61 protein-coding genes (2 of these 61 cut by a window edge) are annotated in these 57,671 nt (G+C 59.9%); 30 read left to right on the forward strand and 31 right to left on the reverse strand.

Annotated features, from left to right (window positions below; translation table 11 throughout):
- The 5 genes from VGB22_01935 to VGB22_01955 all read left to right on the forward strand — a co-directional run.
- Positions 1–286, forward strand: the 3' portion of a protein-coding gene (locus VGB22_01935; protein ID HEX9750039.1) for an SRPBCC family protein. 281 nt of this gene lie to the left of the window's left edge; the window shows 286 of its 567 coding nt (coding positions 282–567); its start codon lies off the left edge, out of view; it ends in the stop codon at positions 284–286.
- Positions 287–440: 154 nt separating this feature from the next.
- Positions 441–962, forward strand: a complete 522-nt coding sequence (locus VGB22_01940; GenBank protein ID HEX9750040.1) for an FKBP-type peptidyl-prolyl cis-trans isomerase — start codon at positions 441–443, stop codon at positions 960–962.
- Positions 963–982: 20 nt separating this feature from the next.
- Positions 983–1,219 carry a CDGSH iron-sulfur domain-containing protein gene (locus tag VGB22_01945; protein HEX9750041.1) on the forward strand — a complete coding sequence of 79 codons (237 nt, stop codon included), beginning with the start codon at positions 983–985 and terminating at the stop codon, positions 1,217–1,219.
- 104 nt (positions 1,220–1,323) lie between these two features.
- Positions 1,324–2,799: a hypothetical protein gene (locus VGB22_01950; protein HEX9750042.1), complete on the forward strand. Its 1,476-nt coding sequence runs from the start codon at positions 1,324–1,326 to the stop codon at positions 2,797–2,799.
- 49 nt (positions 2,800–2,848) lie between these two features.
- On the forward strand, positions 2,849–3,940 hold the full coding sequence (locus VGB22_01955) for an exo-alpha-sialidase (protein HEX9750043.1): 1,092 nt from the start codon (positions 2,849–2,851) through the stop codon (positions 3,938–3,940).
- 2 nt (positions 3,941–3,942) lie between these two features.
- On the opposite strand, the gene VGB22_01960 is transcribed toward VGB22_01955, so the two are convergent.
- Positions 3,943–4,215 (reverse strand): MoaD/ThiS family protein, encoded by a 273-nt coding sequence (locus VGB22_01960; protein ID HEX9750044.1) that lies wholly within the window; start codon positions 4,213–4,215, stop codon positions 3,943–3,945.
- 66 nt (positions 4,216–4,281) lie between these two features.
- A complete protein-coding gene (gene rpe / locus VGB22_01965; protein HEX9750045.1) occupies positions 4,282–4,926 on the reverse strand; it encodes a ribulose-phosphate 3-epimerase in 645 nt (214 codons plus the stop codon).
- Between the two features lie 369 nt (positions 4,927–5,295).
- Here rpe and VGB22_01970 point away from each other — a divergent pair, with 369 nt between their 5' ends.
- The gene (locus VGB22_01970) at positions 5,296–5,745 is read left to right on the forward strand and encodes an SWIB/MDM2 domain-containing protein (GenBank protein HEX9750046.1); all 450 of its coding nucleotides are present in this window, start codon (positions 5,296–5,298) and stop codon (positions 5,743–5,745) included.
- Positions 5,746–5,837: 92 nt separating this feature from the next.
- Here VGB22_01970 and VGB22_01975 read toward each other — a convergent pair whose 3' ends face one another.
- From VGB22_01975 to VGB22_02050, 16 genes are all read right to left on the reverse strand, one after another.
- A complete protein-coding gene (locus VGB22_01975) occupies positions 5,838–7,058 on the reverse strand; it encodes an NADH-quinone oxidoreductase subunit D (GenBank protein ID HEX9750047.1) in 1,221 nt (406 codons plus the stop codon).
- 15 nt (positions 7,059–7,073) lie between these two features.
- Positions 7,074–7,682, reverse strand: a complete 609-nt coding sequence (locus VGB22_01980; GenBank protein ID HEX9750048.1) for a hypothetical protein — start codon at positions 7,680–7,682, stop codon at positions 7,074–7,076.
- Between the two features lie 44 nt (positions 7,683–7,726).
- Positions 7,727–8,233: an NADH-quinone oxidoreductase subunit I gene (locus tag VGB22_01985; protein HEX9750049.1), complete on the reverse strand. Its 507-nt coding sequence runs from the start codon at positions 8,231–8,233 to the stop codon at positions 7,727–7,729.
- Positions 8,234–8,258: 25 nt separating this feature from the next.
- Positions 8,259–8,834, reverse strand: a complete 576-nt coding sequence (locus tag VGB22_01990; protein HEX9750050.1) for an NADH-quinone oxidoreductase subunit C — start codon at positions 8,832–8,834, stop codon at positions 8,259–8,261.
- Positions 8,835–8,847: 13 nt separating this feature from the next.
- Positions 8,848–9,405, reverse strand: coding sequence for an NADH-quinone oxidoreductase subunit B family protein (locus VGB22_01995; protein ID HEX9750051.1), 558 nt, complete (start codon positions 9,403–9,405; stop codon positions 8,848–8,850).
- 48 nt (positions 9,406–9,453) lie between these two features.
- Positions 9,454–10,122: an NADH-quinone oxidoreductase subunit I gene (locus tag VGB22_02000; protein ID HEX9750052.1), complete on the reverse strand. Its 669-nt coding sequence runs from the start codon at positions 10,120–10,122 to the stop codon at positions 9,454–9,456.
- The gene (locus tag VGB22_02005) at positions 10,119–11,207 is read right to left on the reverse strand and encodes a complex I subunit 1 family protein (GenBank protein HEX9750053.1); all 1,089 of its coding nucleotides are present in this window, start codon (positions 11,205–11,207) and stop codon (positions 10,119–10,121) included. The genes VGB22_02000 and VGB22_02005 overlap by 4 nt, the downstream gene beginning before the upstream one ends.
- A gap of 6 nt (positions 11,208–11,213) precedes the next feature.
- Complete coding sequence (locus VGB22_02010; GenBank protein ID HEX9750054.1) at positions 11,214–12,839, reverse strand: 2Fe-2S iron-sulfur cluster-binding protein; 1,626 nt, start codon at positions 12,837–12,839, stop codon at positions 11,214–11,216.
- A gap of 76 nt (positions 12,840–12,915) precedes the next feature.
- A complete protein-coding gene (locus tag VGB22_02015; GenBank protein ID HEX9750055.1) occupies positions 12,916–13,242 on the reverse strand; it encodes a 4Fe-4S dicluster domain-containing protein in 327 nt (108 codons plus the stop codon).
- Between the two features lie 24 nt (positions 13,243–13,266).
- Positions 13,267–15,222 (reverse strand): NADH-quinone oxidoreductase subunit NuoF, encoded by a 1,956-nt coding sequence (gene nuoF / locus VGB22_02020; GenBank protein ID HEX9750056.1) that lies wholly within the window; start codon positions 15,220–15,222, stop codon positions 13,267–13,269.
- Entirely contained in the window at positions 15,219–16,613 is a 1,395-nt protein-coding gene (locus VGB22_02025; GenBank protein HEX9750057.1) for an NADH-quinone oxidoreductase subunit D, read from the reverse strand. Before VGB22_02025 ends, nuoF begins: the two co-directional genes overlap by 4 nt.
- Positions 16,614–16,615: 2 nt before the next feature.
- Positions 16,616–17,155 (reverse strand): NADH-quinone oxidoreductase subunit C, encoded by a 540-nt coding sequence (locus tag VGB22_02030; protein ID HEX9750058.1) that lies wholly within the window; start codon positions 17,153–17,155, stop codon positions 16,616–16,618.
- Between the two features lie 16 nt (positions 17,156–17,171).
- Positions 17,172–17,666 (reverse strand): NADH-quinone oxidoreductase subunit B, encoded by a 495-nt coding sequence (locus VGB22_02035; protein HEX9750059.1) that lies wholly within the window; start codon positions 17,664–17,666, stop codon positions 17,172–17,174.
- Positions 17,657–18,013, reverse strand: coding sequence for an NADH-quinone oxidoreductase subunit A (gene ndhC / locus VGB22_02040; GenBank protein ID HEX9750060.1), 357 nt, complete (start codon positions 18,011–18,013; stop codon positions 17,657–17,659). Before ndhC ends, VGB22_02035 begins: the two co-directional genes overlap by 10 nt.
- Positions 18,014–18,115: 102 nt before the next feature.
- Positions 18,116–18,376, reverse strand: a complete 261-nt coding sequence (locus tag VGB22_02045; GenBank protein ID HEX9750061.1) for a ferredoxin family protein — start codon at positions 18,374–18,376, stop codon at positions 18,116–18,118.
- Between the two features lie 101 nt (positions 18,377–18,477).
- Complete coding sequence (locus VGB22_02050) at positions 18,478–18,912, reverse strand: Rrf2 family transcriptional regulator (protein ID HEX9750062.1); 435 nt, start codon at positions 18,910–18,912, stop codon at positions 18,478–18,480.
- Positions 18,913–19,336: 424 nt separating this feature from the next.
- Here VGB22_02050 and VGB22_02055 point away from each other — a divergent pair, with 424 nt between their 5' ends.
- A complete protein-coding gene (locus tag VGB22_02055) occupies positions 19,337–19,765 on the forward strand; it encodes an OsmC family protein (protein ID HEX9750063.1) in 429 nt (142 codons plus the stop codon).
- A gap of 57 nt (positions 19,766–19,822) precedes the next feature.
- Here VGB22_02055 and VGB22_02060 read toward each other — a convergent pair whose 3' ends face one another.
- Complete coding sequence (locus VGB22_02060) at positions 19,823–20,674, reverse strand: M23 family metallopeptidase (GenBank protein ID HEX9750064.1); 852 nt, start codon at positions 20,672–20,674, stop codon at positions 19,823–19,825.
- A 134-nt stretch (positions 20,675–20,808) separates the two neighbouring features.
- Between VGB22_02060 and glmM the strand changes: the two genes are divergently transcribed.
- Entirely contained in the window at positions 20,809–22,167 is a 1,359-nt protein-coding gene (gene glmM / locus VGB22_02065; GenBank protein HEX9750065.1) for a phosphoglucosamine mutase, read from the forward strand.
- 868 nt (positions 22,168–23,035) lie between these two features.
- Positions 23,036–24,862, forward strand: a complete 1,827-nt coding sequence (gene glmS / locus VGB22_02070; GenBank protein ID HEX9750066.1) for a glutamine--fructose-6-phosphate transaminase (isomerizing) — start codon at positions 23,036–23,038, stop codon at positions 24,860–24,862.
- A 116-nt stretch (positions 24,863–24,978) separates the two neighbouring features.
- Here the strand turns inward: glmS and VGB22_02075 are convergent, their stop codons facing one another.
- A complete protein-coding gene (locus VGB22_02075; GenBank protein HEX9750067.1) occupies positions 24,979–25,281 on the reverse strand; it encodes a hypothetical protein in 303 nt (100 codons plus the stop codon).
- Positions 25,282–25,455: 174 nt separating this feature from the next.
- Positions 25,456–26,454 carry a hypothetical protein gene (locus VGB22_02080; GenBank protein ID HEX9750068.1) on the reverse strand — a complete coding sequence of 333 codons (999 nt, stop codon included), beginning with the start codon at positions 26,452–26,454 and terminating at the stop codon, positions 25,456–25,458.
- Positions 26,455–26,884: 430 nt separating this feature from the next.
- Between VGB22_02080 and VGB22_02085 the strand changes: the two genes are divergently transcribed.
- The 14 genes from VGB22_02085 to VGB22_02150 all read left to right on the forward strand — a co-directional run bounded on the left by VGB22_02085 (position 26,885) and on the right by VGB22_02150 (position 39,382).
- Positions 26,885–27,037 carry a hypothetical protein gene (locus VGB22_02085; GenBank protein ID HEX9750069.1) on the forward strand — a complete coding sequence of 51 codons (153 nt, stop codon included), beginning with the start codon at positions 26,885–26,887 and terminating at the stop codon, positions 27,035–27,037.
- 210 nt (positions 27,038–27,247) lie between these two features.
- Complete coding sequence (locus tag VGB22_02090) at positions 27,248–27,427, forward strand: hypothetical protein (protein HEX9750070.1); 180 nt, start codon at positions 27,248–27,250, stop codon at positions 27,425–27,427.
- Between the two features lie 108 nt (positions 27,428–27,535).
- On the forward strand, positions 27,536–29,395 hold the full coding sequence (locus VGB22_02095) for a glutamate mutase L (GenBank protein HEX9750071.1): 1,860 nt from the start codon (positions 27,536–27,538) through the stop codon (positions 29,393–29,395).
- 80 nt (positions 29,396–29,475) lie between these two features.
- Positions 29,476–30,111, forward strand: coding sequence for a hypothetical protein (locus VGB22_02100; protein HEX9750072.1), 636 nt, complete (start codon positions 29,476–29,478; stop codon positions 30,109–30,111).
- Between the two features lie 99 nt (positions 30,112–30,210).
- On the forward strand, positions 30,211–31,332 hold the full coding sequence (locus VGB22_02105; protein ID HEX9750073.1) for a hypothetical protein: 1,122 nt from the start codon (positions 30,211–30,213) through the stop codon (positions 31,330–31,332).
- A gap of 345 nt (positions 31,333–31,677) precedes the next feature.
- Entirely contained in the window at positions 31,678–32,832 is a 1,155-nt protein-coding gene (locus VGB22_02110) for a fibronectin type III domain-containing protein (GenBank protein HEX9750074.1), read from the forward strand.
- Between the two features lie 21 nt (positions 32,833–32,853).
- Positions 32,854–33,657: a hypothetical protein gene (locus VGB22_02115; GenBank protein HEX9750075.1), complete on the forward strand. Its 804-nt coding sequence runs from the start codon at positions 32,854–32,856 to the stop codon at positions 33,655–33,657.
- A 17-nt stretch (positions 33,658–33,674) separates the two neighbouring features.
- Positions 33,675–34,565, forward strand: coding sequence for a hypothetical protein (locus VGB22_02120; GenBank protein HEX9750076.1), 891 nt, complete (start codon positions 33,675–33,677; stop codon positions 34,563–34,565).
- A 12-nt stretch (positions 34,566–34,577) separates the two neighbouring features.
- Complete coding sequence (locus VGB22_02125) at positions 34,578–35,294, forward strand: hypothetical protein (GenBank protein HEX9750077.1); 717 nt, start codon at positions 34,578–34,580, stop codon at positions 35,292–35,294.
- A gap of 211 nt (positions 35,295–35,505) precedes the next feature.
- Complete coding sequence (locus VGB22_02130) at positions 35,506–35,709, forward strand: cold shock domain-containing protein (GenBank protein HEX9750078.1); 204 nt, start codon at positions 35,506–35,508, stop codon at positions 35,707–35,709.
- A gap of 143 nt (positions 35,710–35,852) precedes the next feature.
- The gene (locus tag VGB22_02135) at positions 35,853–37,217 is read left to right on the forward strand and encodes a DUF6754 domain-containing protein (GenBank protein HEX9750079.1); all 1,365 of its coding nucleotides are present in this window, start codon (positions 35,853–35,855) and stop codon (positions 37,215–37,217) included.
- Positions 37,218–37,232: 15 nt separating this feature from the next.
- Positions 37,233–37,859, forward strand: coding sequence for a hypothetical protein (locus VGB22_02140; GenBank protein HEX9750080.1), 627 nt, complete (start codon positions 37,233–37,235; stop codon positions 37,857–37,859).
- Positions 37,860–37,873: 14 nt separating this feature from the next.
- Positions 37,874–38,725, forward strand: coding sequence for a hypothetical protein (locus VGB22_02145; protein HEX9750081.1), 852 nt, complete (start codon positions 37,874–37,876; stop codon positions 38,723–38,725).
- Between the two features lie 21 nt (positions 38,726–38,746).
- Positions 38,747–39,382 (forward strand): hypothetical protein, encoded by a 636-nt coding sequence (locus VGB22_02150; GenBank protein ID HEX9750082.1) that lies wholly within the window; start codon positions 38,747–38,749, stop codon positions 39,380–39,382.
- A gap of 58 nt (positions 39,383–39,440) precedes the next feature.
- Here VGB22_02150 and VGB22_02155 read toward each other — a convergent pair whose 3' ends face one another.
- The 3 genes from VGB22_02155 to VGB22_02165 all read right to left on the reverse strand — a co-directional run bounded on the left by VGB22_02155 (position 39,441) and on the right by VGB22_02165 (position 42,247).
- Complete coding sequence (locus VGB22_02155) at positions 39,441–40,115, reverse strand: ERCC4 domain-containing protein (GenBank protein HEX9750083.1); 675 nt, start codon at positions 40,113–40,115, stop codon at positions 39,441–39,443.
- Between the two features lie 313 nt (positions 40,116–40,428).
- The gene (locus tag VGB22_02160; protein ID HEX9750084.1) at positions 40,429–41,745 is read right to left on the reverse strand and encodes an asparagine synthetase B; all 1,317 of its coding nucleotides are present in this window, start codon (positions 41,743–41,745) and stop codon (positions 40,429–40,431) included.
- A 76-nt stretch (positions 41,746–41,821) separates the two neighbouring features.
- Complete coding sequence (locus tag VGB22_02165; GenBank protein ID HEX9750085.1) at positions 41,822–42,247, reverse strand: hypothetical protein; 426 nt, start codon at positions 42,245–42,247, stop codon at positions 41,822–41,824.
- 329 nt (positions 42,248–42,576) lie between these two features.
- Here VGB22_02165 and VGB22_02170 point away from each other — a divergent pair, with 329 nt between their 5' ends.
- The 6 genes from VGB22_02170 (at position 42,577) to VGB22_02195 (ending at position 50,275) form a co-directional block, all read left to right on the forward strand.
- On the forward strand, positions 42,577–43,410 hold the full coding sequence (locus VGB22_02170) for an NAD-dependent deacylase (GenBank protein ID HEX9750086.1): 834 nt from the start codon (positions 42,577–42,579) through the stop codon (positions 43,408–43,410).
- A 98-nt stretch (positions 43,411–43,508) separates the two neighbouring features.
- Positions 43,509–46,133, forward strand: coding sequence for a tetratricopeptide repeat protein (locus tag VGB22_02175; GenBank protein HEX9750087.1), 2,625 nt, complete (start codon positions 43,509–43,511; stop codon positions 46,131–46,133).
- Positions 46,130–46,939 carry a dihydroorotate dehydrogenase electron transfer subunit gene (locus VGB22_02180; GenBank protein HEX9750088.1) on the forward strand — a complete coding sequence of 270 codons (810 nt, stop codon included), beginning with the start codon at positions 46,130–46,132 and terminating at the stop codon, positions 46,937–46,939. The genes VGB22_02175 and VGB22_02180 overlap by 4 nt, the downstream gene beginning before the upstream one ends.
- 5 nt (positions 46,940–46,944) lie before the next feature.
- Entirely contained in the window at positions 46,945–47,901 is a 957-nt protein-coding gene (locus tag VGB22_02185; protein ID HEX9750089.1) for a dihydroorotate dehydrogenase, read from the forward strand.
- 2 nt (positions 47,902–47,903) lie between these two features.
- A complete protein-coding gene (gene pyrF, locus VGB22_02190; GenBank protein ID HEX9750090.1) occupies positions 47,904–48,710 on the forward strand; it encodes an orotidine-5'-phosphate decarboxylase in 807 nt (268 codons plus the stop codon).
- A complete protein-coding gene (locus tag VGB22_02195; protein ID HEX9750091.1) occupies positions 48,707–50,275 on the forward strand; it encodes an NAD(P)H-hydrate dehydratase in 1,569 nt (522 codons plus the stop codon). The genes pyrF and VGB22_02195 overlap by 4 nt, the downstream gene beginning before the upstream one ends.
- Before the next feature lie 104 nt (positions 50,276–50,379).
- Here the strand turns inward: VGB22_02195 and VGB22_02200 are convergent, their stop codons facing one another.
- From VGB22_02200 to VGB22_02230, 7 genes are all read right to left on the reverse strand, one after another.
- Positions 50,380–51,033, reverse strand: a complete 654-nt coding sequence (locus VGB22_02200; GenBank protein HEX9750092.1) for a hypothetical protein — start codon at positions 51,031–51,033, stop codon at positions 50,380–50,382.
- 98 nt (positions 51,034–51,131) lie between these two features.
- Complete coding sequence (locus tag VGB22_02205) at positions 51,132–52,085, reverse strand: hypothetical protein (protein ID HEX9750093.1); 954 nt, start codon at positions 52,083–52,085, stop codon at positions 51,132–51,134.
- Positions 52,075–52,743, reverse strand: a complete 669-nt coding sequence (locus VGB22_02210) for a hypothetical protein (protein HEX9750094.1) — start codon at positions 52,741–52,743, stop codon at positions 52,075–52,077. Before VGB22_02210 ends, VGB22_02205 begins: the two co-directional genes overlap by 11 nt.
- Positions 52,744–53,052: 309 nt before the next feature.
- Entirely contained in the window at positions 53,053–53,922 is an 870-nt protein-coding gene (locus VGB22_02215) for a hypothetical protein (protein HEX9750095.1), read from the reverse strand.
- A 182-nt stretch (positions 53,923–54,104) separates the two neighbouring features.
- The gene (locus VGB22_02220; protein ID HEX9750096.1) at positions 54,105–55,226 is read right to left on the reverse strand and encodes an ABC transporter permease; all 1,122 of its coding nucleotides are present in this window, start codon (positions 55,224–55,226) and stop codon (positions 54,105–54,107) included.
- Positions 55,223–56,194, reverse strand: coding sequence for an ABC transporter ATP-binding protein (locus VGB22_02225; GenBank protein ID HEX9750097.1), 972 nt, complete (start codon positions 56,192–56,194; stop codon positions 55,223–55,225). Before VGB22_02225 ends, VGB22_02220 begins: the two co-directional genes overlap by 4 nt.
- Positions 56,191–57,153, reverse strand: a complete 963-nt coding sequence (locus tag VGB22_02230; protein HEX9750098.1) for an efflux RND transporter periplasmic adaptor subunit — start codon at positions 57,151–57,153, stop codon at positions 56,191–56,193. Before VGB22_02230 ends, VGB22_02225 begins: the two co-directional genes overlap by 4 nt.
- 97 nt (positions 57,154–57,250) lie before the next feature.
- Between VGB22_02230 and moeB the strand changes: the two genes are divergently transcribed.
- Positions 57,251–57,671 carry the beginning of a molybdopterin-synthase adenylyltransferase MoeB gene (gene moeB, locus VGB22_02235; GenBank protein HEX9750099.1) on the forward strand. It continues 785 nt past the right edge of the window, so only the first 421 of its 1,206 coding nucleotides appear in the window; the start codon lies at positions 57,251–57,253; the stop codon falls past the right edge of the window.

The raw sequence follows: 57,671 nt of genomic DNA on the forward strand, positions 1-57,671 counted from the left end.
CGAGGGCTGGATCATCGACGTGCGCCCACCCACTCGTCTGGAGTTCACATTCGGGGACCGCATGGAAGTGACCGTCTCCATCCGCAAGCAGGGCAGTTACTCCGAAGTGGACTTGCGTCAGCACGGCATTCCGGTCAACGCTCGCGCGCGGCACGAGCTGCACATGGGATGCCGCCAGGCATGGACGTTTTTTCTCGCCAATCTCAAGTCGGTGGCTGAGGGTGGCCTGGATTTGCGCGAAACGGAACGCGGCAAGAGCAAACAACTGCATCTGGTCAACATCTGAGCGGCGGCATCGGGGCACCGGATCGCGATCGTGCCCGAAGTAGTGCTTGGGGCCCTAACATCACTGCCGTATCATGCGATCTCCGTGTCGCCGGCAACGATTGCAGACTGCGGACGAGGCGACCATCTAACTTCAAATCAGGAGGGGATTAAACGTGAAATCCCATCGTATGGTTTGGCTGGCGGGGGCAATGCTGATGCTCTGGGGGTGCGGCCAGAGCGAGACACCGCCGCCGCAGCAACAATCGCAACAGCCCGCACAGCAGCCGCCACAGGGCGAGGCACTGGCCGATTCGGCAGCGGACGGCATCCCGCAGTTGACGGGGGACACCGTCACCACACCATCGGGACTGAAGTACATCGAGATGACCGAGGGGACCGGTGGCATGCCGCAGGCCGGGCAAATGGTTGTCGTCCACTACACAGGGTGGCTGACCGATGGCACGATGTTCGATTCCTCCCGTAAGAAAGGACAGCCCTACTCCTTCCCACTCGGACAAGGCCGGGTGATCAAGGGCTGGGATGAGGGGATTGCTTTGATGAAGGTCGGGGAACGTCGCCTTCTGATCATTCCCTACGATCTGGCCTATGGCGAAGCTGGCCGTCTGCCGCGCATTCCCCAGCGGGCGACACTGGTCTTCGATGTCGAGTTGCTCGAAGTGAGGACATCCGGTTAGGCCCGTCTCGGGGTTTGTATATGAACGAACCGATCATCGCGCAGAAGCAGCCATATGTCCGCGACGAAACTGCACGGACCGTGAAGTGGTGTGCCTGCGGTCGTTCCGCCGACCAGCCGTACTGCGACGGATCGCACAAGGGGTCGGAGCATCGGCCCCTGGTGATCGAGTTGGCCGAGGGCAGGACAGTGTCGTGGTGCGGCTGCAAACACTCAGGAAACAAGCCGTTCTGCGACGGCACACACCGTTCGCTTTGAGCGTCGTGAAGGTTTGACGTTGGCCGCCCGACGCCCGTGCGTCGGGCGGTCTTTTGTGTTATCTTGGCGCCGCCCCATTCCACCCGGAATGGCAGACAAAAGCCATGGTCAGAGACAGACTCACGCTCCGGGCCGCGACGGGCTTTCTTTTCGCGACATTGTTGGCGGGTTACATGTCCTCGTGCGGTGGCGACGGCAATGGTCCCAGCGGTCAGGGTTCGGTCGAAGGCGTCGTATATCTCCCATTCGATCTGACCGCGGGGCTGCTTCCCGCCTCGTCGGCGACCGTCCGACTCAGCGGCGGCGACTATTCGATGCAGGTCGTGACCGGCGCCGATGGCGCGTTTGCATTCGCCGATGCGCCGGCGCGTGAACTGATGCTCACGGCCGACTTTGGATCGTGCGGCAGCGCCGCCTCGATGACCATCGAGATCGTTGCCGATGAGACCCTGTCGCAGGACATTGTCCTGTCACCGTCCGATCCCGGCAACTGCATCGATCTTCCATACGCCGGCGCGGCACGCATGGTAGTCGATGAGACCAACAACACCGGATTGCTGCTGTATGACACGCAGTTTCGCCCCAAGCCGTTGCTGGTGCGACTCGATCTGGCCAGTGGTGAGGCGAAAGTCGCGGAACTCTCGGATGTGACCAATGTGTTCGACATCGAGCTGGTCAGTTCCGACCTGGCTGTGGTGAATTGCCAGGTGGGAGTGACGTTCGGGCTGCGCTTCTTCGACGTTACGACCCTGCAGGCCGACGGAGCAGACATTCCGTATCACAACTCCCAGGGCGCGAGCATCATCCATCCGGGACGGATTGCGCTGGATGCGAGCCACTCGACCGTGTTTGCGACCCACGCCTACCGTCCCGGCGGGGCACTGGTCGGCGGGGTCTATGCCATATCGGTCGCCTCGCGATCGCTGATTGATGCCGATCTGATCTCCGGCGATGGGAAACCGGGTTTCGACAATGAGCTCGTCGCCGGTGCGATGGTGTGGCCCTACAACGTTGCGTTCGATCCCGACGCCGCACTGGCCGGGGAGATTCTGGTCGGCAACCGGCAGGGGACATTTGTCACGGCCATCGATTGGTCGCGCTGGGGGACATTCAACCGCGATGCCGGACTCTCGATCCCGACGACCGGTGTGCGACAGATCGAGATGGACCCGGACGTGACCGGGTTCGGAGTTGTTTTCTGGGATTTTGCCGGTGGCTTCGGTGTGGGAGCATCGGCCCCCACCCCGATCCTATCATACGAATCCGGCAGTTCAGGATCGGCGCTGACGTATACCGAATCGGGCCGCGATCTGCGGTCGGGAGATCACATTCTGACGATCATACCAGAGAGGCAAAGCTGGTTTACGATTGTCTACGATCCGTCCAGTCCCTTTCCTGATCGTCATCATGCGATCGAGCAGCGAAGTCTGACCACGCTGGGTCCGATCATGCGGTTCAACACCAGTCGTTCAACTGAACCGCCGCTGATTGCGCGGGCATTCGGCATCAACGCCACGACGGGACGCATCTACGTCGGCTATCAGGCCCTCGCGGTTCTCGAAGTGTTCAGTATACAGTAATGGGGTTTATGCCACAGGAATTCGGGGGGTGCTTCAGAACGGAGGAAGCATGACGGCGACCGGGAGTTCGCTGGCCGTACTGGTTGGAACGCGCAAGGGTGGATTCATCTTCCGCGGAGGCATTGATCGCAGAAGCTGGACAGCCGATGAGCCGTTTTCGAAGGGAAATCAAGTGCATCATGTTGCGGCCGACGATCGCAGCGGACGTTGGTTTGCCGCAGTGTCATCGGAGATCTGGGGGTCGGCGCTATGGATTTCCGACGATCGGGGACGCAATTGGAGCGAAATCAAAACGCCACCGCGGTTTGCCGACGGTGACGAACGTTCGCTGAAGAAGATTTGGAATATCAGACCGGGCCGCCCTGCCGAGAAAGACGTCATCTACGCCGGAGTCGAGCCGGCCGCGCTGTTCCGATCTGCCGACAACGGTGAGACGTGGACGGAAATGGAATCGCTTGGAAAGCACGAAACGCGGGATAAGTGGTTTCCCGGCGCCGGGGGCCTGATCGCGCACTCCATCGTTCTGCACCCTTCTATTCCGAACCGCATGTGGGTGGCAATTTCCGCCGCCGGGACATTTCGCACCGATGACGGCGGCAAATCGTGGGTGCCCAGGAACAAGGGTGTGCGCGCGGATTTTCTGCCCGATCCGTTCCCACCGGTGGGCCAGTGCGTGCACAAGCTGGTTGCCCACCCAAAACATCCTGATGTTCTGTTTCAACAGAATCACTGCGGCGTATATCGATCCGACAACGGTGGGGATGACTGGGTCGATCTGTGCGACAATCTCCCGGCCCGCTTCGGATTCCCGATGGCGGTCCATCCGCACAAGCCTCAGACCGTCTATGTCATCCCCGAAGAGTCCGACCAGGCCCGCGTCACCGTCGGCGGGCGCCTGGCAGTGTGGCGCTCCGATGATGGCGGTGCGGCCTGGCGCGAACTCAACAAAGGTCTCCCCTCCCGGGGGTCGTACCAGAATGTCCTGCGCGAAGCGATGGCGGTCGATCAACAGCCGACCGCGGGAATCTACTTCGGCACCGCCACGGGGCAGTTGTGCGGATCACTCGACGAAGGGGAAAGCTGGCAGGTGATCGCCGAATGGCTGCCGCCCATCTACTCGGTCGAAGTCGCCACGTATTAGCCCTATCCCCCGGAGATGGCGGGCATCACGGTGACGATGTCTCCATCAGTCAGCCGGACGTTGGCCACCTCCAACACGCGCACCAGCCGCTTGTTGACAAACACGTTGACATGGACCCGCAGTTCGCCGGGCTCCGTGAAGATGCGCTCGTACGCGCGCGGGTGGAGCGCCTTCAACGCGGCAAACGACTCACGCAGCGAACCCTCCTCGACGGTTATTTCCTGCGCACCGTCGGCGTATTCCCACAATTGCCGCGGCAGTCGGATGGTGATCATGGCTTCGTCACGAGCGTTTTCTACAGTTTACACCGGAGGCATGCGGTACCGCCATGCGAGAAATACTTAGGACTTCAGTTCCCGAATTGTCTCGCCGTAGTCCTCAGTCCCGAACAGCCCCGACCCGACGACGAGGACATCCGCGCCGGCCTCGATTACCCGCCGATACGTCTTCAGGTTGATCCCCCCGTCGACCTCCAGCAGGCAATCGGCACCCGATTGGTCGATGGCCCGGCGGGCGGCGGCGATTTTCTCGGTGACCGATTCAATATAAGTCTGCCCGGCAAATCCTGGGAATACCGACATCACCAGGAGCAGGTCGAGTGCGCTGAGATAGGGCGTCACCCTCTCCAGAGGCGTGTCGGGATTGAGGGTCAGCCCGGCTTTTACTCCCAGGCCCCTCAGGCGCTTGATGAGTGCCCTCGGATCCGGGACTGCCTCGATATGAAAGGTGACGAAATCAGCACCCTGTTTGGCGAAGGCCTCTGCATACCGTCCTGGGTCGGTCAGCATCAGGTGAACATCGAGGAATGCGTCGGTGGCACGGTCGAACACCCCGGCGATATCCGGGCCGAAGGAGATATTCGGCACAAAGTGGCCATCCATGATGTCCAGGTGCAGCCAGTCGGCGCCGGCGACGATGGCCTTCTGCGCCTCCTCCGCAGCATAGGAGAAATCGCAGGCCAAAACCGATGCGGCGATTTTGATCATTCTGCCACTCCCATTCGCGTCGGGGTACCCCGGCCCCTCGCAGAACCCGTCGTATCGCCGCCTTGCCCTTCTAAAAAAATGCGTCTCCCATAGGGGGGAATGCGATTTTCTTCTTGCCAGCCATTGCAAAGGGGATGATGCTTCCCTCTCGGAGGAAGGCAATGGGCCGCCATGACGCGGCGAGGGGACGCTGCTGCCACAGGGGGTGTGCTCACTGGCGCAGCAAGGGGATGATCGAAACGCCATCGTCGAGACTCATTCGGACGTGTGTGTTCGCCTGCGAGTCGGCACGGACACGCTTTTCTCATAGGATCGTTCACGACATTAACCAGGGGCATTACCAACACTCAACGCTACCGGGAGGTCGTCATGCCGGCAAAGAAGAAGACGACGAGAAAGAAAGCAACAACGCGTCGTAAACCAGCGCGCAAGAAAACCACCAAGAAGCGCGCCGCCAAGAAGACCGCGAAGCGCAAACCGGCGCGGAAGAAAGCAGCCAAAAAGTCCGCGCGCAAGGCCAAGGGTCGCAAGAAAGCCGCCCCGAAGAAGGCCAAGTCGAAGCGCAAACCGAATGCTGCATTCATGAAACCGATGCAGCCGTCGGCAATGCTTTCGGCCGTCGTGGGCGCCAAGGCGATTCCGCGCACCGAGGTCACCAAAAAGCTGTGGGCCTACATCAAGAAAAACGGCCTGCAGGACAAGACCAAACGCACGATGATCAACGCCGATCCCGCTCTGAAGGCGGTCTTCGGCGGTCGTACGAAGGTCTCGATGTTTGAGATGACCAAGCTGGTCTCCAAGCATCTGAAGGCGGCGTAGAACGCGCTGCGGCACCAAGCACAACGCCCCGGTGGCAGAGCCATCGGGGCGTTTCTCATTTGCGTTCGATTCTCTATTGCGCGGAATGCCGGCTACCGGTCAACCTCTCCCAATACGATGTCGAGTGAGCCGACGGTCGCGACCGCATCGGCGATGAGTACCGGCCGCTCCGAGGACTGCACGATCGCATTCAGCGCCGAGATCGCGGTAAAGCACGGCGAGCGAACCTTAACGCGCTGCGGCACATCGCTGCCGTCGGAGATGATATAGTAGCCCAGCTCTCCGCGCGGCGATTCCGTGCGGACGTAAGCGTCACCCTTGGGCGGGCGCACCTTACGAGGGATGGCCTCGCGTACATCCCCTGGGGGCAACGCATCAAGCGCCTGATGGCAGATTCTGACCGATTCGGCCATTTCGCAGATGCGCACCATGTACCGGTCCCAGCACGATCCCAACGGTCCGAACTCGCTGGTCCCGGTGATGACGTTCCAGTCGAAACGATCATAGATCGAGTATGGATCATCGCGCCGCAGGTCCCAGTCCACACCGCAGGCACGCAGGTTGGGGCCGGTGACGCCGTAAGAGATTGCGACATCCCGGGGGAGGACGCCGACATCGGCCGTGCGCGCAATGAAAATGTGGTTATACGACAGCAGGTCGTTAAAATCCTTCAGTTTCGGCTCGAAATAGCGCAGAAACTGGCGGCACTTGTCGGTCCACCCCTCGGGAAAATCGCGCGCCACACCACCGACCCAGATGTAGTTGTACAGCATGCGCGCGCCGCTGAGCCACTCGAATAAATCGAGAATCTTCTCCCGATCGCGGAAGGCCCACAGAAACGGCGTGAACGCCCCCATGTCGAGCCCGTAGGTGCCCAGTGCGACCAAGTGGCTGGCGATCCGTTGCATTTCGCAACAGATGACACGGACGTACTCGACACGCTCGGGGACTTTCAGGTCCATCAGGCGTTCGACCGCCACCGCAAACCCCATGTCCTGCGACATCGACGCCAGATAATCCATGCGGTCGGCGAACGGGAAGATCTCCGGATAGGGCAGGTTTTCGGCGTGCTTTTCAAAGCAGCGGTGCAGGTAGCCGATGTGCGGGCGGACGTCCAATACCGCCTCGCCGTCCATCGTCAGTTCCAGACGCAGCACACCGTGTGTGGACGGGTGCTGCGGCCCCATGTTGACCTTGTAGGTGTCGGTGATATATGCGCCGGAAAACTTCGGCGGGGCGCCGACGTTGATCAGCAGATCATCATCGTCGATCTCATAGCGCGGCGGCGCCTGCGGTGCAAAGACATCATCCATCGAAAGAGTGCGACCCTATGGGTTCTGCGTTGAGCCCAGCTCCGATTCGGGCATGTGAGTGAAATGCTGCTTCGGATCCAACAGAAACTGGTATCGTGAACGGAAACGCCGGTCGCCCACAAAGTAGACATACACCCAACGGTGGTCCCGGGTGATGGTCTGTTGCGGCAGCGGCCATCCCTTATCTCCGAGGGTGTACTCGCCCTCGGGGAGATTCGCCCACTCGTAAGTGATCAGACCGTTGCCGGTCGAATCGGCGACGATAAACCGAAACGCCATCGCGCGATTGACGCGCACATGGAACGACTCGGCAAAGTCCTGATCGGGCTGAGCCATCCCTCCGTGTTCCGATGCCGTCTGGATGACCAATGCGGTGTCGCGTTCGAACGGACGCAGTGTCGAGTAGTTGGGCGCCAGCCGCACGAACTCGGGATCCTCCTTGATCAAATACCCGTAGGAGCGTTCGAATAATTCCGATGACATGTTGTTGGCCGCAATCGACGGTGCGCCCGAGCCCGACGACCCATCGTTCCCCCCCGAACAACCCCAGCCGACAAGGGTCGCTGTGAGGGTGATGCCTGTCAGAATGCGCACCGTTGCGCCGTCGATTCTGTGTCTGATCATTTCCGCGATCTCCCGAATTAGACTTGCATCCCCACGGGACTGCCCTATGGATAAATGCCGATTGTCAGCGTCTTGCCGTCGACCGACGCCCGCAGCTTCTCGACCTCTTCCGGCGCGTAGGTTGCGTAGTGATGGATCAGGTTGCCGCGATTGTAGACGGAGTTCTCATACTCCTTGGTCATGTACAAACATTCGGTTGGGCACGGATCGGTGCACAACGAACAGTAGCAGCACTTGGCAAAATCGATATCGAAGCGCAGGACATGCAGCTTCTTTTTGTGTCCGTCGGAGGTCTCGCCCAAGTCTTCTTCCTTGCCCGCCTTGGCCGTCTCAATGGCAATGCAATCAACCGGGCAGACCCGCGCGCACTGCAGACACCCGATGCAATCCTCGATGAGGTTGAACAACTGCCCCTTGGCGCCGATCGGCAAATCCCATGTCTCATCGGGATACTGCAGCGTGACCGGTTTCTTCCACAGATGGAGGAAGGTGACGCGCAAACCGACCAGCAACGACCACATTCCGATCAGATGTCTTTTGACTGCACTCACGGTCGTATGCCCCTCGTATACCCGATCACATGCCGTCCAATTCCGGTTCTCTGATCTCCGGCGGATCGACACGCAGATCGCGGATGGTCCGGGAAATCCAATGTCCGCGGTCCGGGTCCTGACCTTCAGGGTACGGGACCCGCAATCCGCGATAGAATTCCTGGACCTTGTAGTCCTTGCGCAACGGCCATCCTTCCCAATCGTCGGGGCAGAGGATGCGCCGCAAGTCGGGATGGCCGTCGAAGACGATTCCCATCATGTCGTACGCTTCGCGTTCGTGCCAATCGGCCGTGCCGAACAGGTGTGACACCGTCGGCACATGCGGATGCTCGCGGTCAGAGAGTTCGACTTTGAGGGTGATCCTGTGCTTGTGCGCCATCGAGTGCAAATTGTAAGTAACTCCCAGCTTCTCTTTGTCATCGGTCGAGGAAAGACACATCAGCGATGCCAGCTCGATTCCCGGCTCATCGCGCAGCCACGCGCAGACCTCGGCGACCGCATCGGTCCGCACGACGCAGGAGGGATCGACGCCCTCCGCCTGCGGGCCGACGATCTCTCCAAACTGTGCTGCGAGTTTTTGGTGAATCTCCTGCGTCGTCATTGGTGTCTGATTCTCATGCGGCGGTCATTGGCGCGAGCTTCTTGCCCAGCAAGGCCTCACGTTTGACTTTCTCCTGCAGCATCATCAGCCCTTCCAACAGCGCCTCCGGTCGCGGCGGGCATCCCGCCACATAGACATCGACCGGCACCACCTGATCGACCCCTTTGAGCACGTGATACCCGTGCCGCCAGTACGGGCCGCCGCAGGTCGCGCACGATCCCATGGACACCACATACTTGGGTTCGGGCATCTGCTCGTACAGGCGCTTGATCCGCAGCGCCATTTTCAGCGTCACCGTCCCGGCAACAATCATCAAATCGGTCTGACGGGGAGAGGCACGCATGACCCCCATGCCGAAACGGTCGAAATCATAGCGCGCGGCGGCCGTGGCCATCATCTCGATGGCACAGCACGCCAGCCCGAAGGTCATCGGCCACAGCGACGACTGCCGCGCCCAAGCGAACACTTTGTCGATCGAGGTCACGATAACGTTATTGCCATGACGGCCCTCGAGCGGCAGCGTGTCTTCGGCCTTCTTGACAATCTTCCGTTCGGTCTCTGTCGTGCTCATAAGTCTCCGCGGATGGCCATCCTAAAGCATACAGGATTGATACGTCAATCAGGCCGCTCTGATTGCCTCTGCAGGCTTCAAATCGCTCGTGAAGCGCTTCTGAAGGGATTCCACGCCCTGTTTGGTCTGCTCCTCCCGCCCATTGAGTTCCAACAGTGTCCCGAGGTCCAAAACCATGCCATTTCGCGAGAGTGAGCCGATCTGCGTAATGCCGGTGTCCATGCGGATGGCATCCTCCGGACATGCCTCCACGCAGTATCCGCAAAAGACACAGCGGCCAATGTCGATATCGAAAGATTTTGGGCGCTTCTCGATGTCGGGGTCATCGACTTCTTCCGCCACGATCTGGATGCAGAATGCCGGACAGACGGTTTCGCACATCATGCAGGCGACACAACGTGGTGTGCCATCGGGACGCCGAGTCAGTCTGTGCAGACTCCGCAGTCGCGGGGCCGAGGGGCGGCGGAATTCCGGATACTGAAAGGTGGCCGCTCCGGGCTCGGTCTTGATCCCGAAGAGCGTCAGCGTGTGACGCCACAGATTCACGAAAAAGTGCCGTGCGGTCAATGCCAACCCCGATATCACAGCAGGCAGATAGATCCGTTCCCAAAACGTCAGTTCTCGCCGGCGCTCCGAGACATTCACCACGCGAACTGTGCGGGGCCGCTCGGCGGCAGCGGGGATGGTGTCTGCCGGTGTGGTGGTGATGTCCGTCATTCGATCCACAGTACCACGATGGCCGTGATGATGGTGTTAGCCAGCGACATTGGCAAAAGAACTTTCCAGCCCAGCGTCATCAACTGGTCAAAGCGAAAGCGGGGCAAGGTCCAGCGAATCAGCATTTGAAACCAGCAGAAAAACGCAACCTTTGCAATGAACGAAGTCACCCGCAGGCCCTCGACCGCCCAATTGCCCATGGGGATTGTCCCGCCCCACGGAAAGGAGAAGCCGGCGTCGACGAGATAAGGCACCTGCCAACCGCCGAAGAACAGCGTGGTCACGACCGCCGAGACCAGAATCGTCTCGATGAAATCCGCGAACATGAACATGCCGAACTTCATCGAGGAGTATTCGACAAAGAATCCAATGATTTCTGACTCCCCCTCGGGAATGTCAAAGGGGATTCGTTTGGTCTCGGCGATGCCGGCAATGAGGAAGAGGACAAAGCCGACCGGCTGCAGCAACACACCCCACATCGGTAGAAATCCGAACAGCAGTTGGCCCTGTGCCTCGACGATCTGAGTGAGAGAGAGAGACTGATACACCATCAGAGCCCCGACCAGTGTCAGGCCGATTGTGATCTCATACGACAGCATCTGCGCCGAGGCGCGGATTCCGCCCAGCAGCGCATAGTTGTTGTTCGATGACCAGCCCGCCAGCACCACCCCGTAGACGCCGACCGAGAGCATCGCAAAGATAAAGAGCATACCAACTTCGCTGTCGAAAACGTGGAGCCCCACCCGTTGCCCGCCAATCGAGATGGCATGGCCGAACGGGATCACCGCAAACGCCAGCATGACAAAGAACAACGAGAGCACCGGCGCCAGACCATGCAGAAACCGGTGCGGAGTGTCGGGGACAAAGTCTTCCTTCGTGAACATCTTCACCGAATCGGCGATGATGTGGAACAGTCCCCACAGTCGCAGTCCGAAAATGCTGGCGCGATTGGCCCCGATGCGATCCTGCATCACGGCCGACTGCTTACGCTCGACCCAGGTCAGGATCGCTGCCAGCGTCATCACGAATCCGATGATGAAGACGGTCTTCCCGATTACCAGACTGATGGCCAATGTCGCGCTCATGATTGGTTACGATGCCACCGCTTCGGCTTTCCTGTGCGCGGGATTGGTTCCCCATTGTCCGAGTGAATCGTAAGAGAGCCCGGCGAAGTACGAAACTGCTCCCGCCAATTCAGCGAAGCATTCTTCCGACTGACGCGGCGCAGCGGACTTTTCCCAACGCTGCGCAAGATCAGAGAGGATTTCCAACAGCGTCCGACTCTCTCCCTGTTCAGGAATGGCCCGTGCGAAACGCTGCACGTGGCCGAGGAAGTTGCAAATCGTGCCGTCGGTCTCGGCATACGTGCACATCGGCAGCACGATTGTGGCACAGTCGGTAATGGCCGACTGATGCGATTGGATCGCAACGATCGATGCCGTGCCGGCGAACGCCTCGTGCAGGAAGTCGGAAGCAAATCGTCGTTCCAGGCCGCCCCCGATGACGATTAACGATTGGAATTTTCGCTCCTTCGCACTGTTGAGGACGTCCTTCACCGTGATCGCCCGTATTCCCTCGTCTTTCAGAATCTCTCCGGCGCCGAAGGAATTCGGAAACGAATCGGCGCGCCGCAGCAGATCGTCATCGACGCCCTCGGGATCGGCAGGGCACGCATGAGCAATCGTGGCGATCTTCAATCCACGGGCAAAGAGCTTGCGCACCGCCCACAACTCCTCGTTCGACAGATTCGGTGTTGCAATAACCGCCGTCGAGTCTGGATCGCTATTGGCCACGATGTCATCGGCGCGAGCCAATGCCGCTGCCCAATCGACGTGTTCTTGTGCGCCGGCGGATGCTAACCCGGGATGGAGAAGTCGGCCGTCGCCTTCAACCTGCTTGTATGAGTAGCGTCCGGCGTCGCACATCCAGTACCCGTTGACCTCCGGATTAAAACGCGGCTTGTAGCGCGCGACCAGCTTGCCGTCGTTGTGATGCGGCCGGTGGCGATTGGTGTGAATCTCGATCGCGCAGTTGCGCGCGCAGCCGTGGCACACCGAGGGCGTCGCCTCCAGATACCACACACGCACCTTGAAACGGAAGTCGCGGTCGGTCAGGGCGCCGACCGGACAGATGTCGGCCAGACAACCGGAGTAGGCGTTGTCGACATTCGCGCTTTGGACGGGCAGCAGCTCCGAATGGACACCGCGTTCGAAGATTCCCAGTTCGTGCGTATGGGTCACGTCGTCGACAAAGCGCGTGCAGCGGGAGCACAGAATGCAGCGTTCGGAGTCAAGGATGATGTGTGGGCCGACCGGAAGCGCTTTGTGCTTTTTGTGTTTGTCCTCCAGGAGCGTCGAGTCGTAGCGTCCAAACTGCATGTAGAATTCCTGCAGTTTGCACTCGCCCGCCTGGTCGCATACCGGACAGTCCAACGGATGGTTCGCCAGCAGGAACTCGAGGATCGCCTGACGCGCCACCGTGACCTCGTTGTCGGTCGTGCTGACGACCAGGCCATCGGTCGCCGGCGTGTAGCAGGCGATCTGCAGCTTTGGCGCTTTCTCAACCTTGACCAGACACATCCGGCAGGAGCCGGCGACCGGCAGTCCGGGATGGTAGCAGTAGTGCGGGATGAAGATGCCGAGACGGTTTGCGGCCTCGATGACCGAGGTCCCAAGCGGGACTTCAATCGCGCGGCCGTCGATGGTGACTGTAGGCAAGTGCGCCGTCCCCCGGTTAGGCGATTGCGTCTGTGCGGATTTAAGCCGCAGGCCGTCTAACTCAGCCTGCTGTCGATCAGGCAACCTCGGAGGTGTAGTTGGCCGGAGTACCCAGCCCCGCGAATTTCTCGTACTGCGCATCGTACTCGGCAATCGGCACCATGTCGATCGTCTCCCACGGGCAGTTTTTCTCGCAGAGACGACAGCCGATGCACAGATCATCGACCACGCGTACGGTCTGGCCGAATTGCGGGTTTTTCGAATCGGGACCGGGGACCGGGACAATGCACTCCGGCACCGGACAAAAATCGATGCACACCTCGCAACCGGTGCATCCTTCCTCGATGATCACCGCCATCAGTTTGGGGCGCTTCTTTGCGCCTTTTGCCGCCGTTTCAGCCATGTGCCATCCTGACTCGCTTGGCCATCAAATAGTACGCCCGTGTGCCAATCCGTTTGTATGTTTCGGCCCGATCTCGCACTGCACCGCAGACGGCACTGATGCTCCCGCACCGACCGGAGCGGAAGCTCCAATATAAGTCGGTCGTATTGCTTGCGGGGGATGTTCTGCGCCTTTGGCGATCCAATCCTCGAATTCACGGCGGAACTTTCTGACAATGGCGGCGATCGGCATCGCCGCGCCGTCGCCGAATGGGCAGATCGTGTTCCCCATGATGTTCCTGGCGATCCGCAGGACATTGTCCATATCGCCGGTTCGGCCGCGTTCGTTCAGCAGGCGACGGAAGATTGTCTCGATCCAGGCAGTGCCCTCACGACACGGTGTGCACTGCCCGCAGGATTCGTGCGAATAGAATTGCGCGATCACCAGCGCGGCCTCGACCATCGAGACCGTGTCATCGAACACGATGACTCCGGCCGAACCGGCCATCGTCCCGGCTCTTGCCAAGGCATCGAAATCGATGGCGACATCGATCTCATCGGGTGTCAGAATCGGCGCCGAAGATCCGCCGGGAATGACCGCCTTCAGCGACCTGTCATCGACAATTCCACCGGCGTGTTCGTAGATCAGTCTTCGCAGTGTCGTCGTCATCGGTACTTCGAAGACACCCGGGTTCCTGACGCGACCCGACACGCTGATCAGGCGCATCCCGCCGCTGCGTTCGGTGCCCATCACGGCAAATGCCGCCGCGCCCATCTCAAAGATATGCGGTACATAGGCGAGCGTCTCGACATTGTTGATCACCGTGGGACAGCGCTGATATCCCTCAACCGCCGGAAAGGGGGGCTTCAATCGCGGCCAGCCGCGCTTGCCCTCCAACGATTCCAGCAGGGCCGTCTCCTCGCCGCAGATGTACGCTCCCGCGCCTCTGTGCACGACGATATCCAGAGGATAAGCATGCTCCATGACTTTGGCACCCAGGATGCCCGCAACTTTCGCCTCGGCGATGGCACTCTCCATTCGCTCGATTGGCAGATCGTACTCGCCCCGGATATAGATGTATGCCATGTGCGCGCCGATGGCACGGCACGTTATAATAATCCCCTCGATCAACAAGTGCGGATCGGCAATCATGATGTACTTGTCTTTGCACGTGCCCGGTTCACCCTCATCGCCGTTGACAACGAGATACCGTGGCTTGGGCGAATCCTTCGGCAAAAAGCTCCACTTGCGCCCAGTGGGAAATCCTGCCCCGCCCAGGCCCCGCAAGTTCGCTTTGATGACCTCCTGTACCAGATCATCGGGGGACATGGCGAACGCCTTCTCGATGCGGGTGTAGACGCCGTGGCGACGCGCCACCGCCAATGTGTGTTCGTCGTCGATCGCGAGGTGTTTGCTGACAATCGGCCCGGACGGGCACAAGCTGGGATGGCCGGGCAGTGAATCAGCATGCGACGGGTTATCGATCAGCCGGTCGAGCGTTTCGCGCGTGACGTTGTTCACGTAGCGGTTATTCCAGCGCATGGTGGGCGCGTGTTCGCAGTTGCACAGGCACTCGACTTCCGAGAGCGTGAACTGGCCGTCGGTCGTCGTGCTGCCGACATCGAGGCCGAGACGCGCTTTCGCGTGTGCGACCAAGTCTCTTGATCCGGCCAGCCAGCAGGAGATGTTGCGACAAATCTGAATGTGATGTGTCCCGCGCGGTTGACGGGGGTACATCGTATAAAACGTCGCCACTTCGTGCATCTCATTGAGCGGACGATCCAACACCTCGGCCGCAATCCGCTCGACCTCCGGTGAAATCCAGCCGAAGTCGCGCACCGCCAGCCACAAGACCGGTAGCGTCGCCGAACGCTTGTCGGGATAACGGCTGAAGATATCGTCGATTTCACGGCGCGCCGCATCGCTCCACGCCACCGGCCCGGCGTGATGCTGCATTCCGTAGTCGACCGTGCGCGGTGAGTGGTCGCGAGTCGTTGTCATCGGTCCAGCTCGCCGGCGATCATGTTGATGCTGCCGAAGGTCGGCACCACATCGGCGACCATGTCGCCGATGATCATGCGATCCAAACCCTGCATCAGATAGAAACACGGGGGGCGGCAACGCACGCGGTAGGCGCGGCCACTGCCGTCGGACACCATGTGAAACCCGAGTTCGCCGTTGGCCGCTTCATTGGCTATGTAGATTTCGCCCGGCGGCGGCTTGAGTCCCTCGCCCTCCATGATCAGCATAAAGTGGTTCATCAGACCCTCGATGTTGCCGTAGGTGTCCTCCTTGGGCGGCAACACCGCGCGCTTGTCATCGGCATTGATTTGTCGCGCATGCGCCTTGCCGGTGCCGTCCAGTGTCGGATCCGCCTGCACCGCTCGCAACAGCAGATCGGTCGTCATTCCCATCTTGGCGGCATCGACGACCTCGCTGGCCGACAGCGGGCGTCCGCTGAGATCGACCCGTACCGCGCCGCCGGGAATCTCCCGGATGCATTGACGGATGATCCGTGCCGACTGCTGCATTTCCTCGAGGCGAACGAGGTATCGGTCGTAATTGTCACCGACACTGCCGATCGGGACGTCGAAGTCCAGGCGGTCATAGACGAGATAGGGCTCATCCTTACGCAGATCGCGGGCGCGTCCGGTCGAACGGAGGACCGGACCGGTGAATCCCAAAGACCAGGCGTCCTGTTGCGAAATGACCCCAACATTGCGCGTCCGGTCGATGAAGATGCGGTTGCGTGTCAGCAGCCGGTCGACCTCCGCGATTTCCTTGTCCACATTCACCAGCGCCGATTCGAGACGTTTCAGCCAGCCATCGGGCAGATCGCCCTTGACGCCCCCGACCTTGACATACGAGACCGTCAGTCGCGCGCCGGTCAGTTCCTCGACGAGTTCGTAGAGGTACTCGCGTCCCTTCATCAGGTAGATAAACGGCGTCATCGCCCCCATCTCCATGGCGATGGCGGCAATGCACGTCAGGTGGTCGGTGATGCGGGACACCTCGCTGATGATGACGCGGATGTATGCGCAGCGTTCGGTGATCGTCAGATCCAGCAGCTTTTCGACACCCATGGCATAGGTGACATTGTTGATCAGCGGCGAGACATAATTGAGCCGGTCCGTGTAGGGAAAGGCCTGCCCCCACCCGACCACCTCGCAATCCTTCTCAAAGCCGCGATGCAGATATCCGATCTCAATGTCCGCGCCGGCCACCTCTTCGCCGTCGAGCTCGGCAATGATGCGGATCACGCCGTGCATGGCGGGGTGCGCCGGGCCCATGTTCAGCATCATCGAACGGGTCCGACGCCCGGAGCGCGAATCGATGTGCTCCTCGACCGGGATGCGCGTCTGCGTTGGAAACGGTGTCTCGGAGGCCGGCATGATTACAGGAAGATCATTCCCGGACGATCATCGGGGATTTCACGCATCGGCACCCGCGGCTGACGTTTGTTGACCGGATAGTCCTTTCGCAACGGGTAGCCGACGAATTCCTCGTACATCAGGATGCGCGTCAGATTCGGATGCCCGGTGAACCGCACACCGAACATGTCATAGACCTCGCGCTCGGGCCAGTTCGCGGCCGGAAACAGATCGACGATCGAATCGATCACCGGATCGGCATCGTTGAGCGGACGCGTCTTGAGACGGAATCGGGAATTGGTCCGCGACGAATACAGATAAACAATCACTTCAAAGCGTGGCTTCAGTTTCAGTTCCAAGCGGTCGACACCGCACAGATCGGTCAGGAAGTCGAAAGCGCAGTCGGTGTCTTCCCGCAGAAACGCGATCACCTCATGATAGCGATCCGGACGCACAACCGCGGTGGCATCGCCCCGATGCGTGTGCGTTTCGATGAGACCGTCGCCGAACCGGGCGCTCAGGCAGGCGATGACCGGATGGGCGTGTGCGTTGGCGTCCGTCATTGATGCAAACAGTCGGCTACGCGCTCTTGCGCACGGAGCCGGTCAGGGGGTGATATTCCGACTGGATTTTGTCCTGAAGCTTCATGAGGGCATCCAGCACCGTCTCCGGACGCGGCGGGCAGCCGGGGATGTAAACGTCGACCGGGATCACGCGGTCGATCCCCTGCACGGTCGCGTAGTTGTCGTAGAAGCCGCCCGTGCAGGTGCAGACACCGAACGCCACAACCCATTTCGGTTCGCACATCTGTTCGTAGACTGTTTTCAGGATCGGCGCCATCTTCTGCGAAATTGTCCCGACGACCATGAGCATATCGGCCTGACGGGGTGAAAAGCGTGGCCAAGCCGCGCCGAAACGATCCAGATCGTAATGAGCCGCCGACACTGCCATGTATTCCATCCCGCAGCAGGCGGTCACGAACGGGTAGGGGAACAGCGACCACTTCCGTGCCCAGGCGATCCCGTCGGAGAGCCGGGACGTGAAAAACCCCCCCTGTCCCTCTTTTACCGCCATTTCAAAGCACCCTTCTTCCAGTCGTACCACAGGCCGAACGCGAGAATGGCGATGAAAATACCCATGGCCCAGAACGCCGGGGCGCCGATCTCGCGAAAGACCACCGCCCACGGAAACAGAAATGCCAACTCGACATCGAAGATGACAAAGAGAATCGCAACAAGATAGAATTGTACGTCGAAATACCCGCCGGGCATCTGAAACGGCGCAAAGCCGCACTCAAACGGGCGCTGCTTGACAGGAGTTGGCCGCTTGGGACCCAGAATGCTCCCCAAAAGCCACATCACCGCGACCAACAGCGCGACGAACGTTCCGATCACCAACAACGGCCAGTACTGCGCGATGATCAATCTCCCTCAAAAAGAAAACGGCCGGCGCCGTTTTCGGTGAAATCTCTTCTTGTTCCCACGCGGCAGGGCCGGACGATCAATCCATCCGAGCCGCACGTGTTACTTCTGAAAATACTCTGCGTTCTTGGCCGTGTAGTCGGTCCACTTCTCGGGGACTTCACTTTCCTCGAAGATCGCCTCAACGGGGCAGGCGGGAACACAGGCGCCGCAATCGATGCACTCCGCGGGATCGATATACAGCATTTCCGCCTCTTCAAACTCCGCTGCGTCCTTGGTCGGATGGATACAATCGACCGGGCAGGCATCTACACACGCGGTGTCTTTGGTTCCGATGCACGGTTCGCAGATGACATACGTCATGGACCGACTCCTCCTGACCAGGTGCTGTCAATCCGTTGACGGCCAATCGGTTGAATCGGCCGACACGGTGCTTTCTCCGGCGATCCCCGCCGAGGTAATGCTCATGGTTCAAACGCCCCGACGCTACTTTTGTTGGAGACAAAATCGCTGATTGTCATCGAATCGAACAGCACTTTGATGCGCTCGTGCAGAGCCCTTAACGGGTCGCTGATGATACACTCATCATACTGGGGACAATCAGCCCCATTGCCGTCGACACAACGCACCAGCGCTGCTTTGCCCTCGATGGCCATTAAGACTTCGCTGAGATTCAGCGCATGGGGTTCCCGAGCCAGGGAGTAACCGCCCTTCTTTCCCTGGTGTGACTTCAGCATTCCCGCGGTCTTCAACTCATGAAAGACTTTGGCCACCAACTTTCCCGGCATGTTGTGCTGATCCGCAACTTCCCGGACATTCACCACCGTGCCGGGAGACTGGGCGGCAAGGTGGGCCAGCCCGATCAGTGCATACTCGGTACGTCGCGTCAGGTTGAGCATGGAATCCTCACTTCCAGAGGAGCCCAACTGCGTGGGGTGTAGGGAATTCGCCTGGCTGCGTCAAGCACGTTTGAGCAGTGTGGTGCCGCCGCCGCGTCTGCACTCCACCTGTCGGACCCCTTGTGAAATGTAACATTATATCCCATATTACCTTATGGGCGAACCACCATCCGGCCCGCTGAATCTCCCGGATGCAATGGGACACAGTCGTGCCTTCCGTGAATCAATACGCCTTGGGTCGACTTTGCGCCACCTACTCCGGCGGTTTTTTGACATCTCCGATGACGATCGGGCAGATATTGACAGATTCAGTCGTGTATGACCTGCTTGATTCGTCGGCAGCAAATTATGTGATTGGTTCTTGCAATTCCGAGCGTGTCGGTAGCGATGATTATCAGCCAATCAGCCAAAGGGAGACTCTGAAATGCCAACACGGAAGGCGCAAGCCGAATGGAAAGGCGATCTGAGGAACGGTTCGGGCGTCATGAAGATGGCAACCGGTTCTTATGAGGGGCCGTATTCATTCGGTTCCCGATTCGAGGAGTCGAAGGGCACCAACCCAGAGGAGCTCATCGCAGCAGCACATGCCGGGTGTTTCTCGATGGCGCTCTCGGCCGGATTGGGCAAGGCCGGCTTCAGCCCCAAGCGGGTCAGCACCAAGGCAACGGTCCACCTCGAAAAAGTCGGCGATGGATTTCAAATCACGACAATCGAACTGGATACCGAAGCCGAAGTGCCGGGAATCGACAAAGCCACGTTCATGCAGCACGCCGAGGGTGCCAAAGCCGGATGCCCGATATCGAAGGCCCTGGCGGCGGTACCGTCGATCAAACTGACCGCGAAATTGCTGTAGTCCTGCGGAATCGCGCGCGGGGCAAGGCGGCCTCCCCCTGCCGTCGATTACGGGCTCTCACTCTCCCAGGAATCCCATCGGGTCGATGGCGATGCCGTCTTTGCGTATCTCATAGTGCAGGTGCGGCGCCGTCGACTGGCCCGTGTTGCCGGAAAATGCGATTCGGTCCCCACGCGATACCGCGTCCCCCTCGGTGACGAGCAAGACGGAGTTGTGCCCGTACGTTGTCCCAAAGCCGTTGGCGTGATCGATGACGATCATAAATCCGAAGGCGTCATCTTTCCCCGCAAAGGCGACCGTGCCATCTGCGGTCGCCATGATCGCCGTTCCCTCGCGGGCGGCGAAGTCGATGCCGGTGTGACGCAACACGGGATTATTCGAATGCGGCGAGAATCCGCGCGATAGCCGTCCGGCGATCGGTTTGCCGCGTGGACGGTTATTGGGGTCGGGCGCGCAATTGGGAACCAGGACGCCTGGGTCTGTGCCGCCCGATGCGACATCGGCCCATTCCGAGCCGGTGTCCGTTGCGGCACTGTCGTATCCGTCGGCCAGCACTCCCTCAGGCAGACGGTCGGGTCGAATCGAATCTGCAAAATCCGGCACCGAAATTCCCATCAGATCGGCAATTTGACGGGTAAACTCGCGGTGGCGTGTCAGTTCCGCTTCCAGGCGATCGACTTTCGCCATCGAACCGAGCAACTGCTGGTTCTCGATCGACAAGGACTCGATACGATGCACCGAACGCCAATACAACAGCGTAAACATCGTCGTGACCAACAGTGCGATCAGGACTGCCGCCGCCACCGTGATCAGCAGACGCATCGTGTACCATGGAAGACGGAAGGCCCGGACCGGACGATCCGGGCCGCCTTCCTCCATGACCATCAGTTGGTAGCCGGGACGTTTCATTGCCGTCGTTGACGCGAGACATTATACGGGCATCGCAACACGACGTCAGCCCGATTCGCATGCAACTTGCCGCGTGATTCCGGCGGTCATGGACCGTTTATTGAGCCGTTACGGCAATCCGAGGTCCATGCCACGTGCCTGAGACATCCGAACTGAAACGATCCGTATCCGGCGTACGCGGTATCGTCGGCGACACACTGACTCCCGAACTGGTCGCCCGGCACGCTGCGGCATTCGGCAGCCTTCTGAGTGGCGACAAGGTTGTCGTCGCCTCCGACACGCGTCCGACCGGCCCCATGATCAAGGAAGCGGCCATCAGCGGATTGCAGTCGGTCGGCTGCGATGTCATTGACATCGGGATCGCGCCGACCCCGACGGTGCCATTGGCGGTCACGCACTTCAAGGCCGCAGGCGGGATTGCAGTCACCGCTTCGCACAATCCCATCGAGTGGAATGCGCTGAAATTCATCGGGTCGGCGACGCAATTGCTGTCGCCGACGCTATTTGACCGCATCTACGATCTCGCCGATGGGAACGGTCGAATCGCATACAGGGGCTGGGACAAGATCGGTTCACGCACATCGTCGTTGGCGATGTTGAATGTTCACATTCGGCGCGTTCTCTCGTTGAAGCAGGTCGCAACACGTGCCGTCGCACGGCGCAAACCGAAAGTGGTCCTCGATGCGGTCAATGGCGCCGGATCGGTGTATGCACCGGCGCTGCTGAGGAAACTGGCATGTCGCGTGGTCGAGATTCACTGCAGGCCCGACGGACGATTCCCGAGAGGAACCGAGCCGTTGCCCGAGAACTTGAAGGATCTGTGTGCGGCAGTAGTGAGGCATCGCGCCGATATCGGCTTTGCGCTTGATCCCGATGCCGACCGTCTGGCCGTCGTCGACGAGCAGGGCAAGCCCCTGGGAGAAGAGCGCACGCTCGTGCTGGCGACCGAATGGGTACTCTCGCGCACGCCGGGACCGGTGGTCATCAATCTTTCGACGACACAGGCGGTTCTCGATGTCGCCAAATCACACAAACAGCGCGGGTACACCGCCAAAGTCGGCGAGGCGAATGTCGCCGCAATGATCAAGTCCAAACACGCCGTCATCGGGGGCGAGGGCAACGGCGGCGTAATCATGCCCTCGCTGCATCCGGGGCGCGATGCGATGCTGGGGATGGCATTGGTGTTGTCGTACTTATCCCACGCCGATCAACCAATATCACAGTTGTCGGCCGGGCTGCCGATGTATTATGCCGCCAAAACCAGGAAAGCCCAGTCCGGGGATTGGCAGGACCGATTGAGTCGTTTTGCCGATCACTTCGGTACAAGGGGACAGATCGACACGCGGGATGGGATTAAAGTCACGATGGACGGTGAATCGGTTCATGCGCGCGCTTCCAATACTGAGCCAATTGTCCGTATATCGACTGAGGCTAGAACGCAGAAGCAAGCGAAGGCGTTGCTCTCGGAGGCATTGGAGTCGCTGGGGTATTGATCGATCGGTGTCCCGGAGCGATCATCCCGGAGTTCAGACGGATGAGTTCACTCGCCTCATCGACACCGGAACCTCGTGGGGTGTAAGGTACAAGGGAGTGAGTACAGCTCAGACATTTGCCATCGCAGCCAATCTGATCGTGGTTACGAATTGGTCGGTAGTACACGCGCAGCTCGACTCAATTGATGCGCGTAGTTTATTCTGTGATGCTCTGTATCAGTACCTGAGAGTCGAAGGGGTATCGGACAGTGCACTCGATGCACTGAGCGACTGTGTTCCAATGCGGATTGTGCATCACATATCACAGGATCCCGAGTACATTAACTTCGAGTTGGCGTGTATTCCAGTCCCTCTTCGTCATGGTGACAGTTCATTTGTGCCGAGCAAGAGTGAGGTGTTTTGCGGATGCTCAGATGGCCACGGCCTTACGTACGTAGTCATACTAAAGCAGAATCTGAACGGTTGGGAATCGATCTGGGACACAACTTTGCACTTCAGTTGTGCCCCGATTGGTCTGATGCATCAAGATCTCGGCATCGGTAAGGGTTCTTATCCCACGCTACATCTGATGGAGTCATGGGTTTGGGGTGTTACTAATTGGCTGATCGAATGGAACGGCGTGGCAGGACGATTTGTCTCCGATGCAACACGATTTGGCCCACAAACTATCACGGGGTGGTTTGAACCCATTGACATGAACGGAGACGGCGTCATGGAACTCAGTGTCCAGGACACCCACGGACCCGAGGCGCTCCACGGGAGAGTGTGGACATTCGATCAACGCACACAGCAGTACAGACTCGACTCAGCATTATCGGAGTACATGTTTCCAGGAAACGCGTTGGATTCAATAGAATAGAGGGCCCCCATGTGCGGAATCATCGGCTATGTCGGCGGGCAGCAGGCGCTGCCGCTTTTGATCGACGGACTCAAACGGATGGAGTACCGCGGCTATGACTCGGCCGGGTTTGCCATTTTCGGTCCGGATGGACTTCAATGCGAAAAGTACGCGGGGAAGATCGCGCGACTGGAGCAGGCACTCGTGGGCAAGAATTACGAGGGGACATGGGGCATAGCCCATACTCGCTGGGCCACGCACGGCGAGCCCAATGACAACAATGCCCACCCGCACACTGACGACTCCGGCGATTTCGCTTTGGTGCACAATGGCATCATCGAAAACTACGCCACGTTGCGCGAATGGCTGATCCGTCGCGGGCACCTGATCCGCACCGAGACCGACACTGAAATTCTCGTGCACCTGATCGCCGACACCTACGACGGTAATCTGGTCGAGGCGACCCGGATTGCGCTCTCGCAAGTCGAAGGCACCTACGGCATCGCAGTAACCACGCGTCACGAGCCGGAGTTGATCGTAGCGGCGCGACATGGCGCGCCCCTGGTGATCGGGCGCGGCAACATGGAAAACTTCGTCGCCTCCGATGTGGCGGCGCTGATCCGTCACACCAATCAGGTCGTCTACCTCGACGATCTCGAATTGGCCGCGGTCACGCGTGAAGGATTTTCGATCTCCAAAATCGACAAGACGGTCGTCACGCGCGAAGCGCAGGAAATCGAGTGGACGCTCGAAGAAATCGAGAAGGGCGGCCACGCGCACTTTATGCACAAGGAAATCCATGAACAGCCGGTCACGATCACCAATGCGATGCGCGGACGTCTCAACCGGGACGAGGCCACGGCGCGTCTCAACGGCATCAAGCCGCATCTCGAAGAATTGGGGCAGATCGACCGTATCATTATCACCGCCTGCGGGACATCGTGGCATGCGGCGTTGATCGGCGAATACATGATCGAGGACCTGGCCGGCATTCCCGCCGAGGTCGAATACGCCTCCGAGTTCCGTTATCGCTCGCCGATTGTCCGTCCCGGTACTGCCGTCTTCGTAATCTCCCAGTCGGGCGAGACCGCCGACACGATGGGAGCGATGCGTGAGGCCAAACGACGCGGCGCGCGCGTGCTGGGGATCTGCAATGTGGTGGGCTCAACGATCGCGCGCGAAACCGACGGCGGCATCTACATCCATGCCGGGCCGGAGATCGGGGTCGCCTCGACCAAGGCGTTCACGTCACAAGTAACCGTGCTCTCGCTGGTCGCGCTCCTCTTGGCGCGAATGCGCGAAATGTCGTTTGACCGCGGGCAGGAGATGATCGCCGAGTTGGCGGCGCTGCCCTCGAAAGTGCAGGCGATCCTCGACCGCGAGGATGAGATCCGCGCGATCGCCGCTGACTACCACCGTCACGACAACTTCCTATACCTCGGACGCGGCTACAACTTCCCGGTGGCATTGGAAGGCGCGCTCAAGCTGAAGGAAATCTCGTACATCCATGCCGAGGGATACCCCGCCGCCGAGATGAAGCACGGCCCCATCGCGCTCATCGATGAGCGCATGCCGGTGGTGGTGATCGCGTTGCGCGATTCAGTCTATTCCAAAGTCATCAACAACATCCAGGAAGTAAAGGCGCGCCGCGGCACGGTCATCGCCATCGCCACCGAGGGCGACGACGAGATCACCAAACACGTCGATCATGTGATCCATGTTCCACAGACGCTGGAGCCATTGACCCCGATTCTCTCCTGCGTCCCCTTGCAACTCTTGGCTTACCACATGGCGGTCCTGCGCGGCCGCGATGTCGACCAGCCGCGGAACCTGGCCAAGAGCGTGACGGTGGAATGAGGCGGCAAGTGTCGATTGCGCTGGTAGGGGCGCGATTCATTCGCAAACACGTATAGAAGAAAGCCCCCGCCGTTTCCGGCAGGGGCTTTTTCGTTCGAGTGAGGCGATCTCTCTTGTTAGCTCCTGCTCTTCATCGCCTTCTCGATTCCCGCTTTCAGGTCGGCGGCGTTCATGACCGGGGTCATATAGACTTCGGCGTTCAGTCCGAAGAAAAACGACTCGGCGACCGAGGGGATGTGTGTCGGGTCAGGCAGATCGATCACGAACATCGCGGTTCGCTTCCCGGCTTCGGCAAAGAAATACGCCGCTTCGGGTTTGAAGCGCTGCATGAAGGCCTCCATCACCTTCGGCAACGTACCGTTCTCAATTGCTTTGTTCCCCGCTTCGACCGGGATTGAGGCCTTCACTAAGGTGCGCATGGTCTGCGGCTCCTGTCTTGTGGGTGGATTGTGTGTTCTGTGGTGTTTCGCCCACAGATCCTGAAGCTAAGTAAACCGTGCCGGGGCGTCGCAGCTTAAGTTGAAAGCGAATGAAAAAAGCCCCGTCCCGGCAGTCGGGACGGGGCTTTGATGTTTCGTAATTCGACGCACGGCTTAACGGCTGCCGCCGGCAGAGGTGTTCTGGACCGGGGCGGATTGCTCGGTCTCGGTCGCGGACAACAGCTTTACGGCCGCAGTCGGGGTCTCGCCCTTGCTCTCATGCTTGGCGATGTACGCTTCGGCATCGGCACGGCTCATACCGCGCGCGACACAGGCGTCGATGCAGGCCTCACGCGACGGGACCGCATTCAGGTCCACCGCCACAGCGGCCTTGCCCGCCGACACGGCGCACTGAGCGTACTTTGCTTCCGCCTGCGAGCGTGTGAAACCATCGGCCATCAGACGGTTGAGGCACTCTTCCTTGCTGATGTTGCAGGCCTTGCCATCAGTCGCTGAGGCCAAGCTGGCGGTCGTCTTCGAACCGCTGCAGCCGGAGGCGCTGGCGGTCTGTGCATTGGCTTTCGAAGCACAGCCACTGGCGCTGGCGGTCTGCGCATTGGCTTTGGAGGCGCAACCATCAGCGCTCGCCAAGCTGGCAGTGGTCTTGGAAGCGGAGCAACCACTGGCGCTGGCAGTCTGAGCACTGGCCTTGGAGGCACAGCCATCGGCACTCGCCAAGCTGGCGTTTGCCTTGGAAGCACAACCGCTGGCGCTGGCAGTCTGAGCACTGGCCTTGGAGGCACAGCCGCTGGCGTTTGCTTGCTGGACGGCGGCGGCCTTGGAGGCACAGCCGCTGCCTTCGCTCGCGTTGGCCTGGTACACCTTGGCCTCGTTGCCGCAGCCCTTGGCAACGCATGCAGCCCATTTGGCCTCGGCATCAGCGCGCGTTAGACCATCGGCCATCAGCTTGGCAACGCACTCTTCCTTGGTGCAGGATTTTCCATCGGCGCCGACCAACTTGGCATCGGCCGAGGAAACCTGGGCGGTCGTTGCATCTTTCGATGCTTTCGCGTGTGAGTCGCAGGCGTATCCGTCGGCAATCGACAGACCGCCACCCAGCGCAACCACGGCCAACAGGGCGATGATTGTCTGGTGACGTTTCAGAAACTGCATGGTACCTCCCTTTGGGTTACAGATAATCAACTCGTTGTCGAATTCAACACTCTGAGTCAACAATTGATCCCGGAAAATTGTCCTATCAGTTTAATTCGGCAAGTAAATTCGTCTGACTTCAAGCAAAATGGAACACACAATTGCCGCTCTTGTCAATCCTTTTCGCCACACGGGGTTACCGACCAGCGCCGGTTTTATGCCAGCCTAAGCGCTCTAATCGTAAAATTGTGTCGCGATAGTTGAGGCAATTCGAGGATAACAGACTGTGCACCATGATATTACGATCCTGCTTGTAACGGCAGCCTCCATCGGGTTTATCCACACCCTCTTGGGACCCGACCATTATATCCCGTTTGTGGCCATGGCGAAATCGGGCCCATGGTCTCTGAGGAAGACCATCGCTGTCGTCTTGGTTTGCGGGTTGGGACACGTGGGCAGTTCGGTCATCATCGGCGCTCTCGGGATCGGGCTGGGCTGGGCGTTGGGCGCGATGGAAGCACTCGAAACGATGCGCGGCGATTGGGCAGCGCTGGCGCTGATCGGTTTCGGACTGGCATACATGATCTGGGGTATTCATCGCTGACTGCGTCAACATACGCACACACACTTCCATGTCGGTGGTGATGGGAATCCGGTTGTTCACGCACATGCTCACGTCGGCGAACACGTCCACGCCGATGCCCTCCCATACCGTTTCTCACCTTGGGCGCTGTTTGTCGTGTTCATTCTGGGGCCCTGTGAGCCATTGATCCCGCTGCTGATCATCCCGGCGTCTCAGCACAGTTGGTGGGGTGTGGCCGCCGTCATCCTGGTCTTCGGCGCAGTCACCATCATCACCATGCTGGCAATGACTTTCGCCCTCATCCACGGATTGAGTCTGATCCCGGTTCGGTCTTTTGAACGCTGGGTGTCTGCCCTGGCGGAATTTGCCCTTTTTGTTTCCGGAGCCCCGATCCGCTGGCTGGGGCTCTGACGCCCCCGATTCTCCAATCCGAAGACCGGCTTGAATCAGGGCGATCAATCCGCTATCGTCGAAAGTCTGTGCCGTTTGTGGTTAGCAAAGGGCCAGAGAAAACACCGCATGCCCACTGAATCCAAATCCCTCCATCCGGAAGACATCAAAGTCATCCTGGCGACCGACTGCGGTTCCACCACCACCAAGGCGATTTTGATCGAGAAGACCGGCGATGAGTATCGGCTGATCGTCCGCGGCGAAGCTCCGACCACGGTCGAGGCGCCGTTTGAGGATGTCACGATGGGTGTTCTCAATGCCGTGGGCGAGGTCGAGGAATTGGCGGGGCGCAAGCTCCTGGACGAAAACGGCAGGATCATCAGTCCTGCCAACGGCAAGGTCGGCACCGACATCTACATTTCGACTTCATCGGCGGGCGGCGGACTGCAAATGATGGTCGCCGGCGTCGTGCGCTCGATGACCGCCGAATCGGCCGAACGCGCCGCGTTGGGCGCCGGCTCAATCGTGATGGACGTGATCGCCTCCAATGACCGGCGGCAGCCGCATGAGCAGATCGAACGGATCCGTCGGCTGCGTCCCGACATGATCCTGCTTTCAGGGGGCATCGACGGCGGCACCACGACGCACGTCGTCGAAATCGCCGAATTGATTGCGGCGGCCGATCCCAAGCCGCGGCTGGGCACCGGATACAAGTTGCCGGTGATCTATGCGGGCAATAAGGACGCAACCGACGCGGTCAAAGAGACCCTGGCCGAAAAGACCGACTTGTCGGTCGTCGACAATCTGCGTCCGGTCCTCGAGCGCGAGAACCTGCTGCCGGCGCGCGAGAAAATCCATGACCTCTTCATGGAGCATGTCATGGCGCAGGCGCCCGGCTATCGCAAGCTGATGAGCTGGACCGATGCGCCGATCATGCCCACCCCGGGCGCGGTCGGCTCGATCATCAAACGGGTGTCCGAGATCGAAAACATCGAAGTGGTTGGTGTCGACATCGGCGGGGCGACCACCGATGTCTTCTCGGTTTTTCAGGGCGTGTTCAACCGCACCGTCTCGGCCAATCTCGGCATGTCGTATTCGATCTCGAATGTCTTCGCCGAATCCGGATTGCCCAATGTCATGCGTTGGGTGCCGTTTCACTTAGACGAGGGCGACCTGCGCAATCGCGTCAAAAACAAGATGATCCGTCCAACAACGATCCCGCAGATGATGGAAGAGCTGATCTTCGAGCAGGCGATTGCCAAGGAGGCGCTGCGGCTGGCGTTCATTCAGCACAAGTCGTTCGCCACAGTGCTGAAAGGGATCCAACAACAACGCACCATCGCCGATGCGTTCGAACAGACCGGATCGGGGCATACGCTGGTCAACATGATGACCCTGAATATGCTGATCGGGTCCGGCGGCGTGCTCTCGCACGCGCCGCGCCGACAGCAGGCGGCGCTCATGTTGATCGACGCGTTTGTGCCGGAGGGAATCACGCGGTTGGCGGTCGACTCGATCTTCATGATGCCCCAGTTGGGTGTCTTAGCCGAGGTCCATCCCAGGGCAGCGACCGAAGTGTTCAACAAGGACTGCCTGATTCATCTGGGCGTCTGTGTCGCCCCGGTCGGTGAATCGAAAGCGGGCAAAGGCGAAACGATGCATTACAAAATCGAACGCCCCGATGGCACGGTCGACGAAGGCACACTCGCGTTCGGCCAGATGACACTGATCCCGCTGGGGTTTGACGAGAAATCCTCGTTGCCGATCTCCGCCAAAGCCGTTCTGGAGCCCGCGCGCGGATTCGATGTCGGAGCCGGCAGGGGGAACAAACTGGAATGCCAACTTTCCGGCGGCGTGGTCGGTATCATTCTTGACGGGCGCGGACGGCCTTTCGTCCTGCCGACCGATGACAAGGTCCGCGTCGCCAAGCTCAAAGAGTGGATGACGACGCTGGATATATATCCCGTCGAAGCATTGCAGAGATTATAGGGTACAAAGTGCGGACGAGTGGGACTATCAGTCGTGTGTTCGCCGGAGTTCTATTTGCATCCCTCTGGTCCATCCTGCTTGTGAGTTGTTCCAACGACGACGAGAAAGACAACAACGCCATCACCGGGCAGGTCATCGATTCCGACAGTCTGCCCGTGCCCGCAGCACACATCGCCATCGACTTCCGTCTGGCGGACGACTCTGAATTGTTTGGGAAGGTAGCGGTCGTTACGACGCTCAAGCCATATCCCGCCGACATCAGTGACAGCAGTTGCAACTATATCTTCGATTGGTGCGGCGAGTTGTTGACCACGATCAAATGCATCGGTGATGAACTGTGCATTTGGGACGGCACGCAACTGGGTGTGCTGAATGCCTCGCCGGGACTGTACACGATCGAGAGGCGCGATTGTGAAACGGGAATAACCGCGCAGGTCGACACTGTCCTGCTCATCCGGACCGACCTGGAAGACGAACTCAATGATATGCTCATTCCGCTGGCGACGACCGACTTTCAGGGACGATTCGCGATTCCCCGTTGTCTAGTGCCGACCGGCGTCCAATTCGGCTGCGTTCCCGAAGGCGAGCCCGCTGTCTGCGAGGTCGATCCGTTCGTGTTGGTCTATGCATGGAAAGATGACAAGCAGGGACTGGAACGTATCACGATCCCCGACCGTGGCACGGTGGAAGTGACGATTCAATTGTCGGGGAAGTGATCGGGGATCTGCACGCTGAACTCAGCCCACCATTTTCAGATCGATTGAGCACCACGAGTAAGGCGGGCTGAACCCACACACTGCAAATACGGGAAAACGATGGCACACGCATACACACCCGGATTGAAAGTCACCGATCAAGTTCGATTGGTCAAAGAGCGTATCCTGCCTTTGAAAGGCGAGGTGTTGGTCAAGAAGGGCGATCTCGTTGATCCCGGCACGGTCGTGGCGCAGACCCATCTGCCGGGACCGGTCGAGCCGGTCAATGTCGCCAACATCCTCGGTGTTCCTCCCGAGGACATTCAGGACTGCATGCTCAAGCGCGAGGGCGACCCGGTCGAGAAGGGTGAAGCGATCGCGCGTTCGAGTTCATTCTTCGGCCTGTTCAAGTCCGAATGCAAATCGAAGATCAAGGGCACGGTTGAAAACATCTCGCACATCACCGGGCAAGTGCTGCTGCGGGGCGAGCCGGTCCCGGTGCAGGTGCGCGCCTACATCAAAGGCGAAGTCGTCGATGTCCATCCCAACGAGGGTGTCTCGGTCGCCTGTCAGGCGGCGTTCGTGCAGGGCATCTTCGGAATCGGCGGTGAAACACACGGTGCGATCAAGGTTCTCTCGCGCGACCACAACGAAGTGTTGGATGCCGAAAAGATTACGCCCGACTGCGTCGGCCAGGTTCTGATCGGCGGCTCGCGGGTCACCGCCGATGCGCTCAAAAGGGCCATCGTGGTCAAAGCCAATGGGATCGTTGCCGGCGGATTCGACGATCAGGATCTGCGCAACTTTCTGGGGCGTGACCTCGGTGTGGCGATCACCGGCTCCGAAGATCTCGGCGTGACGCTGGTAGTGACAGAAGGATTCGGTACCATCGCCATGGCCGAGAAAACTTTCGAGTTGTTCAAGCGGCATGAGGGCGAGTTGGCGTGCATCAACGGCGCTACGCAGATTCGCGCCGGTGTGATCCGCCCCGAAGTGGTCATTCCGCAAGCCGTGGCGGTCGCTTCCGACCGTGAAGTAGAGATTGCCGGTCTGGCGGTCGGTTCACCGGTCCGTGTGATTCGCCAACCATACTTCGGCAAATTGGGCACCGTGTCCGACCTTCCGGCGCCGTTGCAGAAGCTCGAATCCGAATCGATGGCGCGTGTCCTGGAGGTACAGTTCAACGGCGCCGGAAAAGCCATCATCCCGCGTGCGAATGTCGAAATGATCGAAGAAGTGTAGCGCGGGCATGGCCTTGAGGTCTGGGTGCGTGGTTTTCTATCCTTGACACCCGCTTAACACGCCGATAGGTTCAATCGGTACGCGCCCATCCTCCCGGGCGACAAGCAACGGGACTTGATGCCCGCAGTGGCACGCGACTGAAGCCCGAATTTGAAGACAGCACCCGCACCATTTCGTCGTTCCTGTCACGCTGAACGTATCCTTGTTGTCATCTGCTTGGCGACTGCGCTGTGTCTGCTGATCCGGACTCGATCCGCTACTGCTCAATCGTCATTACGGATGTCGCCTGACACATCCTCCAATCTGGCCCCAATCGGATCGGCGATCATAAACCCGGACACCTTGTTGGAATTGTCGACTCCCTCCGTTGTGGTCCCGACGCCACAGTTCCGCCTGGGTCCGAGTCCTGCGACCGATGTTACCGCCGAGGACGCTCCCAACGATGTGGGTGGGGCGATTGTCGTGAATTGGAAGCCATCGCCGGACGAAGGCGCCGGACTCGGCTCCGTTACTGCTTACACACTCCTGCGCTCGACCTCTCTAAGCGGACCATTTGATACCGTCGGCACGATGACGTCAGGGATGACATCATTCATCGACGGTGGCGTCCTGGACGGCGTCGACTACTACTACATCGTGGATGCTATATCCATAGTGAATGGAGTAGCGGGGTTTATGACGCTGTCCGTACGATCCGAACCGTCCGTCGCCGTTCAGTCGCATGCGCAATGGTTTCACAAAGGACGAATCAATGCCTTGATCGCGGTCATCATCCTCTCCGGTTCGATTCTGTATTTCATCACACAAGCCAAATCGGGGCGTGAGTTGTTCATCCGCAAGATCGCGGGACTGGAAGCTGTCGATGAAGCGGTGGGGCGCGCAACCGAGATGGGGCGCGAGATTTTCTTCGTTCCGGGCATTGAAGACATGAACAATGTTCAGACGATTGCCGGGGTGACCATCCTCGGGCGGGTCGCCAAAATGGCGGCAACGTATGATGCAAAGCTCGATGTCCCGGTGCGCCGTTCTTTGGTGATGGTTGCCGGGCGCGAGACGGTCAAAGAGGCATATCTCGACGCGGGACGGCCCGATGCCTACCACGACGACATGGTGCATTATCTCACCGACGACCAGTTCGGGTATGCCGCCGGCGTCGATGGCATGGTTGTTCGGCGCAAACCGGCCACTATCTTCTACATGGGCGCGTTCTATGCCGAGTCGCTGATCCTGGCGGAAACCGGCAATTCGATCGGGGCCATCCAGATCGCCGGGACCGCACAGCCCGCGCAGTTGCCGTTTTTTGTCGCCGCATGCGATTACACGCTCATCGGCGAGGAACTCTTCGCGGCGTCCGCGTATCTGTCCAAAGAACCGCGACAATTGGGGTCGCTGAAGGGGCAGGATGTGGGCAAATTCTTCATCCTGGCCTTCGCGATCATCGGGATTCTGCTGGCGACGTTCAATCTGCTCGACATGTCGCACTGGTTCACTGTGAACTGACAGCCCATCACAACGGCCGCCATGAAACGTGAAGTCCCTCTCATCCTGACCGGCGTTGTCGGTGTTGTGTTCATCATCCAGTTTTTCATCCCGCATGAACCGTTTCACTCGCTGGCCGATGTCTTCTCCGATTGGTTTTCGATCATCGAGTCGTGCGCCATCTGGCTGGGGGCGTTCAATCTGATCAAGCTGTCGATGGACCGACTGGGACGCAGGATTCTCATCCCGACCGTCGGGGTCGTTTCATTGGCGCTGCTCTACGGGATTATCGCGGCGCCCGGATTTCTCCAGGGGCAACTGCCGCTGATCTTGTTCCTGATGGCATTCCTGCTTTTGGCGGCCGGACAGTACTCGCGCAGCAAGATGTCGGATGAATGGTTTCTCTCGTTTTCGACCATCGTGTCGTTCGTGCTGATTCTGATCGTCGGCTTCGGCTTCTCCGCTGGACGCCGTTTCCTGGAGCCGGGAACCAGCTTCGACTACTTGTATGTGAATGTCTATTCGCCGCTGTCGTCGACGATGTTCGCCATGCTGGCGTTCTTCGTCGCGTCGGCGTCGTATCGCGCATTCCGCGCACGCAATCGCGAGGCGACACTATTGCTCTTGGCGGCATTCTTCGTGATGCTTGGGCGCGTCCCGCTGGGAGACTTGATGAGCTCGTTTATGCCGGAGGGAGCGCGGCTCTCGAATTTCGCGGACTGGATCATGAACTTTCCCAACGCGGCCGGTCAACGCGCCATCATGATCGGGATCGCGCTGGGGATCGTTTCGACATCGCTGCGTGTGATCCTCGGCATCGAACGGTCACACTTAGGCGGTGACTAGGAAGCCCGCATATGCAGATGAATCAGGCACCGGGCAAGATCAATTTCTGGGACCGGCTGATCGCCATCGACCGGCGCGTCATCTTCCTCGCGGTCGGCCTGGCGGTGTCGCTGCCGCTCTTTTTGAACATTTCGCAGAAGATCTACATATCGCCGGAAGCGCGCGACCTTTACGACGCGCTGGAGGCGCTCCCCGCCGGATCGAAAGTCTTGATACCCTGCGACTACGACCCACCATCCGCACCGGAGCTGCAACCGATGGCGGTGGCGTTTATGCGCTACTGCCTGCGCCGTGATTTTAAGATGATCATCATGGGTCTGTGGCCGCAGGGACCGCAGCAGGCGAATTTGGCGCTCGAGACGGTGGCCGGCACGACGCCCGGCACGGAATTCACCTATGAAGGTCGTACCCTGCGTTACGGAGTCGACTGGGTGAATCTCGGATTCCAGGAAGGGCGTGAGTTTGTCATCGCCCGCATGGGGTCGTCATTTGCCGCCGCCTTTCCGCGCGACTACAGCGGCACGCCGGTCGGTGAACTGCCGCTGATGCGCGGAGTCTCCAACTTCAACAATGTCGACTTCGTCTTCAACCTGTCGGCCGGATATCCCGGCACCATCGAGTGGGTGCAATTGGCCGGTGACCGCTTTCATGCCGCGCTGGGGGCGGCCAACACGGCGGTGCAGGCGCCGATGGTATACCCCTACTACCGCGCCGGGCAGCTCAGCGGCATCCTCGGCGGGATGAAGGGCGCCGCCGAGTTTGAAGCGTTGGTGGGTGCGACAGGAAAAGGCACCAAGGCGATGCTGTCGCAGTCGTTCGCGCACGCGATCACGATACTGTTTATCATCATGGGGAATATCGCCTTCTTCGTCGGCGGACGCCGCTCGCGCCTGGCGACAAAGGGATAGGAAGTTGAGCCGGTGAAACTGCGTGCCTCATCGATCATCCTCTTGCTGGTCTCAGCGGGCTTGTTCGCCCTGTCGGCGAACTCGTTTGGCTTTGCGATGACGCTGGCCGCGTTCTTCACGCTCGGCATCTTCTCATTTCTCTACACAGACAACCCGTACTACAAGTTCTGCGAGGCGGTGTTTGTCGGCATTTCAGCGGGATACTGGTTTGTCTCACTGTACTACCAAAACTTGCTGGCGAAATTGATCGACACGCTGATGGACTCACCGTTTGGGTGGAACTACATTGCCTACGTATTCGCCGGCGTCCTCGGTGTCATGATGTTGTTACGGCTGGCCCCGAAGATCGGCTGGATTTCGCGCTGGGCGCTGGCGGTGATTGTCGGCGCGACCGCCGGGCTCTGGTTCATCACCTACCTGCAGTCCAATGCCATGCACCAGCTCGAGGACACCATCAAGCCATTGCAGGCATACGCCGCCGATGGTTCCTTGTCGTGGTACCAGACCATCGGCAACATCACGGTCGCCATCGGCACCGTGACCGGCGTCATCTATTTTTTCTTCTCCAAGGAGCACAAGGGCGCATTCGGCACCGCCGCACGCGTCGGCATATGGTTCTTAATGATCACCTTCGGTGCATCGTTCGGATACACCGTCATGAGCCGCATGTCGCTGTTGATCGGGCGGCTGGACTTCTTGTACGGCAGTTGGCTGCGACTGATCAATTGACGTGTGAGGCGCTGCTGAAATCCGCTTGATGATCGCTTAAACGATGTCGATATTATTTTTATAGGTGGGTAACGGAAACATCGGACTTGAATGGGATCCGCTCGCAGTCCCCGCACACACAACTCCAGACACAGGACCGATTTGTTTCAACGGCCATAACGGCCAACGGACCTGGGGCACCGATTCGCCCCGAGCAGCAAAGGAAGTGGATATGCCGGAAGGAACGGTCAAGTGGTTCAATGACAGCAAGGGATTCGGCTTCATCTCCCTGGATGACGGCAAGGACGTCTTCGTCCATCACACCGCGATCCAGATGGATGGTTTCCGTTCGCTCCAGCAGGGCGACCGGGTAACCTTCGATGAGGTCGAGGGGCCCAAAGGACCACAGGCCGCCAACGTGCGGAAGGTCACATAAGACCTCCTCGTCTCGCTGACGATGCTCCCGGTTCCGGTCAAATCCGGGACCGGGATTTCTTTTGCCCGAATACGCGCCGTGCATTTCCATTGCGTTGTGTACGGCGGCGGGTTAGGTTGGATCGCCGTTCGAGATCACTGCTGATGACGATCCCGAATCACCACTCAGTGTTGCGTCAATTGTTCTCAACTGTATTCAGCGGCCTGTTGCTGCTGTGGGCCGTTTCCGTCGCCAGCGCCCAGGCCGACGACATCGACACAACGGCCGCCGCGGACACGACGCGGACCATGACGCCGCCGCCGGCGCCTGCGTCGTCGGTTCGCGCCGATGACAAACCCAACGATCATGGACATGGGATCATCGTCGAGTGGGATCTCTCTCCTGATGACGGCGGTGGACGAAAGAACGTCATCCTCTACCAAGTGCTCCGCAGCCCCAGGATGGTCGGGCCGTTCTCCCCCGACTCAATTCCCGCCGGTGATGCGTCCTATCGCACGTTTTCCAGCGCAGCCTATCGCACCGCCGCCTGGCGATTGGTCGACGGCGAATGGGATACGGTTGGCCAGGCGCCCGCGGGGACTGACCGCTTCGAAAATGTCGGGGGGAAGTTCCGTGACGGTCGTGACTACTTACCGGATGATTTCGATTTCCGCTATGCCATTGAGACGCATTCGGTCAGCGGTGCGATGTCGATCTCACAAGCATCGCCGCCCGCGCACGCGCGCGGTCATTGGGTACACCTCGATCGGCTGTTCCACATCGGATTCCCTACGGCTCTCTATACCGCGCTGGTTCTCGGGTTTATCGCGGCCGCGCAAAAAGGTCGCGACCTGTATATCCGCCCGCTCCCCGGCATCAGCGCGGTCGATGAGGCGATCGGGCGCGCCACCGAGATGAACCGCCCGATCCTCTACGTGCTCGGGCTGGGCGCCGCCGATGAGATCGCGACGATTGCCTCGTTTACGATTCTCTCGCGTGTCGCCAAGAAGGTCGCGGAGCACCGCACCGAATTATTGGTCCCCTGCTACGATGCCGTAGTCATGTCGGTTGCGCAGGAGACGGTCCGGCAGGCGTATCTCGATGCGGGCCGCCCCGATGAGTACAAAGAAGACATCGTCTATTTTGTCACGCAGGATCAGTTTCCGTATGTCGCTGCGGTCAACGGCACCATGCTGCGGCGCAAGACGGCCACGAACTTCTATCTGGGCGTGTTCTACGCCGAGTCGCTGATCTTGGCGGAGACCGGCTCCCTGGCGGGATCGATACAGATTTCCGGGACCGACCGTGTCACGCAGATTCCGTTTTTCGTCGTCGCCTGCGACTACACGTTGATCGGTGAGGAGCTCTACGCGGCGTCTGCCTACCTGGGGCGCGAGCCGAAACTGTTGGGGACGTTGAAGGGGCAGGATTGGTTCAAGATGTGTTTTCTGGCGGTTCTCGGACTCGGCGCTGTCGGTGCGGCCCTCAACATCGATTGGGTTCTCGCTATATTCCGAATGAGTTTGTAACCGGACGCGACGATCATGAAACGCCAACTACCGCTCATCATTATATTCATCCTCGGTGTCTTCATGGTCGTGCAGTACCACGTTCCGCATGAGTCGTCGGAGTTTTTCTATGAGTTTGTCGCGCTCGACTGGCCGCCGATCATCGGTATGTTCGCCCTGACATTGGGGATCATCTCATTGGTGCGCGTCTCGATCAATCGCGTGCGGCAACGTCAGGATAATTGGCAGTACTCGATTTTCACGCTCGTGGCGCTGACGGTCATCATGATTGCCGGTTTTTTGCCTCCATACATGGGACCCGAGGCGACATCGGTGCGCTGGATGTTCGACCGGATGATCATCCCGGTGTCGGCCACAATGTTCTCGTTGCTGGCGTTTTTTATCGCCTCGGCCTCGTATCGCGCCTTTCGCGCGCGCTCGGTCCTGGCGACGATCCTGCTGGTCGCCGCCGTCATAGTGATGTTGCGCTTCTTTCCGCTGGGCCCATTCGGCGATCCCATCGCCGCAACGGCGGGCTGGATTCTGAATGTCCCGAACCTGGCCGCCAAGCGGGCGATCATCATTGGAGTCGGCTTGGGAATCGTCTCAACGGCGTTGAAGGTCATTCTCGGAGTGGAGCGTTCGTATTTGGGGCGTGATTAGGAACGGCGCAGACGATGAACATCTTCGAGAAAATGTTCGCCTTCGACCGGCGCTGGGTCTATCTGATGCTCGGGGTCGCGGTGGTCATTGCAGTCAAAGTGCCGTTCACCGTTCCGATCCGAATCTCCAAGGAAGCGCGCAACATCCATCTGTATTTGGACACGCTCAAAGCCGGGGATGCCATCCATCTGGCCATGGATTACGATCCGTCGGTCATGGCGGAACTGCAACCGATGACCGATGCGGTTCTCAAGCAGTGTTTCCAGCGTAAGGTCAAGGTCGTTGTCTCCGCCTTGCACCAGTTCGGTCCGGCGCTGGCGGCACGGGCGCTGGATACGGCGGTGTCGAAGCACTTTGAGTTGACCGGGGAGAAGCTCGTCAATGGCGTCGACTATGTCTTCCTCGGATACAAACCCTACCCGGCGCTTATTATCCTCGGCATGGGGCAAAACTACCGGATTCCGTTCCCCACTGATTATTACAACGTGCCGCTGGATTCGCTGCCGATGATGGACCGCATCCGCAACTACAGCGATGTCAAGGCCGTCATCAACATATCCGGGACATCGGCGACCGACTGGTGGATCTCCTATGGGAACGGACGCTACGGCATTCCGTTGGCGATCGGTGTCACGGGCGTCATGGCGACCGACTATTACCCGTATTTGCAGACAAATCAAATCTTCGGGATGCTGGGCGGCATGGTCGGCGCGGCAGAGTATGAAACTCTCGTCAACACACCGGGCCCGGCCGTCGAATCGATGAAAGTCCAGGTCGTGGCGCACACAATCGTGATCATCTTCATCATCATCGGCAATATCGGCTACTTTGCCACGCGCCGCAAACAGCGGCAGAACATCGTATAGGAGTCGCGACGGACTGACCGTATGGAATGGGGAACCGCGATCGCAACAACGGTGTCAGCGCTGATTACGCTGGCGATCTTCTCGTTCCTGTACAAAGACAACCCATTTTACAAGATTGCCGAGCATACTGCTGTCGGCCTGTCAGCGGGATACTGGGTACTACTGCTGTTTTACAATGTCGCCATTCCCAACATCTACCAGAAGCTGGCCGAGGGCCAGTGGTGGTATATCTTTCCGACGTTGTTGGGTGCGCTCATGTGGACGCGCCTGTTTCGCGGCGTTTCGTGGATCTCGCGCTATCCCCTGGCGTTCTATTTGGGGATTGCCACCGGCGTGGCCATCCCTTTGGAGATGCGGGCGAAGATCATCGAGCAGCTCAATGGCTCGGTCGGGCTGATCTCCTACTGGCATTCCCCGGGGGCGCTCACCGCCACCGGTTTCAACAACGCGCTGATCCTGGTCGGTGTCGTGGCGGCCCTGATATACTTCTTCTTCTCGAAGGAGCACAAAGGCGTGACCGGTGCGGTGGCGCAGTTCGGCATCGGTGTGCTGATGATCGGTTTTGGTGCGGCGTTCGGGTTTACCGTAATGGCGCGCGTTTCACTGCTGATCGAACGTGTGCAATTCCTGCTGTTCGACTGGTTGCGCTGGTATTAGCGGCGGCGCGCCGCCCGGCGGCGCCGCAAATTCTCGACAATAGAGTTACAGTTTGATTCTAATGATCGCGTCCTTCGAGGAACGCGACGATGCGCTTGGCGCGCTTGGGGCCGATGCCCCCGATCTTTCCCAACTCGCGGACGTCGGCGGAGAAGATACCGCGGAGATTGCCGAAGTGCTCGATCAGCGCCCGGGCATGCTCGTCACCGATGCCGGGCAACAAGCGGAGAATGCGGTCGGATGGCGGAAGCTCTTCATCGCCGGGCACTCCCTGGCCATTGCCCGAGGGCGGAGTGGCGGACACCTGGGCATCGACCGATTCGCCCATGCCGATCTGTACCTGGGTCGCCATGGCATAAAGCCAGTCCGCCGTCGCGGCGGCATCCTCGGCGAATAGCACGGGGACCCGGTTGTGTACGGCGACGAAGGCCAGGGCGCCGCGCATCGCACTGCGCGACGGGGAACCGCCATTGACTGGCAGTTCGCCTTCGACGATCACAACCGGCTCACGCACCGACTTCTTGAGATTTGTAATACGCCGAAAGATCTCGCGCTCAGCGGTCCACCGCGCGAGATCGACGGCGGAGACGCACAGGACCGTGCATCGGGTTGAAACCCGGAAGTCCCCGACCGGAAGATTGTCCAATGTGATCGTCGCGCCGCGTTCCCGCAGTCGCGCCGTCACTTCCGAGCTTTCGCGCAGGTGGTCTACTGCAATGGTGATGTGTTTCACAGCCGTATGGTCCTTTCGACCGGCGGCGGTGGCTGCCTCACCGACAACCGCAAGTTTTTTTGCTGTCCTCAGTCCAGAACCGCGTCGCGTGACCGGTGTTCCCGGCTGGAGAGCGATTCTGTGGTCGATCAGTACGCGTGGACTGCTGAAGTTTCCGACGGACGGTCCACCCGATCGTCGGTCGCCGTTCCCCCCGGATCGGCAATGATATCCGACTCCGCTGCCCCGACTGCAGGATGAGACGGTCTACAGTACGGCCCCACAATATAGCATCGAATCGGATTTGCGCAAGGCCCCTGCGACAACCCACTGGTCAAGTTTTGCGCTCCTTTTTGCGCGCGGCCGGGAAGAGGACGTTGTTGAGGATCAGACGATACCCCGGCGAGTTGCGATGCAGCGACAGGTCTGTCGGAGGATCGTAAATCAAGTGCTGATAGTCTTCCGGATCGTGGCCGCCCAGAAAGGTGAAGGTCCCCTTGTCGAGGTTGCCGTGCAGGTAGCGGACTTCGTTTTGCCCGGCATTCTCGCCCAGCAGGATCGCGTATTTCTTGACCAGCGACTTGCGAAACGCCGTCGTCTGACCCATAAAACCGGGGATGGCATCGACATGGCACTGCACCAGCATCGTCGGCACCGGATCGAGCTTCGCGGAGAATTCAAATAGCTGAAAGTAGTCACCCGCCTGGCTGAAGCGCGACGCGATCCGATCGGGTGTCGTGTCGATGTTGGAATGTGAATACTCCATCGGCTCCAGCGAGATCGTAAAATCGGTGAATGCCATGCAACGCTCGTACTCGAGCTTGGACTGGCAATTGGGGTCGGGCGGGTCGCCGTCAAACGGTTCCGGCACGATGTCGACATCACCTGCGGATAAGATGATGTCGAGAGTCTCCGGCGCCGAACACATCGCAAACAAAAATCCACCGCGTGAGACATAGTCTTTGATCGTCAAGGCCACCGTTCGTTTCAAATCGGACACCTTACGGAATCCGAGCAGACGGGCGGTCTCCTCGTTGAGCTGGACCTGCTGACGATACCACAACTCGTTGCGGTAGGAGCCGTAGAATTTTCCGTACTGTCCGGTGAAATCCTCGTGGTGCAAGTGCAGCCAGTCGAAACGGTCCAAGGCACCGTCCAAAACCTCCTGATCCCAGATCGTCGCGTAAGCGATTTGCGCGTAGGTCAGCGCCAGGGTGACCGCGTCATCCCACGGCTCGTTGCCCGGTGGCGCATAGATCGCGATCAATGGCGCCTTTTCGAGAAGGACCGACTCCATGTTTTCATTCTCGATGGTTTGACGAATGGCCGCGACTTCTGCGTCGCCGACCGATGTATACCGGACCCCGCGCAGATCACACGAGTCGGCGATGTCCTGGTAGTAGCTGGCGAGGAAACTTCCGCCACGGTAGTTGAGCAGCCATTCGACCTTGACGCCGCGCGTCAGGAGATGGAATGCGACTCCATACGCCTTCAGGTGATCGGTCTGTGCATTGTCCATCGGGATGAGCATCGACTGCCCGATGGCGGACGTTGTCAGGCCGCCGGTGAGTACAGCCGCGAGAGCAATGCTGCGCAACCAGCGTCGCGCCGAGCGCACAATGTCAGTACTCTGCTGGCCGGTATCGATCATGTTGATCTCAAGGTGTTGCTCGCACTGGACGGCGTCCCCACGGCTCAATTAAACCCCATCGGCGCGATTCGGTTCGTTAAAAGCTGAGACTCACCGAGAGGCGGAGCGGCCGATTGCGGCCAAGGGCATCCAAGTCCAGATCGGAGTGTGCCTTACCGCCCCAGAACTCATCATCGAGCCGCCTGGTTCGCTCCAGATCGAGCAGATACGAATCGGCGTAAGCATCGAACATCGAGACGAAGATCGTGATTCCCGTCAGCCAAGTGAAGAAGTTGCGTCGGTCGCGACGGTGATCGTAGGTGTCGTACTCGATTCCTGACTCGCGCGCACGGTGTCGCCAAATCAGGGCTTTGGTGACGAAGTATGTCTCGACGGCGAAGTAGATTGCGGCCTTTTGTCTCTTGCCGTTGGACCACTGTCCCCAGCCGGGGAAGGCGACCGACTTGAGCAGTGCCCCGGTGGGTGACGAAAAAAACGGGCGGTGCGAGGCGACCAGGGCCAATCGCTTTCCCCTCACACCCGTGTTTTGTACGTCACCTGAGTCATTCGACGCCTGTGCAAAGTACCTCAAGTCCCGGTCTGGTGACCGAGCAACGAGATAGGACCGTATCCGTGAAGGATCGTACGGCACTTCTGAGCCGAATGCGAGGCATGTCGGCAAGAGCACCGTCAGGAGCGCGAGCTGCATCAGGTTCCGCTGCGGGGCGTGGCTTTTCATCGATCGATGCTCACTTCGGGTTCGCTGGATTCGGACACCTATTGTACCCCTTCAGCAGCGCGTCGCTGGAGGTGAGTGTTGGCTCCGCCGGGCTGTCTCAATATATTGCGGCGATGCCGGTTCCGTCGATACCGCAGAGTCTGATCGAGCGGCTGGATCCTGCCCGCAGCATCTGTGTTTTCACCGGTGCGGGGATGTCGGCCGAAAGCGGGATTCCGACCTTTCGATCTCCGGGCGGGCTCTGGGAGCGCTTTCAACCCGAGGAGTTGGCAACGCCGGCGGCCTTCGCCGTGAGGCCGCAGACCGTTTGGGAATGGTATCAACACCGTAGACGGATCATCGCAGAGGCAAAACCGCATCCGGGTCACCGGGCGATCGCCGACCTGAAGAAGAGATGTGCCCGTGTGGCGGTGGCAACGCAGAACGTCGATGGTTTCCATCAACGGGCCGGATCGGACGTGGTCTATGAGCTGCACGGCAGCATTCATCGGATTCGCTGTCAGCGGTGTCAAACGCGTGATTCCAGTCCTTCGCTGGCTGATTCCGCAACGGTGCCGCGTTGTCGCTGCGGAGGATTGCTGCGCCCCGATGTCGTCTGGTTCGGGGAAACTCTGCCGGAGGCGGTCTTCGAAGCCGCATTGAGCGCGGCTGTCTCGTGCGAGGTTTTTCTTTCGGTGGGAACCTCGAGTATCGTCTATCCCGCTGCGGGACTGATCGATGCCGCCCGGGACGCGGGGGCATTCCTGATCGAGATCAACCCAGAGGCGACAGAGCGCTCGGTATTGTTCGATGTCGCTCTCCGCGGTGCGGCTGGTAAAATCCTTCCCGAACTCTGCGCAGTTGTCGGGGTAACCTGTAATGAGACCATGTCTCCGGAGGGAACCGAACAAGCCGTTTTGGGTCGGTCCAGTGATATGCCCTCCGTTCCGAAAGAGAACCAGGGGTAACTGAGTTGACTTCGATCCATCATCAGAGACGAGAGGAAGCCGGCCATTCGGAGTCGGCGCGGCGTTGCCCAAGTTCGCTCTTGTCGATGGCCGTGATCTTGACCGTTGCCCTCTTGGGCGCCGGGTGCGTGTACTTCAACACCTATTACAATGCCAACAAGTATTTCAAGCAAGCGGAGCGCCAGAATCAGGGCAACACAACCGGCGGCGTCGGCGCCAACAGACGATTGTATGAGGATGCGATCCTCAAGGCGCAGAAAATCGTCGACAAGCACCCCAACAGCAAATACCACGACGACGCGCTCTTCATGATCGGTGTCTGCTACTTCCGCATGGAAGATTTCCCACGCTCGGAACGGTATTTCCGCGAACTGCTGGCGACACATTCGCAGACGGGGTTTCTCGAGGAATCCCAACTCTATCTGGCGCGATGCCGGATGTTTCTCGGCGATCAGCAGGCCGGTTTTCGGACATTCACAGAGCTGGCAACAACCGCTCAGAAGCCCACATGGCGTTCCGAGGCACACTACCAGCGGGGTCTCTACTTTCTCGAAACCGAAATGTACGACTCGGCGGCTGCGGCATTCACGACGGTCTTCACAGACTACCAGGACACTGAGCGAGCGGACGAGTCACGGCTGCAGGCGGCGGCCGCGCTGCGCAGAATCGGCCGTCCTCTGGGCGCCATCGAGATCTACCAACCGCTGCGCGACGATCAAGACTTAGTCCTGCAGTTCAAAGCGCGGGCGGGCATCGGCAGCGCCTACCTGGATGCGGGAAACTTCGACTCGAGCATCGCGGTGTTCGAGCGGATGGCGGCCAACGATGACTTCTACGATTCGACTGCGATCGTCCGTCTCGCCTTGGGGCGCGCGTATGAGGGCATCGGCGATCAAAGCGCGGCGTGGCGTCAGTATGAGCAGGTTGCCGCGGGGTATGATCTGACCAACTGGTCGGGCGAGGCGCACTTCCGCATGGCGGAGATCAAGCAATTCCGGGAGGCGGATCTGTTGGCGGCCAAGGAGTTCTATGATGCCTCGCGACAGCAGGACTCCCGCGGTGAATTGGCCAATCTCGCGCTCACTCGTTCCGCAAACATCACCAGGCTGGAACAATTCCGTAAGGATCTGGGTCGCGGCGGCCTGTCCCAGGCCGGTGGAGACGCGGATCGATGGACCGATCCTGCCGACCTTCCCCCGTCGGAGCAAAGGAATCGCTCCTCACGCCGCGAGACCCGTCCCTTGCCCGTGCTTGTCTCGCTGCCGACTCACGGTCCGACTTTCCAGGAGTTAATGGCCGAGTCCGTCTACGGTCCCATCACCCCTGCCGAGGAAACTGCTGACACTGGAGCATACGCCCAGTTGCTGGCTGGCTTAGTCGACGCGGATACCCTGGGGCCGCCGACGGACCTGGCGCCCACGCTTGGACCGCCACTCAGTTGGTCGGATATCGAATTTAATCGCAAACGCAATTTGTTGCTCAGCGACAAGGAGTGGTGGTCGCTGCTGGGACGCGATTCGGTTCTCGGGCCGCCGTCGCCCGGCTACCGATATGCTTTCGGCCGGGGTCCCCTTCTGGGACCACCAGTGCCGTCCGACTCCGCGCTCGCTGCCTGGGCGGCGGCCGAGCGCAGCAATCCGGCCCGGCTTGAACGCGAGGCACGCTTGGCGACGCTTGAAGAACGAAAGGCGTACTTGACCGAACTCCAGACGGCCGCATCCACGCAGTTTAAGCTCGCCGAGCTATATCGGTTCGATCTTGGCTATCCGGATTCGGCGCTCACAGAATACGAACACCTGATCGATCAGTACCATGGGACCGCATATGCCGCCAAGGCGCTCCTGGGTGCGGCGGACATTCTGATCTCACTGCGGGGCGACACGGCCTCAGGGCGCGAATATCTGCGACGGATCACGCGCGAGCATCCCTATACCGATTACGCCGGCGATGCCATTGGGCGTCTGGGGCTCTCCGGCACGGCAGCGGACACGGCGCATCCGGCATGGGCGTACGCCAAGGCGGAGCGAGCCTATATTGACGAGGACAATTCGTCCAAAGCCCGACGACTGCTGAAGGACTTCGTCACCCGCTACCCGGATTCCCGCTTGATCCCTTCGGCGGAATTTTCGCTGGCCTTCCTCACCGAACACGAAGCGCAGGGGAATGACTCCAGCGTTGTGTGGGCGTATCAAGACATTCTGGCTGCCTATCCGCAGTCGGAGTGGGCGGCGGCGGCGCAGGCCAAGCTGACCACAACCGTCCAGCGCCCCACTCCGCGGCATCAGCAACCGTTACAAGAACAGGAAGGCGCCCTGGCGGCTGCGGACTCGGCCGCTCAAAGTGATACCGCGGGCGTGGCTGCGGCCTCACTTCCCAGAGCTCCCAAGCCGAAGGAAGCGGGCCAATTCCAATTCCCGCAGTCGGAAGTCGGGTCGGACATGAGACCGCACGTCATCGTGTACGCGATCCGAATTGACTTCCTGGGAGACATTGCCGAGTATGATGTTCTGCAGCCGTCGCCCTCGTACAATATCAACGAGGCCGCGCGGCACACGCTGGAGAACACGACCTTCTGGGCTGACTCGATCGCTCCCGATTCGCTGAACATATGGTACCGCTACGAACTGACGATTCAGCCGCCCGCGCGCGAGTTGGATGAATTCGACCGCCTCGGGATCAGTCCCACAAAGCCGGAACAATCGTTAGACGACGAAGAGCCGTGAGGCGACACCGCTTAGTCACCCTGCTGTCAACCCGACGCGTCGGGCCCAACGTTTTCCAACAACGATTTGAAGATCCGTTGATCGCGCGACGGGCGCGGGCGGGACAGTTCGTGCATTTGTTGCCCGGGTCTGAGCAGCTCTTTCGTCGTGCCTTTTCGGTCTATGCCACCGACCCGGACGCCGAAACGTTTGATGTGCTGCATCAAGTCTACGGCGAGGGAACGCGGCTGTTGTCGTGTCTGCCGAGGGGGGCCAGCATCGATGCCATTGGTCCACTGGGAAATCGCTTCACAGTTCCACCGCGCGGGCACACGCCAGTTTTGGTCGGAGGCGGCTTGGGCATGGCGCCGTTGCGACTTTGGGCGGCAGAGCTGCTCGACTCCGGAACTTCGAAACGGTCTGCGCCGCCGCTGCTGGTACTCGGCGCGCGCAATCGTGCGCTCTGCGTGACACCGTATGCGCTCCCGGGACTGTCCAGGCGGACACACTGGGCGACCGATGATGGATCACGCGGAATTCACGGCACTGCGGTCTCTTTGTTGGAACGTCTCATTGCCGAACAACAGATCGATGCGCATGCCGCCACCGTTTACGGATGCGGCCCCGAACCGATGCTGCGCGCGCTGGCAACGGTGTGTGCGGGGCATGGCATGCCGTGTCAAGTTTCGCTGGAGCGTTCGATGCCGTGCGGGTTCGGTGTCTGCATGGGTTGCGTCGTGCGCGCCCGAGACACGTCGGGGTACGACACTTTCAAACGCGTCTGTCGCGATGGTCCCGTCTTCGACAGTCACGCGATCATTCTCTAACTGGTATGAAGACAGCCAAACGCAGGCAGCCCGACCTCTCTGTCACGATTGCGGGGATTCAGTTTGCCACGCCGGTCTGGACCGCGTCGGGGACCGCCGGCACCGGCGAGGAAATCAACCAATGGTGCGACGTCCGACATCTCGGGGCGATGGTGACCAAGTCGGTCTCGCTAAGTCCGCGAGCAGGACATCCGTATCCGCGTACCGTCGAGACGGCGAGTGGCCTGCTCAACGCCATTGGTCTGCAGAACAAAGGGATCGAGGCCTTCGTGCGCGAGGAACTGCCGCGTCTGCGCGAGATGCCGACGCGCGTGGTCGTCAATCTGGTCGGCGACACGCAGGAGGAGTACGCCGAACTGGCACGCCGCCTCTCCGCTGAAGACGGAATCGACGCGTACGAACTGAATCTCTCCTGTCCGAACGTCGAGAAGGGAATCGATCAGGGCGCCGATCCGCAGTGGGTCGGATCCTGCACGGCGAAAGTCCGTGCCGCGACCGAACGCCCGATGATCGTCAAGCTGACGCCGAACACGCACGACATCGACGCGCTGGCGCGTGCCGCCGAGGATGCCGGCGCCGACGCGATCTCGGCGATCAATACGCTGGTCGGCATGGCCGTCAATCACCGCACGTTCGGGCCGCGGCTGGCGAATGTCACTGGCGGACTGTCAGGTCCGGCGGTCAAACCCGTGGCGCTGGCGCTGGTCTACAAGATCGCACGCGCGGTGCGCATCCCGGTCATCGGTATCGGCGGCATCGCCGCCGGTACTGACGCCGCCGAATTCCTGATCATCGGCGCAAGCGCCGTGCAAGTCGGCACCGCGACATTCCGCCAACCGGATGCCGCCGTGACGGTCGCAGACGAACTATCCGACTATCTCCAAGAGAAGGGAATGAAGAGCGTCGGCGAGTTGATCGGGCGGTTTGACGCTCCCAAGCCGAAGTTGACAGGAGCCGGATAATCGTGACCTCGTTCCAGGACAAACTCAGCCAACGTGCCCGCGCGACCGGCGGCATCCTCTGCGTCGGCTTGGATCCCGATCCGGAGCAGATGCCGAAATCGATGACGGGCTCTCCCGATTCGCTGTATGGGTTTTGTTCGCCGATCGTGGCGGCAACGAAGCGATATGCTGTTGCCTACAAGCCCAATCTGGCGTTCTTCGAAGCGCATGGCTCGCGCGGCATCGCCCAGCTTGAGCGCCTGCTGGCGGAGATACCCAGCGACATTCCGACCATTCTCGACGGCAAGCGCGGCGACATCGGCAACACCGCGCGCCTGTACGCCCGGTTTCTCTTCGAGCATTTGAATGGCGACGCCGCCACAGTCAGCCCGTATCTGGGACGCGATTCGCTCGACCCGTTTTTCGCCTACGAGGGCCGTATCCCATTCGTGCTGTGCGTGACCTCCAATCTGGGTGCTCAAGATGTCCAATTGGCGCCGAGCGGCGATAGACGAATCTATCATCGGATCATCGATCTGCTCGAACGGATGGGGAAGCCGTATGGTCTGGTGACCGGCGCGACACATGTTGCGTTGCTCGAAGAAATCCGACGTCTCGCGCCGAACGCCCCGCTGCTCATTCCCGGAATCGGCGCTCAAGGGGGCGATCTCTCGGCGACACTCGCCGCGGTCGCCGGTGGCGCGGCGCTGGTCAATGTTTCACGCGATATCCTGTATGCGTCCACCGGCGAGGACTTCGCCGAAGCCGCCGGACGGCGCGCGCAGTGGTATGTTGAACAGATGAAACCGCACTGCCACACGTCGCTATGAACCCCTCCGACTGCCAGCGCATCGTCACCCCGACGCAGATGCAGGCGATCGACCGGCGCGCGATCGAGTCGCTCGGCGTCCCCGGCCTGACATTGATGGAGAATGCTGGACGCGGTATCGCCGAAGGTGTACGCGACCGCATCTTCGACGGCGATGTCTCCGACAAACGCATCGCGATCATCTGCGGCCCCGGCAACAACGGCGGCGATGGATTTGTGGCGGGACGCTATCTGATCGAGATGGGCGCTACTGTCACGGCGTTTCTGACTGAGAAAGCCGCGACTCTCACGGGCGGTGCGAAGACCAATGCCGAGCGCTACCGCGGCATGAATCAGGTGATTATTGAGATTGCAGAGGGGACCGAGTTTCCCGACTTCGGCGACCATGACTGCCTCGTCGACGCCATCTTCGGCACCGGTTTTCATGGCCGAATCGAAGGGACGATCGCGCGTGTCATCGAAGCGATGAACGAGTCGGGATTGCCGATAGTCGCCATCGATACGCCGTCCGGGCTCGACAATGCGGCCGGCGCATTGGGGGTGCCGAGCGTTTATGCCACGCACACGATGGCCTTGGCGTGCAGCAAACGCGGCCAATGGTTCTGGCCCGGGCGCATGGCCGTTGGGGAACTGACGACCATTGACATCGGGATTCCGCGCGAAGCGGTCGATGCTGAGAATGTGAAGCTCTCGTTGATTACCGAAGAATATGTAGCGGGTGCGCTGCCGCAACGCCCCCCGGACGTCCACAAGGGCCATTTCGGCAAGGCGCTCATCGTCGGCGGGTCGGTGGGGATGAGCGGCGCCGTTGTCTTGGCCGTGCGCGCTGCGATGCGCAGCGGGTTGGGATTGTCGTATGCCGCGGTGCCTGCTTCGCTGGCCAATCTGGTCGATGCCGGGTCCATCGAAACAGTTGTGCGTCCGTTGCCCGAAGTGCGGCAACGTCGCTGCCTCGCCACACGCTCACTCGGCGAGATTCTCAAGCTGTGTGAATCTGTCGAGGCTGTGGCCATCGGTCCCGGTCTCGGGACGCATCACGAGACACAGGAATTGGTCCGGCGCCTGATCGCCCGCCGCACCAAGCCGACTGTGCTGGATGCCGATGGGCTGAATGCCTGCGCCGCCGCCACGTCAGTGTTTCAATCGGCAACCGATGCCCCTCTCATTCTGACGCCGCATGTCGGTGAGATGGCGCGCCTGCTCGGCATGGATCCGTCGGAGGTTGCCGCCGACCGCGAAGCAATCGCGCGTCGGGCTGCGGCACAATTCGCATGCATTGTCGTGATGAAAGGCGCGCCGACTTTTGTCGCCGAGCCATCGGGGCATGTGTGGCTCAATCCCACCGGGAATTCCGGCATGGCGACCGGCGGCTCGGGCGATGTCCTCACCGGGCTGATCGTCTCATTCCTTGCGCAGGGATGCGATGCGCTCACTGCTTCTTTGCTCGGAGTCTTCATTCACGGCGCTGCCGGCGATTTGGCCGCCGCCGAACTGGGCGAGCGCTCACTGATCGCAACCGACTTGATCGACGCGCTGCCGGAGGTGCTGGGGCATTTGGAGGCGTAGGAATGTGTTCCCGCTGAAGAGACCTTGCCACAGCGGAGCCGTGGGGCAAATGGCGTCAGGCCTTGGCGCTTATGGGAGTGTTGTAAAACCCATCGGAACCCACATTATCGAGTTTCATGGAAATAATCATTCGGGTCATTCCGAGCGAAGCGAGGAATCTCCAACGCGTTGTCGGCGGCCACGCGCGCATCGAGACCGCTCGCTCCGCTCGGAGTGACATCAAATTGGGCTTTTTCAACACGCCCGCTTATATACAGGAGTACGCCGTCCTTCAAAGGCTCCAGCACGGTATCAATGGACGTATCAAAGCCAGTCACTCTCGATGCGATTCTCGGAAAGAGTTTCTCGAAAAGTGCACGCGTGGTGCGGTGCTTTGGATTATTGTCGTCGTATTCCCACTCCCCATGGGCAAAGCGGTGACGCAGGAGCTTTACGAGATGCGTATATTCCCCTCCGGCAAGTGACGTATCTGGATTTGTACCATAGGGAATCACGTCGCGTTCCTCGAGTATTGCCGCCAGCTGAATTATAAAGCTCCGATTGATTGAGTCTGCAATTTCCCGCAATTCAAGAATGTCGCCTCGTGTAAGCGGTTTTGCGAGGTCAACGAAATAGACTGCGCCCCGAGCTCGATACCAACCTGCCGACTGGTAGCCCATCCGTCCTACTGCATTGTCTCCAATGTAAGGACACAATGCACGCGCCTTAACGAAGGTCTTCCATGCCGCCTCAATTGCATCGATCGCTACTCGATCCATTTAGTTTTCCCTGTATTGATGAGATTAGACTTGTGCCTTGTGCCCAGCAGCTCTGATACAGGAATGTTCGAGACCCGAGCCGCAGCAGATAAGTCCGCTCACTCCTCCGGGTCCGCGTACACCCCCACTTCCACCGTGTCGGCGCCGATGAAGTTGATGTTGCCCTGCGACGTGCGCGGATAGAAAAAGGCGAAGACGTTGGAGTGTTCTTCGGTGATGTTGTGTCCGCCGAAGGGGATTGCCACATCGGTCGGGTTGTCGTAGGTGCAGGTGTAGATGATCCCTTCCCCCTCCGAGATGGTGACCGGGGGATCGAGCGCCACGAAGGGGGGCTCATCCCAAGTGGTGCTCTCGAAGATCAACTCGCCCTTTTCCTGCTGGGCATTGCAGGTCCAGACACGGAACTCCTTGCCCCGGCTGTGAAAGTGGCCGGTGAGCGCCATCAGGTGAATCGTCTGGGGCATAATGCAGGTTTTGGTAAACGAGGCCTCCGAATGAGGCGGGATCAGGACATTCGGGTTCCACGCGAAGAACGCCGCCGCCTCCTGCTCGATCTCTTCCTGCTCGACCGTGTACCAGCGGACCGTGCCCTGGGCGTTGGCCGGCGTCGGCTGGGTTTGGGTGTTCGTGTAGTGCAACTGCAGGTTCAGCTTCTCGTGCGCTTCGATCCGGAAGGCGACGCCCGCCGGCAGCGACCAGTCGATGTCGCCGGATTGATTGTCGATGATAAGCTGCCAGGGCGGATTGAAGAACCGGGTGTCGAAACTCGATTCAAAACCGCCGTCGGCATATGTCGGGTCCTCGCCCAGCAGTCGGTAAACGTTGAAATGATGGCTCCCCTCGTTCATGAAGAGATGTATGCGGTTGATGTAGACCGGCTCTTCCGATGGGAAGTCCATGAAGTAGTTGTGCTGGAGTTCTTCGCCCTGGGGGACATTGAACTCCGGCGTAAACATCTCGATGTAGTCTGCCGTTTCCGGTTTGGTGGCGTTGTTGCAGCTGACGGCAATCTGTAGCACGAGCCACGCGGCGACGATCGGTCTAATAGTCATTGGGCAGCGCTCCCTGATCGATCCAGTTCCCGATCCACGTCTTGTGGATGGCCGTCAATGCCGGTCCGGTGGGCGGCATCCGGCTCCCGTATTCCGAAGACGGTCCGTTGATCTTCATCCACAGGAAACTGGCCTCGGAGTCGCCGGGAACGACGCGTTTCATCCCGTTGTCCCGGGCGGCGGCGTTTTCGGGCTCGACCATCACCAACTGCGCGTAGGCCTCCCCATCGTCCAGGTGCAGGTTTGCGATCCGGGCGTTGCCATGGCATGAGGTGATGGCGCACGATGTCGCAAAGGTGTTCTGTTCGATGTGGGCCAGCAGGTTCGACGACCGAAATGTCACGCTCTTGCGGATTGCCGGCTCAAGCGGCAAACCCTCCACATCGACCAGTTCAATCGTTAATTGGTGATCCCCCTGATGGACGCCCGTGATGACAAAGCTCTCCATGGTCGCGATCCGCGCTCCGGCAGAGTCATCGTCGAGCCAGGACTTGGCGTATCCGGCGACAACCTCCTCCTGCGCCACACCGGAGTAACCCAGCGAGTGCGAGGGTCCCAGTGCCCCCGCGATGCCCGCGGTCTGATTAATGCGTGAGAGTCCGCCACGACTGACAATGGCCGGATCGGCGAACTCAAAGCCGCTGGTCTTGATTTCCACCTCGATCCAACTGCCGAGAACAATTTGCCCCGTGCCGGGCGCAACGATCGACAGGGAGGGTCCGGAGGACCTCGGTGTCGGATCATCGCCTCCGCAGCTGCAGAATACTGCGGCCATAGCGATGGCCCCGGCAATTCGGCCGGTCGACTGCCCCTGTTTCCTGCCTTTACGAATCAGGAGATCCGGCATCCGGTTGCAACCTCGGCTCAGACGCGCAACAGCCGCATGACTCCGACAATATCATTTATCGGACGAAAACCGTGGAGTTCAATGAGTATGGCCTCCCTCGGCGGTTCGGAGTGGCCGCACTCACCCGCACGGATCGCAGAAGACTGCGCCCGGATCCCCGCTGCGAAACGCCACATCGACCAATGCCACGACATCGAACACATCGGTTTCATCGGAGCAATTGACATCGGTGCGCTCGTACGGGCAGAGCGGATCGGTCACCGCGGCGCCGTTGCGGAAGGCGACATCGACCGCCAAAACGACATCGAAGACATTGACCAGCCCATCGCAGGCGGGGTCGGCATGGCAAGTGCATTCGCACATGACCGTGACGATGCCGGATGTGAATTCGGGTACGATGAGATCGGTCCCGGGATCGAGCCCCGTAACATAGAGAAGATGGTTGTCGGGCGCGGCGCAGGTGGTGTCGATCTCGAAGGTGCCCGACGCCGAAGCGACATCGAACGAAAGCGCCAGCGACGGCGTTCCGGCGCCGGGGAGTCCGTCATCGCCGGGAGAAATATCGGTGGCGACCCCATATCCCCAGTACAGAGCGGCATCGGGGCTGACAAAATCGGCCGCCGTGTCCAATGGCGAGCTCCCCCACACCAGCCCGATCGAGTCAGGGGCGCAGCTTGTGATGCCGGGTGCGCCTTTCTGACCCATCCGACGATAGAGATTGGTTCCCTGCCCGGCCGTGTCCCAGACCAGGAATCGTCCACCTGCCGAGATCGTGAGCGAATTCTCGATGAACGCGCCGCCCGATGTCGAACGCAACTCCAACGGCACGGCCAGGCCGCGCAGGGAGTCGTCATTGGCGAAGTACACCCCGAGTGTGACACTGTCGCTTCCGGGGATGACCGATTTGGATTCGACAATCACCGTGTTGGCCGCATGCGCGGCCGACGCCATCAACAAGAGTATGGCGGCACAAAATTCCATGCGTCTCATGGGAACGACCTCCGCGATTGTATTGCGTTACGAATGGCGCGAGTACCGAGGAACCGACCAAGGCCTAATATAATACCCGTTGCGGGCGGCGCAGATGTAAAATGAGCCGGGCAGCCCCTGCCTTTGCCCCAGCCACGGCGCGGCGCGAGGGATCACCAACCGAATCGTACTCAGCCGGATTATCACGACAGTTTCTTGGAGAACTTCAGCACGCCCAGAGTCACGGTCAGCGGCGCGAAGATGAGCAACGGCCAAATGTGCGGCCACAGGTCGACAGGGCCGGTTCCCTTCAGGACAATTCCACGCAACACGACAAGGAAGTAGGTCAACGGCAGAAGGTTCGACAGTTTCTGAACGATCCATGGCATCGAGGCGATCGGAAACATGAATCCCGACAGCAGAATGTTCGGCAGGAAGAAGAAGAACGCCATCTGCATCGTCTGCAACTGCGTCCTGCCCAGCGTGGAGAGAAACATCCCCACCCCCAGACTGGCGACGATGAAGAGGAATCCGACCCCGTACAGCAGCCACAAACTGCCGTGAATCTGCACCCCGAACAAAAAGCGGCCGATCAGCAGCACGAAGGTCATCTGCACATACCCGACCACGATGTAGGGGATGATCTTGCCGATCATCAATTCGAGCTTGGAGACGGGCGTCGTGATCAGACTCTCAAACGTGCCGCGTTCGCGTTCACGCACGATTGCCCCCGCGGTGATCAGCACCATGGTCATTGTCAAGATCACCCCGATCAGTCCCGGCACGATGTAGGTCGGCGAATCAAGACTCGGATTGTATAGCGCCCGGGCACGGACCTCGATCGGGAACCGGGCGGCGCCCGCACCGAACAGTTCTCCGCGCAGGATTTCGATGTTCATCAACTGACCGAGCTGTGCCGCCGTCGACATTGCCGACTGCGCCAGGAGCGGATCGGCCGCATCAACCAACAATCCGACCTCGGCATCGCCGCGCTTGAGCCGTCGCGGATAGTCGGCCGGGATCAACAGCGCCGCTTTGGCATCCTCGCTGTCCATCGTCTCCTTGGCCTCGCGATAAGTCGGCACCTGCGCGACCAAATCGAAAAACGTCGTGTTGATGAGACGGTCGGTCAGTTCGCGTCCGTGCGACGACTGCGACAAGTCGCAGACCACCAGCGGGATATGATCGACCTGCGTGTTGATCGCGTATCCGAAGAGAATTAGCTGCAGGACCGGAATGCCGAGCATGATCGCGAAGGTGACACGGTCGCGCCGCATCTGAATAAACTCTTTGTTGGCCACCGCGCCGAAACGGGTCCAATTCATGCGCCGCCTCCTGCGACCCGGTCGCGGCGCTCCAATGTCTCCGACAGGTGCACGAAGACATCTTCCAATGACGGCTCCGACTCATTCACGGCGCGCACCGTTACACCTCGGTCGGTCAGCATCCGTTCAATCAGCGACGCATCGGTGAAATTGCGCTGCGTCGTGATGCGCAATACGTTGCCCGGAATCGAGACATCCTGCACGAATGGTGCATTGCGCAACGAGTCGGCGGCCCGGGCCAGCGGCGTACAGTCGACCGACCACTGACGCGCGTCGAAGTGCCGGGCCTTGAGATCATCGGGCGTGCCGGTCGCAATCAGTCTGCCCCGATGAATGAACACCATACGATCGAATTGCTCAGCTTCGTCCATGTAGTGGGTCGTGACCAGCACCGTGGTCCCCTCATCGGCAATATGGTAGATCATGTCCCAGAATCGCCGCCGCGAGACCGGATCGACGCCCGAGGTCGGCTCGTCCAGAAACACCATCGCCGGTTCGTGCACCAACGCGCAGGCCAGCGCCAGACGTTGCTTCCAGCCTCCGGAGAGATGCCCTGCAAGCTGATGTGGCCGCTCCGAGAGCCCGCTGAGTGAGAGCATGGCAGCCATGCGATCGCGGATGCGATGGCGCGGCACACATTGAACTCCGGCGTAAAAGCGCAGGTTTTCGGTCACTGTCAGATCGTCATACAGCGAAAAGCGCTGCGACATGTAACCGATGCGGGATTTTATCGCTTCGCCCTGTGTGGCGACGTCCAGCCCGAGCACCGTTCCCTCGCCGCCGGTCGGCGGCAGAATGCCGCAGAGCATGCGGATGGTCGTGGTCTTGCCGGAGCCGTTGGGCCCCAAAAAACCGAAGACTTCACCCCGCCGAATGTCGAACTCGATGCCGTCGACCGCGATGAGATTGTCGAAACGTCGGCTCAAGCCGCGCACCGAGACGGCGACTTCTGAAGGGTCATTGTTCACGGCTGGTCGGAATCGAAGACAAAGTCGGCGGGCATCCCGGCGCGCAGTTCCTCTTGTCCGGGGTCGACTGTCAGTTTGATCGCGTAGACGAGATTGAGACGCTCATCGGGGGTCTGCACATCGCGGGGCGTGAATTCGGCAGTGGCTGCGACATGCACCACGGTCGCCCCAAACGATGTCCCGGGGTGCGCGTCGACCCGGAAGGAAACTGTCATCCCCGGCGAGACACGATTGAGGTATTCTTCCGGCAGGTACACCCGTGCCCAGAGTTTGTCGGCATCGTGAATCGTGACGACTGCTCGTCCTGCCCGAACGTACTCGCCGACCTGATACGGGAGCCACTGTATAACGCCATCGTGCTGCGCGATCAGGATCAATTGGTCATGTGACCGACGCGCGGCATCCAACTGAGAGACAGCCCGATCTCGCGCCGCTTCGGCGGCCTCCAGCTCGTGCACGCGCGCACCCCGGCGCAGATCGGCCAACCGTTCTTCGGCGACCGTCACCGCCGCGCGGGCGTTGTCGCGGGATAGGCGTGCCTGCTCCAGCGAGCGGGAGTCGATCAACTTGGCGGCAAAAAGTGAATCGGAACGGACCAGGTCCCGCTCGGCCTGGTCACGGTTGTACTGCGCGATCTCGACCTCGGCACGCGCCGCGCGTATTTTCTCCACATCGGAACCGGCTTCCAGATCCTTGACGCGCGCCTGTGCCTCGTTCGCCGTGGCCCGCGCGGCGCGATACGCCGCCGCGGCGGCAATCGTATCCAGAACCGCCACCGTGTCCCCCACTGCAACGGCATCGCCCTCACGGACGCGAATGGCGAACAATTGCGCCGTGGCCGGGGCAATCAGGTCATGGTCGTCGGTCTCCAGTGTTCCGGAGAGGACAATTTGTCCATCGCGGCCCGAACACGCCCCGACAACCGCCAAAAGTAAGCCGGTGACCGCAAATCGGGTCATCGGACGTGTCCATTGGATTGTCATACTCAAACGCCAGGAGTGGTTGTGCATGACCGGCATAATATCTTTCCTTTGAGGCGGCGGCAATGACAAGACGGTGCGTAGAAGAATCGCAGGTTTCCAGGCCGTAACCGACACGATGATACTCGATCCCGGACAACTCCGCCGCTGGTCGCGCCAGGTCCGCCTGCCGCAGCTCGGCCCCGAAGGGCAGGAAAAGCTCGCCGCGGCCACAGTGGCGATCGTCGGGGTCGGAGGACTGGGGTGTCCGGCCGCGCTCTACTTGGCGGCGGCGGGTGTCGGAACGCTTGGCTTGATCGACGATGATGCAGTCGATGCGACCAATCTGCAACGGCAGGTGCTCTTCACCGAGCGCGATATCGGCAGGGGCAAGGTGGAAGTCGCCGCGCAGCGTTTGGCGGCGATGCACGAGCGACTGACCATCAATCAGCATGCGACCCGTCTGACCGCAGCCAACGCGCGTGAATTGCTCGCGCAATACGAGATCGTTGTCGACG

Source organism: Candidatus Zixiibacteriota bacterium, from assembly GCA_036397555.1.
In the GTDB taxonomy this organism is placed as follows: Bacteria; Zixibacteria; MSB-5A5; order WJJR01; family WJJR01; genus DATKYL01.

Coding starts and splice junctions, on each gene's coding strand:
- VGB22_01945 (HEX9750041.1), top strand. CDS start 983: ATGAACGAACCGATCATCGCGCAGAAGCAGCCATATGTCCGCGACGAA.
- VGB22_01950 (HEX9750042.1), top strand. CDS start 1,324: ATGGTCAGAGACAGACTCACGCTCCGGGCCGCGACGGGCTTTCTTTTC.
- VGB22_01955 (HEX9750043.1), top strand. CDS start 2,849: ATGACGGCGACCGGGAGTTCGCTGGCCGTACTGGTTGGAACGCGCAAG.
- VGB22_01960 (HEX9750044.1), bottom strand. CDS start 4,215: ATGATCACCATCCGACTGCCGCGGCAATTGTGGGAATACGCCGACGGT.
- rpe (HEX9750045.1), bottom strand. CDS start 4,926: ATGATCAAAATCGCCGCATCGGTTTTGGCCTGCGATTTCTCCTATGCT.
- VGB22_01970 (HEX9750046.1), top strand. CDS start 5,296: ATGCCGGCAAAGAAGAAGACGACGAGAAAGAAAGCAACAACGCGTCGT.
- VGB22_01975 (HEX9750047.1), bottom strand. CDS start 7,058: ATGGATGATGTCTTTGCACCGCAGGCGCCGCCGCGCTATGAGATCGAC.
- VGB22_01980 (HEX9750048.1), bottom strand. CDS start 7,682: ATGATCAGACACAGAATCGACGGCGCAACGGTGCGCATTCTGACAGGC.
- VGB22_01990 (HEX9750050.1), bottom strand. CDS start 8,834: ATGACGACGCAGGAGATTCACCAAAAACTCGCAGCACAGTTTGGAGAG.
- VGB22_01995 (HEX9750051.1), bottom strand. CDS start 9,405: ATGAGCACGACAGAGACCGAACGGAAGATTGTCAAGAAGGCCGAAGAC.
- VGB22_02000 (HEX9750052.1), bottom strand. CDS start 10,122: ATGACGGACATCACCACCACACCGGCAGACACCATCCCCGCTGCCGCC.
- VGB22_02005 (HEX9750053.1), bottom strand. CDS start 11,207: ATGAGCGCGACATTGGCCATCAGTCTGGTAATCGGGAAGACCGTCTTC.
- VGB22_02015 (HEX9750055.1), bottom strand. CDS start 13,242: ATGGCTGAAACGGCGGCAAAAGGCGCAAAGAAGCGCCCCAAACTGATG.
- nuoF (HEX9750056.1), bottom strand. CDS start 15,222: ATGACAACGACTCGCGACCACTCACCGCGCACGGTCGACTACGGAATG.
- VGB22_02025 (HEX9750057.1), bottom strand. CDS start 16,613: ATGCCGGCCTCCGAGACACCGTTTCCAACGCAGACGCGCATCCCGGTC.
- VGB22_02030 (HEX9750058.1), bottom strand. CDS start 17,155: ATGACGGACGCCAACGCACACGCCCATCCGGTCATCGCCTGCCTGAGC.
- VGB22_02035 (HEX9750059.1), bottom strand. CDS start 17,666: ATGGCGGTAAAAGAGGGACAGGGGGGGTTTTTCACGTCCCGGCTCTCC.
- VGB22_02045 (HEX9750061.1), bottom strand. CDS start 18,376: ATGACGTATGTCATCTGCGAACCGTGCATCGGAACCAAAGACACCGCG.
- VGB22_02050 (HEX9750062.1), bottom strand. CDS start 18,912: ATGCTCAACCTGACGCGACGTACCGAGTATGCACTGATCGGGCTGGCC.
- VGB22_02055 (HEX9750063.1), top strand. CDS start 19,337: ATGCCAACACGGAAGGCGCAAGCCGAATGGAAAGGCGATCTGAGGAAC.
- VGB22_02060 (HEX9750064.1), bottom strand. CDS start 20,674: ATGAAACGTCCCGGCTACCAACTGATGGTCATGGAGGAAGGCGGCCCG.
- glmS (HEX9750066.1), top strand. CDS start 23,036: ATGTGCGGAATCATCGGCTATGTCGGCGGGCAGCAGGCGCTGCCGCTT.
- VGB22_02075 (HEX9750067.1), bottom strand. CDS start 25,281: ATGCGCACCTTAGTGAAGGCCTCAATCCCGGTCGAAGCGGGGAACAAA.
- VGB22_02080 (HEX9750068.1), bottom strand. CDS start 26,454: ATGCAGTTTCTGAAACGTCACCAGACAATCATCGCCCTGTTGGCCGTG.
- VGB22_02095 (HEX9750071.1), top strand. CDS start 27,536: ATGCCCACTGAATCCAAATCCCTCCATCCGGAAGACATCAAAGTCATC.
- VGB22_02105 (HEX9750073.1), top strand. CDS start 30,211: ATGGCACACGCATACACACCCGGATTGAAAGTCACCGATCAAGTTCGA.
- VGB22_02115 (HEX9750075.1), top strand. CDS start 32,854: ATGAAACGTGAAGTCCCTCTCATCCTGACCGGCGTTGTCGGTGTTGTG.
- VGB22_02120 (HEX9750076.1), top strand. CDS start 33,675: ATGAATCAGGCACCGGGCAAGATCAATTTCTGGGACCGGCTGATCGCC.
- VGB22_02130 (HEX9750078.1), top strand. CDS start 35,506: ATGCCGGAAGGAACGGTCAAGTGGTTCAATGACAGCAAGGGATTCGGC.
- VGB22_02135 (HEX9750079.1), top strand. CDS start 35,853: ATGACGATCCCGAATCACCACTCAGTGTTGCGTCAATTGTTCTCAACT.
- VGB22_02140 (HEX9750080.1), top strand. CDS start 37,233: ATGAAACGCCAACTACCGCTCATCATTATATTCATCCTCGGTGTCTTC.
- VGB22_02145 (HEX9750081.1), top strand. CDS start 37,874: ATGAACATCTTCGAGAAAATGTTCGCCTTCGACCGGCGCTGGGTCTAT.
- VGB22_02150 (HEX9750082.1), top strand. CDS start 38,747: ATGGAATGGGGAACCGCGATCGCAACAACGGTGTCAGCGCTGATTACG.
- VGB22_02160 (HEX9750084.1), bottom strand. CDS start 41,745: ATGATCGATACCGGCCAGCAGAGTACTGACATTGTGCGCTCGGCGCGA.
- VGB22_02170 (HEX9750086.1), top strand. CDS start 42,577: ATGCCGGTTCCGTCGATACCGCAGAGTCTGATCGAGCGGCTGGATCCT.
- VGB22_02185 (HEX9750089.1), top strand. CDS start 46,945: ATGAAGACAGCCAAACGCAGGCAGCCCGACCTCTCTGTCACGATTGCG.
- VGB22_02195 (HEX9750091.1), top strand. CDS start 48,707: ATGAACCCCTCCGACTGCCAGCGCATCGTCACCCCGACGCAGATGCAG.
- VGB22_02200 (HEX9750092.1), bottom strand. CDS start 51,033: ATGGATCGAGTAGCGATCGATGCAATTGAGGCGGCATGGAAGACCTTC.
- VGB22_02205 (HEX9750093.1), bottom strand. CDS start 52,085: ATGACTATTAGACCGATCGTCGCCGCGTGGCTCGTGCTACAGATTGCC.
- VGB22_02215 (HEX9750095.1), bottom strand. CDS start 53,922: ATGAGACGCATGGAATTTTGTGCCGCCATACTCTTGTTGATGGCGTCG.
- VGB22_02220 (HEX9750096.1), bottom strand. CDS start 55,226: ATGAATTGGACCCGTTTCGGCGCGGTGGCCAACAAAGAGTTTATTCAG.
- VGB22_02230 (HEX9750098.1), bottom strand. CDS start 57,153: ATGACCCGATTTGCGGTCACCGGCTTACTTTTGGCGGTTGTCGGGGCG.